The sequence below is a fragment of the Janthinobacterium sp. MP5059B genome (genome assembly GCF_001758645.1).
Lineage (GTDB): Bacteria > Pseudomonadota > Gammaproteobacteria > Burkholderiales > Burkholderiaceae_D > Janthinobacterium > Janthinobacterium lividum.
In genome coordinates this window covers 1-56184 of record NZ_LRHX01000004.1, presented here as the reverse complement: position 1 = coordinate 56184, position 56184 = coordinate 1, and the positions used below count along the sequence as shown (strand labels likewise).

The following is a 56184-nucleotide window of genomic DNA, read 5'->3' as shown; positions in this document are numbered from 1 at the left end:
GTGGTCGCCGTGATCATGGTGCTGCTGCGCCTGATCAGCGGACGCGGTTTATAGAGGCCAATTTACTGGCCAGACGGGGCGGCGCGCGTGCGAACGGGCGCCGCCCTTTTGCCTGTAGTGCGCACACACTGGCACGCCGCGCCATTTTGCAGTAACGTGTGCAGGTAATTCCTGGGTATGTCCCAATAACAAAACAAGGAGAAAATCCATGAAAGAAGCATTCAAAAAAGGCCCTGGCGCCAAATCCCTGATCGGCATGCTGGTGATCGCATTGGCCGCCAGTGGCTGCGCGGACATGTCCGCCACGCAACGTGGCACGGCCACGGGCGCCGGCGTAGGCGCGGGCCTGGGCGCCTTGATCGGCGGCACCACCGGTGGCGGCAGCAGCGGCCGCACGGCCGGCGGCGCCCTGATCGGCGCGGCGGCGGGCGCCGTGATCGGCAATATCTGGTCGAACCGCATGGAAAACCAGAAGCGCGCGATGGAACAAGCGACACAGGGTACTGGTGTGCAAGTGACGCAAACGGCCGATAACCGCCTGAAAATGGAAATCCCCAGCGATATTTCCTTCGACACCAACCGCGCCGACATCAAGGGCAATTTCCGCCCCATCCTCGACCGCTTTGCCGCCACCCTGAACGAAAACCCGAACACCACGGTCAGCATCATCGGCCATACGGACAGCACGGGCAGCGCTTCCATCAACGAGCCGCTGTCGGTGGAACGCGCGGCCCACACGCGCGACTACCTGTCCATGCGCGGCGTCTCGCCGACCCGCGTCGTCACGGAAGGCCGCGGCGCCCGCGAGCCGATCGCCTCGAATGCGGATGCATCGGGACGCGCACGCAACCGCCGCGTGGAAATCTACGTAGCAGAGCTCGCTCCCCGCTAAGGCCGGGAAATCGCCATAAAAAAAGCCCGCTGGCAAATAACTTGCCAGCGGGCTTCTTTATTTAAAACAGCTTACTTCGACGTCGTTGCCTTGGCGCCGCTTTCACCCTCTTTCGCCACCTTGGCAAAGTCGCCGGCCACCACCACCGAGACGGCCGATGGCTTCAGGTACTCGCGCAGGCCCTGGTTCACTTGCGCCAGGGTCAAGGCGGCCACTTTCGCTTCCAGGTCCTTGTCGTAAGCCATGGTACGCTCTTCGGCAAGGTAGCCGGCCAGTTCGCGCGCCAGGCCGCTGTCCTGCGTGCGGCCCACTTCCTGCGATTGCAGCCAGCCTTTCTTCGCTTCGGCCAATTCCTCTTGCGTGAAGCCGTCGGCCAGCGCCTTGGCGATTTCCTCGCGCAGGGCCGCTTCCACCTTGACCGTGTTTTGCGGCGCGCTGATGGCATACGCCATCCAGTAGCCGGCCGGTTCGCGCGACGGGATGCTCACTTGCGAACCGACGCCGTACGACAGGCCTTCCTTCTGGCGGATGCGGTCGGCCAGACGGCTGCGCAAGGCGCCGCCACCGAGCATGTGATTGGCGATCAGCAAGGCGGGATAGTTGGCGGCGTCATCCTTCAGGGGAATCGGCTGGATGGCGAACAGCACGCTGTTCGCCTTGTCCGGCGTTTCCAGGGTGACTTTTTCGCCGCTGACAGGCTTGACGGCATCAAGTATGCGCGCATACGGCTGCTGCGCCTTCCAGCTGCCGTACAGGCTGGCCACTTGCGCCTTCAGCACGGCCGGGTCGAAGTCGCCCACGGCAGCGAAAGTCGCGTTCGCCGCGCCATAATAGGCGCCATGGAAGGCTTTCACATCGGCCACCTTGATGGCTTTCCATTGCACCAGTTCGGCCGGCAAGGTGGCCACGTGGCGCACATGGCCTTCCGGCGTGGCGTCGAGCAGGCGGCGGAAGGCGTTCACGGCCAGCGGCTGCGGCTCAGGCAACTCCTGCTCCGCGCGGCCGACGCGCTCGCGCTGCAATTCCAGGAATTCCGTCTCGTTCAAGGCCGGCTTTTGCAGCACTTGCGCCAGCAGGTCCATGGCGGCCGGCAAGTTCTCGCGCTTGCCCGTCAGCATGGCGGTGACGCCCTCGGCGCCGCCCGTGATGGCGACCTGCATGCCCAGCTGGTCGAACTTGTCCTTCACTTCCTGGCGCGACAGTTTATCCGTGCCGCGCGACAGCAGATTGGCCGTGTAGACGCCCACTTGCGCCTTGCCGCGCAAGCTCTCTTCGCTGCCGATCTGCAATTTCAACACGACGCTGACCGTGCTGCCCTTGGTTTTCTTCGGCAGCAAGGCGCCCTTCAAGCCATTCGGCAAGGTGAAACGCTGGGTGCGCGCTTCGATATTGTCGGGGCTCGGATCGAACGCTTCGCCCTGCGCTACCACGGCCCGGCCCGTGTAGCCGGCCAGTTGCGGCGCCACGTCGGCATAGGCCGGCACGACGGTGCGGTCCGGCGCATCGGTAGGAATGAAGCGGCCCAGGGTGCGGTTCGAGCTCTTCAGGTATTTCTCGGCAGCCGCCTGCACCTGCGCCGTCGTCAGCTTGTCGAGCTGGTCGCGCTGCAGGAAGAACAGACGCCAGTCGCCGGCCGCCAGGGACTCCGTCAGGGCGATCGTCATGCGCGCCGTGTTTGAGGTGATCAGTTCCACCTGCTTGTTCAGCTGCTGTTTCACGCGCGCCACTTCCGCATCCGTGATGGGCTGCGATTTCAAGTCTTCCAGCACTTTCAGCATGGCCGTCTGCGCCGCATCGAGGTTGCCATCGAGCGGCACCAGCGCGCCGAACAGGTTGTAGCCCGGCTCCAGGTTGCTCACGGAGTTGTATTCGATCTTGCTGGCCAGCTTGGTCTCCACCAGCGCCTTGTGCAGGCGGCCGGCCGGCGCGTCCGTCAGCACGTGACCGAGCACCTCGATGGCGACGGCGTCCGGGTTGCCGGACGGCGCCACGTGGTAGCCGGCGCCGACGAACTGCGTGCCGCCGCTGCGGCGCACCGTCACGGCGCGCTCGCCATCCTGCACGGGCTCGGCCGTGTAGGTCGGTTCGATCACGCGCGTCGGTTTCGGGATCTTGCCGAACAGTTCATTGATCTGTTTCAAGACATTGGCTTCATCGAAGCGGCCCGCCACCATCAGCACGGCATTATCGGGCTGATAATATTTGTGGTAAAACGCACGCAGGCGGGGAATGTTCACCTGCTCGATGTCGGAGCGGGCGCCGATGGTCGACTTGCCATAGTTGTGCCAGTCGTAGGCGATGGCCTGGATGCGCTCGCTCGTCACACCGATCGGGTCGCTCTCGCCCATCTCGAACTCGTTGCGCACGACGGTCATTTCGCCCTTCTGCGTCTTCGGGTTCCACAGGTCATTCTGGTCGATGGCCGCGTTGACCATGCGGTCCGCTTCCATGGCCAGCATCTGGCGCAGGTTGTCGTCGTTGGCGGGGAAGGTGGCGTAGTAATTGGTGCGGTCGTACCACGTGGTACCGTTGAAATCAGCGCCCGTCGAGTTCAGTATCTCGACGGGGGTCTTGCTGCCCTTCTTGATGCCGAAGTTGGCGCTGGGCTTGAACAGCAAATGCTCGAGCAAGTGGGCCATGCCCGTTTCGCCATAGTTTTCATGGCGCGAACCGACCAGGTAGACGATGTTGGTGGTCAGGGTCGGCTTGCTGGCGTCCGGGAACAGCAGCACGCGCAAGCCATTGGCCAGGCGGTATTCGGTGATGCCTTCGACGGACGTGACTTTGACGGCGGCGGCACGGCTGGGCGCAGCCTTGCCGGCTTTCTGGGTCGGCGCCGCTTCCACGGGGGTGGCGGCAAGGATGAACGATGGCGAGAGGATGCCGGCGGCAAGCAGGAGGGCAGTAATGGGTTTCAAGGCAGAGTCCTGGTAACACTACGTTATAGACGTGCGCAAGCAAACGGCGCAGGCGCAATGTGATACGAACGCAAGAATAGTCACGGGGCCCGCGCTGCGTCTTCGCCGCCACGTGAAATTATTGCTATTTCATAATTTACGGCATACGTATCACTATTGCAAGCCTCTGTCATCAGGCTGCCATACAGGCGTGTTATACTCGACCGTTCCAGAACTATCTGCCTGTATATGAGACGAGCTCTCGTCCTGCTCTGCCTTTTTGTTTTCATCGCGTTACCCCAGGCGTTTGCCAGCATGGCTTACGCCAGCCCTTCCCCATTCCAGCATGCAATCGCGGCCGGCGCTAGCGCCACGCCCGCCTTCAGCATCGATTGTGCCGATGCCAGCCTCCATGCGGGCCTGCCTGGCGACAGCTGCGATAGCTGCAGTAGCGAAGAATGCGACAACGACCCCATCACGCTGTACCCGAGCTCGCGCCAGGCCGTGCCGTTTTACGCCATCATTTGGCAAGCGGGACCGGGCGCACTTGCCGAAGCGGACGTGCGGCTGGCCACCCGGCCGCCGCGCGTCCGCCCCTGAAGACATGCATGCAGCACCCACGCGCCCGGGGCATTAGCCGCCAGGCACGCTTTACACTGATCGACTTTACAAGGTTACACACATGGAATGGTTATTTGACCCGACAATCTGGGTCGGCCTGCTGACGCTGGTCGTACTGGAAATCGTACTGGGTATCGACAACCTGATTTTCATCGCCATCCTGGCCGAGAAACTGCCGCCGCACCAGCGCGACAAGGCTAGAGTGCTGGGCCTGACCCTGGCCCTCGTCATGCGCCTGGGCCTGCTTTCCCTGATTTCCTGGCTGGTCACCCTGACCACGCCATTGTTTTCCATATGGACATTCTCGTTTTCAGGGCGCGACCTGATCCTGCTCCTCGGCGGCCTGTTCCTGCTGTTCAAGGCAACCAGCGAGCTGCACGAGCGCCTCGAAGGCATCACGCACGCCCAGACGGGTCCGAAGGTCTATGCCGGCTTCGGCCTGGTGGTGGCGCAGATCGTCGTGCTCGACGCCGTCTTTTCGCTCGACGCCGTCATCACGGCCGTCGGCATGGTGGAAAACCTGTACGTGATGATGGCCGCCGTCGTCATTTCCATCGTCGTCATGATGCTCGCGTCGAAGGTGCTGACGCGCTTCGTCAACGCCCACCCCACCGTCGTCGTGCTGTGCCTGAGCTTCCTGCTGATGATCGGCCTCTCCTTGGTGGCCGAGGGCCTGGGCTTCCACATTCCGAAAGGATATCTGTACGCCGCTATCGGTTTCTCGATCGTCATCGAATTCTTCAATCAATTGGCGCGCCGCAACTTCCTCAAGCTGCAGTCGAACGCCCCCCTGCGCGACCGCACCGCGCAAGCCGTGCTGAGCCTGCTGGGCGGACGCAAGGGCCGCGAAGCCGTGGAAGAGCACGAAGTCAAGGAAATGCCCGATGTCTCCGCCTTCGGCGTGGAAGAGCGCAACATGGTCAGCGGCGTGCTGACCCTGGCCGAACGCTCGATCCGCTCCGTCATGACGCCGCGCGGCGACGTGTCGTGGGTCAACCTGAACGACAGCAGCGAGAAGATGCTGCAACTGCTGCGCGACACGCCGCACAGCATGATTCCTGTCTGCAATGATGACCTCGACAATGTGGTCGGCATCGCGCGCAGCAAGGACCTCATCGAGGATCTGGTCTCACGCGGCAAGATCGACCCGGACAGCATGCGCGAAGCCGTCGTCGTGCCGGAAGCGGCCGGCGTGCTGAAAGCCATGGAAACGTTAAAGCGCTCGCGCGGCCAGCTGGTGCTGGTGGTCGACGAGTTCGGCACCGTGCAGGGCGTGCTGACGCCGATCGACATCCTGGAAGCCATCGCCGGCGAATTCCCCGACGAGGACGAGCAGCCCGACGTGGAAGTGCTGGGCCCCGGCCACTGGCGCATCGACGGCGCGACAGACCTGCATTATCTGGAGCAAGTGTTCGAAACGGAAACCCTGGTCAGCGAAGACGGCGAATACAACTCGCTCGCCGGCTTCCTGCTGGCGCATTTCGAAAACATGCCGGCCGTGGGCGAAGTACTGGAGCTCGATGACTTGCGCTATGAAATCATCGAGGCCGACGAGCGCCGCATCGCCTGCGTGGACGTGCGCCGCATCGAGCCCGATCACAGTTTGTAACACAATGGCAAGCGTGCCCCGCTTGCCATGCCGTATGCTGGGGTCTGCCCATACCGGAGACCCCACGATGAAAAAATCCCTGCTACGCCTGACCCTGCTGGCTTGCGCCGCCTTCGGCGCCCACGCCAATGCCATGGCCGCCTCGCAGTCCGCCACCATCAAGCCGGGCCTGTGGCAAGTCGACAGCAAGATGGCGTCGCCGGACGCCGCCACCGACAACGCCATGTCCATGGTGCTGCAGCAACTGGGCAACCTTCCTCCCGATCAACGCAAGCAGCTGGAAAGCATGGCGGCCAGCCGCGGCATGGCCATGCCCACCGTGGGCGCCGATGGCGCCGTGCGCGTGACGGCATGCGTGACGCCGGACATGGCGGCGCGCAAGCAGATTCCCACGGGCCAGCCCGGTGACTGCAAATCGAAAAACACGGATATCGCGGGCGGCATGAATGTCTCGTTCACTTGTGCCAATCCGAAATCGAGCGGCGAAGGCAAGGTACTGTTTACGGGCGACCAGGCGTTCAGCATGCAACTGGCGGTAACCACCAGCGCGCGCGGCACGCCGGAACAGGTGAATGTGACGAGCAACGGCAAATGGCTGGGCGCAAGCTGCCCTGCCCCATCGGCGACCGCGGCTCAGAAACCGTGACGGAAGCCCAGGTTGAAGGCAGCATCGCCGCGACCGCTGTCGCTGGCATTGCCCACCGTGTAGCGGGCGCCGTTCTTGTTGTGGATCTTCGCGTAGGACGCATAGAAATCGCTGCGCTTTGACAGCGAGTACGTGAGGCCGACGGCCATCTGGCTGGCGTCGCGGTTGGCCAGGTCGCGGTCATCCTTGCGCACGTACGAGGCCAGCAGCTTGAAGCCGCCTGCGGGCACCGATACGCCCAGCAAGGTGTCGCGGCTGTCCGACGACGACATCGACAGGGCCAGCGCGCTGTAGGCATTGTTCGGGTCCCATGGCGAGCTGCCATAGCCCTTGTTGATGCCCACGGCGGCAAAGGCGGTGGCCACTTTCAGGTCGATATTCGCCGCGATCAGGGTGTTGCGGGCAGACATGTCGATGGCGGGCAAGGTGCCGGAAGCGAGGATGAGGTTATTCTTGCGCTGGTGCGACACGCTGACATTCACGGCGCCGGCCGAATAGCCGAGGGTGGCGCCATACGCGCGGTTGTTGGCGTTGCTGTACGGCGACTCGCCAAAGCTGTAGATGGCGCTGGCAGTCACGCCGCGCAAGGCGGGCGTCACGTATTTGACGGTATTGTCGTAGCGTTTCACGCTGTAGCCGGCCAGGTTGCTGGCGCTGCCGGCCATGCCGCCCTTGAACGGGTCGGCCACATCGGTCAGTGTCAGGTATTGCAGGTTGTACTGGCGCCCCAGGGTCAGCGCACCCAGACGGCTGTCGAGGCCCACGTAGGCCTGGCGGCCGAACAGGCGGCCCTCGTCCGATTGGCCCGTGTCGTTCTGGATGCCCGCTTCCAGGGTAAACACGGCCGTGACATCATTACCCAGCGCCTCGCGGCCCTGCACGCCCAGACGCGAACCGGACGCGACGCCGCCGGACACCTTGGCGCCGGCGCAATTGGCGGCACAGCCCCGCTCGGCCACGATGCCCGCGTCGAGCACGCCGTACACGGCAACGTTACTGGATGCGGCACTGCCTGCGCCATCGGCAGCCTGGGCCGTCGCGCCCAGCGCGAAAGGCCCCATCCCTATCACAGCAAGCGCAAAATACGAGGTCTTCATGATAAATATCTCGGTAACGTGAATTGAAACTTCCCGGTATTGATCAGGACATGCGCTGTGTGTCTGATCTCAGTGTTACCTTATCCCCGCTTTTTGTCCAGCGTCCGTGCGTTGTACAACAGAAACTTCAGCTTAGCCCAGGAAAAGAGTCGCACACTGACAACACGCAATATTGACCATGATTCAGCTAATTTGCGGCAAAATGGCGTTAAATGCAGGCCCTGCCGTAAAGCAATGTTCGGTGGCGAACGTTGCGCGATTTGACGCAGGCGGTACACTACTGGTTTTACCGACAGCGGCTCGCCCGTTTTTTCTGCATGCTAGCTATCCTCGAACGCATTGACCCCAACTCCAGCAATATCGACTTGCTGGTGGAATTATTCAACTCACTGCGTCCCAAGCGCTCCCACGACAGCGCTACCGCGATTGCCAACGTGCGCACCCTGCGCCAGCTTCTCAAAGGTAACCCCGCGCAAGCGCGCGCCCTGCACGAATACGTGCTGCGCGTGCTGGCCGCGCGCCGCCACGCCAGCCTGTACACCGACATCGGCGTGCTGTCGAACAGCGGTTTCTTCACGGAATTGAAACGCCGCATCGCCTACCGCATGCTGCCACCCGCCCTCGGCGACGAGTACCTGAACGACGCGCTCGACCAGGTGCTGTACCTGAAGACCGATTATTTGTGGATCAGCAATGTGCCCGCCACGGACTGGCTGGAACTGTTCGACGTACTGACCAGCGACGAGATCGAACTGGCCGTCGGCGATGGCAATATCATGCTGCCGGGCATGCTCGACGCCATCCGCACCCTGTCCTACCGCGTCTGCGCCATGGGCCTGGAGCCGGAACTGACGCGTTTCCACAACGAAATCGAAGTGTTCCAGTCGCCATTCATGGTGCAGAACACGGAAGTGAACGCCTACCTGGATGCCTACACGAATCTGCTGCACGGCGATCTCGAGCACATCGAAGACGCGCGCCATTTGCTGGTGATGCTGGACCAGTGCGACGCCGTCATCGCCAAGATCCGCAAGAAGGCGCTGTACCAGGGCACCAGCATTCCCCTCACGTATTTATTGGTGGCCTTGGCGCAAAGCATCGAGCGCCTGCGCAAGCTGCTGTTCCTCGTCGACACGAGCGGCGAGCTGCCTGCCTCCAACAACGTGGACATCGCCGCCATCACGGTCGACGCCACGCAAGACTTGCTGTACCCGCAGCCCGTCAGCCGCCGCCGCGCGGGCGCCGTCGGATTGGCGCTGGAACTGATACGCGCACATAACCACAAGTACAAGGTCAGCGACCTGTTTTCCGACAATATCAACTTGCTGGCGCGCAATGTGACAGAAAACGCCAGCCGTACGGGCGAGCACTACATCGCGGAAAACCGCCGCGAAATGGGCGCCATGTTCCTCTCGTCCGCGGGCGCGGGCGTGATCATCGGCTTCATGGCCCTGTTCAAGATATTGATGTCCTACCTGCGCTCGGCGCCGCTGGTCGAAGCGTTCATGTTCAGCATGAATTACTCGATCGGCTTCATGTTCATCCACTTGCTGCATTTCACGGTGGCCACCAAGCAGCCGGCCATGACGGCGTCGCGCATCGCCGCCGGCCTGCACAGCAAGGATGGCAGAAATATCGACCTCGACAGCATGGCGGAACTGATCAACAAGGTCTTCCGCACGCAAAACATGGCAGTGCTGGGCAACCTGGCGACCGCCATTCCCACGGCCTGGCTGATCGCGCTCGGCTACAAGGCGATTACGGGACACAACCTGGTGACGCCCGAGAAAGCCATGCATTTGCTGCACGATATCGACCCCATCGGCAGCCCCGCCATTTTCTACGCCATGATCGCCGGCGTATGCCTGTTCGTGGCGGGCCTGATTTCCGGCTACTATGACAACCAGGCCCTGTACACGCGCTGGGCGCAGCGCATCGCGCAATTGCGCGGCCTGGGCCGCGTGATCGGCCAGGAACGCTTGCAGCGGCTGGGCATGTACCTGGAAAACAACCTGGGCGGGCTGATGGGTAACTTCTATTTCGGTATCCTGCTGGGCTCCATCGGCACCCTGGGCTTTTTGATCGGCTTGCCCATCGATATCCGCCACATCACCTTCTCGGCCGCCAACTTCGCCACGGCCCTGGTGGGCCTGGACCACAACATGAGCTGGCAACTGGCCGTCAAGTCGCTGTCGGGCATCTTCGCCATCGGCACGGCCAACCTGCTGGTCAGCTTCGGCCTGGCCCTGTGGGTGGCTCTGCGTTCGCGCCAGGTGCGCTTCAAGCACGGCATGCAGTTGTTGAAGATTCTGGGCAAGCGCTTCCTCCGGTCGCCCATCGTCTTCTTCTTTGGTTCAAAAAACCCGCCGCCACTGGCACTGGCCGATGATTCGGCAAACCTGTCACCTACCACCAAGGCTCAAAAATGACCGCTCGGCGCATGCAACCCTGCCTCACCGCCCTACTGCTGTGCTGGACTCTGGCTGCATGCGCCTCGCTGCCCAATGTCAAGAAGCTCAACACCACCCTGGAGCCGGTGGCCAAGCCCAAGGTGATCACGGGCAAGGGTGCCGTGCTGAACGTCAACAGCCGCGCCGCCCTGCTCAACAAGCGCTGGGCCAAGTCCGGCATGGACTTGAAAACCCAGGCGGCGCTGGAAGAGGCGGCCACGGGCGTGCCTTTGATCAAGGGCAACAAGGTGACCCTGCTGTTTGACGGCCCGCAAACCATGGCCGCCATGTTCCAGGCCATCAGCGAAGCGAAGAACAGCATCAACCTGGAAACATATATCTTCGACCAGGATCCGCTGGGCCTCAAATTTGCCGACATGCTGATCGAAAAGCAGCAGTCGGGCGTGACGGTCAACGTCATCTACGACAGCGTGGGCACCCTCGGCGTGCCGCAGGCGTTCTTTGACCGCATGCGCGCGGCCGGCGTGCACCTGGTGGCCTTCAACCCCGTCAATCCCGCCAAGCTCAAGGGCGACGACTGGAAGATCAATAACCGCGACCACCGCAAGGTGCTGATCGTCGACGGCAAGATGGCATTTACGGGCGGCATCAATATCAGCGATACCTATGCAAAAAGCTCGCTGTTCCGCTCGAAATCGAAACCCACCGACAAGAAGGACGTGGGCTGGCGCGATACCCATGTGAAAGTGGAAGGCCCGGCCGTGGCCGCCTTCCAGTGGCTGTTCATCCGCACCTGGGCCCAGCAAGACCAGGCCGACTTGCCGGACGCCAATTATTTCCCGACCTTGTCGGAAGTGGGCGACAAGCTGGTGCGCGTGGTGGCCAGCGAGCCGGAGGGCGGTTTCGAGATCTACAAGGCGTATATCCTGGCCATACAGGAAGCCAAGAAATCCATCCACATCACGTCCGCCTATTTCGTGCCCGACCAGCAGACGGTCGACGCCCTGATCGCGGCCGCGAAACGGGGCGTGGACGTCACCGTCGTGCTACCGGGCGTGTCCGACAGCGGCCTCGTATTCCATGCGGGACACGCGCTGTACGACCAGCTGCTGGCCGGCGGCATCCGCATCTTCCACTTGAAACTGGCCGTGCTGCACGCCAAGACGGCCGTCATCGACGGCGCCTGGTCGACGGTAGGCTCGACCAACATCGACATGCGCAGCTTCCTGCATAACAGCGAACTGAACGTGATCGTGCTGGGCGACAGCTTCGGCAGGGAGATGGAAAATGCCTTCCAGGAAGACTTGCGCGACTCGGAAGAAATCACCAGGGCGAAATGGGAAACGCGGCCGATTGCCGACCGCATGAAGGAGTGGGCGGCGCGCTTCATGAACTACTGGCTCTAAGAGAGTCGCCGCCAAACAGGCGTAGGTCGGATTAGCGCAGCGTAATCCGACATCACCACAGCTATTACCAAAGCCAACAATAGCGTCCGATTACGCGGGGCCTTGCCCCGCTCACCGACCTACAGCGGCCGCAAGCTGGCCCACACCCCGCCCTGGCGCTCGAACGCTTCCGTGCTGACCTTTTCAAAGTCGGCGCTGTCCTCATTCCAGCTGTAGCGCTCGACGCGAATACAACTATTTTCCACGCGCAGCACGTTAAAGGAGTTCGACTCGCCCCGGCCCCGCGTGGACGTGGCCGTGCCCGCCTGCACCATCAGGGCAGCGTAGCCGGCGATCTTGTAGCGCTCGGCCGTGTTGCCCGCCACGCTGGCGTGCAAGTGCCCGGCCAGCAGCAAATCCACGCCGCATTCGGAAAACATTTGCAGCGCCTGCGGGGCGCGGTCCACCAGATCATCCTCGTCGAAGTGCTCGGGCAAGTCAAATGGATGGTGCGTGACGATGATGCGCGTCAAACCGGGCGGCAAACTGCCCAGGCGTTCACGCAGGAAATCGATCTGCTCGTGGCTGATGCGGCCATCCTTGAACGTCATGGAGCGGGCCGTATTGATGCCCAGCACGGCGATTTCCTCATCCACATATTCGGGCGACAAGTCGTCCGTCACATGGCGCCGGTACTTCACCAGCGGCGTCAGGAAGCGGGAAACGACGTTGTAGAGTGGCACGTCATGGTTGCCCGGCACCACGATCTGCGGCCCCGGCAAGCTGTCGAGAAAGTGCCGCGCTTCCTGGAACTGGGCGCTGCGGGCGCGCTGCGTGAGGTCGCCCGAGACCACCACCACGTCAGGTTCCAGGCGCTCGACCAGCGCGCGCAGGGGCGCCAGCAGGTCAGCATCGACCCTGCCAAAATGCAAGTCGGACAAATGCACGATGGTACGCATGGCGTTCTCCTAGCTGGCTGCGGGTACGGGCGCCGGCACGATCACATCGAGCGCGGCCGTGCGGATGCGGTAATGCAGCGGCGTATTCATGACGGTCACTTCGCCATCGGTGGCCACGCGCAAACGGCGGTGTTGCGTGGCAATCTCCAGGTCGGTGGCCGTCAACACGTCAAAATCCTTGGCCTGCGATAACTTGCCAAACAGCGCGTGCAAGGCCAGCTTCAGCAAGCCCAGGCGGCCCGGACGCTGCGCCACGTACAAGCTCAGCTGGCCGCCATCGAGCCGTTCGCGCTCGCCGATATTCAAGCCTTCCATCAGGTATTCATTATTGCCGATGAAGACGAAAGGCGTGCGCCGCGCATGCACGGCGTCGTTGAGTTTCAATTGCACGCTGAGGAATGGGTAGCGGCGCAGCGCGGCCACCAGCGCCCAGCTGAAGGCCAGCCACTTGCCCCGTCCCAGCCGGCGCTGCTGCTTTTCGCGGTCGCGCACGATATCGGGATACAGGCCCAGGCTGGAATTGTTCAGGAAGATGCGGCCATTGACTTCGCCCACGTCGACCTGGTGCCGCACGCCCTGCGCTACATTGGCAATGGCCGCATCGAGGTCGAGCGGGATATTCAAATCCTTGGCGAAATGGTTCAGCGTGCCCAGCGGCAAGACACCAAACGGCGTGCCGCTGCCGACAACGACGGATGCGACGGCATTGATGGTACCGTCGCCGCCACCGGCCACGACGATGGGCGCGCCATCGCGCAGGGCTTGCTCGGCCGTGGCGATCATGTCGGCGCCGCTTTGCGCCAGGGTGATGGCGGCGTCGAGTCCCACGGCGGCAAAAGCCGCTTCGAGCTGCTGCGCCCAGTCGGGCGCATAGCCGCAACCGGCGCCCGCATTGATGATGACTGCAATCTTGCTCAGGATCGTACCCCTTATTTGGTTTGCCGGATATGCCGGCGGCGGCGCAGGGTCGACACGCCGGCGATGCAGATGGCCAGCCAGCCATAGCTTTCCGCCATGGCCGCCAGCACATCGCTCAGGTAATGCGCGCCCAGGTAAATGCGGCTGAAGCCCACGAGTGACGCCATCAGGAAAGCGCCCAGCGCGATGGCGATGCGCTTGCCCCACGCGCCCGGCGCCGTCTGGCAAATCAGGTAGGCGGCCAGCAAGCCGTACAGGGCTGTCGAGGTGGCCGTATGGCCACTGGGAAAGCTGTACGTGCTCAGGGCCGTCTGCAAGATGGGCTCGTCAAAGCTGGGCCGCGCGCGCACAAAAATGTACTTTAGCAGCAGGTTCAAAAACATGACGCCCGGCATGGTGATGACCAGGGTAAACAGCCAGTAATCGGCGCCCTTGCGATGCAGATACCAGCCCAGCAAGACGGCCAGGGTGATGGCGCCGATCACGCCATGCATGTGCGTGACGACCAGCAGGCAGCTGGTGATCCACGGCACGGCATGCTGGTTGAACCAGTGCGCCACCTGCAAGTCGATCACCGTGATCCGGGCCATGCCCATGACGGCTTCGGCGATTTCGTGAAACACCACGATGGCCACCAGCATCAGCGCCACGCCCACCGTCATATGCAGGCCCAGCTCGCCTTCCGGCGACAGGCGCGCCTCGACGAAGCGGCGCAGTTTCGTGGTCCAGCCCGTGGTCATGCCCATGTCATTTTTCTCTTGCAAACTCATCTCTCTTTCATGTTCCTGATACTGATCAAAAAAACCACACCAGCAAAAAAATACTGTTTATTCATACAGTAGCTGTGTATTCATACAGTACTTATGCTATTCTGATGACTCGTTCAACACATCTCCCTCAAAGGAATTGTCATGGCAACATTGAATAGCGGTTTTGGCTCACGGTTCGGCCTGGAATACGCCCCAAGCTCTTTCCTCGTCCGCATGGGCAAGCGCGAAATCCTCGTCTGCCGCGACTTCCGCAAGCGCTACTACACCGTCAATCCCTTGATCGAGTGCGGTACGGGCATCGAGCCGGGTTATGTTGAAGTGCTGCTGATGCGCCGTTGGCTCCTCATTTTATCCAAGGCGCATTAAGAATGACTTTAAAACAAGGTGTTCGCACCCTGTTATCAAGTCAGCTCCGTCCGGCCACGCCGGGAACGCCCCGGTATCGGCCAGCAACATGCTGGCCGCCCCCTCACTACTGTGTGCGTTCCGGCGCGGCCGGGCTGGCAGGTGTTTCGGCAACCGTACCGGCAAGTGCGTCGGTACCTGCATCGGCAGCTGTGCTGGAAGGCATGGTGGCCGGCGGTACGCGGTCAGTCGTATTCGCTTCGTACCACAAGGTAACAAACAGCACCATCACGACAGGGCCGATGAACAGGCCCACGAGACCCAGGGTTTCCACGCCGCCCAGAATGCCGAACAGCACGGCAAGAAAAGGCAAGCGGGTGGCGTTGCCGATCATGCCGGGGCGCACGAAGTGGTCGGCAACAAACAGCACCACGGTGCCCCACGCGGCCACGCCGATGGCCGCGCCCACATTGCCCTGGAAGACCAGCAAGGCGGCCGCGCACAGGTAAGCGAGCGGCGCGCCGAACGGGATGATGGCCAGGATGCCCGTGGCAAAGGCCCACAGGGCAGGCGACGGCAAGCCGGCAATCGCATAGGCGATGCCGATCAGCACGCCTTCGGCCAGGCCCACCAGTACCAGGCCGTTGACAGTGGCGCGGATGGCCGTGGGGATCTTTTGCGCATAGCGGCCCCACCGTTCTGGGCGCAGGAAATGGCTGCCGACAGCCGTGATCTGGCGCGTCAGCGCCTCCCCATCCTTGTAAAAGAAAAACAGGCATAAAAACGCCAGACCGAAGTCGACCAGGCGATGGAACACGTCCGCCCCCAGCACCTTGAGCATGTCGCGCGCGGAATGAAAGCCGCCCACGGCGCTGCCCGCAAAGAAGTGGCCCAGGCCGTGCGGCTGGCTCAGGGTGGCCAGCCACCAGTCGCCGATGGCGCTGCCGGCCAGCGGAATATGCGCCACCCAGTGCGGCACGGGCAAGCCATCGGCATTCGCATGCACGATGAAATTGGCCAGCACGGGTACTTCGCGCGCCGCCTGCGCCACGCCGAACAGCACGGGAATGATGAAGATGCAGGCGAACGCCAGGGTCAGCGCGGCCGCCGCAATGATGGGGCGCTGCCCCAGCGCCGCGCGCACGCGCAGGTACAAGGGCCAGGTAGCCACGCACAGGATGCCGGCCCACACGAGCGGTAAAAAGAAACGCTGCATGACGAAGGCCGTCACGGCGATCAAGGCCAGGGAAAAGGCTGCGCTGACAATATCGCGCTGGGTATCGTTCATGCCACTCCATTCGTGCCCGGCGCCACAAGCCGCCGGTTTTCGCTACGCGCCAGTTGCGCAGGCGTAGCGTAACACGGTGGCATTCCGATTTACACGAGCCCCAGCTCCGCCGGTTTCACGCCGGCAAATACGTGATCGAGCTGCGCCGAGGTCAAGCCGAACGTGCGGCGCAGCAAGCCGCCCAGCACGGCCCGGTATTCATTCAGCACGGGCATGTCGCGGTTCTGAAACAACGTCCCCTGCGCAATCGCCACTTGCTCGCCCGCCACCTGCTTGCCTTTGATGCCGCCGCCCAGCACCCAGAACACGCTGCCGTGGCCATGGTCCGTGCCGCGGTTGCCGTTTTCGCGGAAGGTGCGGCCAAATTCGCTGACCACCACCACGACGGTATGGCGCCAGGCGCTGCCCATTTCCTGCGAAAACGCTGACAACCCCCGTCCCAGCTCATCGAAGCGCCCCGCCAGGTAGCCGCTGGCGCCGCCCTGCCCCACGTGCGTATCCCAGCCGCCCACATCGACGAAGCCGAGGTTGTATTTATCCTTCATCAAACGGGCGATGCGCTGCGCTTCCAGTTCAAAGCCCTTGGTACTGATGGCGTTGCGGTTGGCCGCCTGCATCTCTCCCGTCAACTCCTTCGTCACGTCGTCGCGCACGACAAAGCCCGCGCTGACGGGTTGCTGCAGGGGCGTGCCCCGGTACATGGCGGCGATGATCTGGCTTTGACGCGCATCAATGCCGGACTTGCCCACGGAACGCAGCGCCATGTTCGGCACTTGCACGCCGCCCTGGAAGATCAGCGGCAGCTGGTCCGTGAAGGCGATGGCGGGATAGACCGGATTGGCCTTGCTGCCATTCAAGGTCTGTACCAGGCGGTTCAGGAAACCGGAACGGAAGTCGCGGCGCGTGTTGATCTCTTGCCCCAGCTCGATCGTATCCTGCGTTTCAAAATGGCTGCGCGTCAAATCCGTCGTGCCCGCAAACGGGATGAAGGCCGCCTCGCCGCCCGTGAACATGGGATAGATGGTCTCGCGCAAGGCTGGATGCAAGGCCCAGTCAGCGTTCAAGGCCAGCGCGCCGTTTTCCTCGCCCGGTTTCGCAATGGCGATATTCGGCCGCGCCGCATAGTAAAAATCGCTGCCGACCGGCACCAGCAAGTTGTTCGCATCATAGCCGCCGCGCAAAAAGACGAACAGCAGCTTCGCATCCGTGGCGGGCGCCGCCAGCAGACTGCCCGCATGGGTCAGCAAGGGCGCGGCGGCCAGGGCTTTTAACAAGTCACGACGATTCATGGCAATCCTCCGGTTTCAACTTAGCGGTGCATCATTTCGGGTGACGAGAGCAGGAAGGTATTCCACTCCTGCGGCGAGGCGGCCTGTTCCAGGGCCAGGCGCGTGGCCGGACTCAAGGCTGGCTGCAGCGACTGGTAATACAGGGCGCTGGCCAGTTGCGGGAAGGCCACTTTTTCCTGCGGCTGCGGACCATCCGTCTTGAACAGGCCGGCGCTGCCCGAGCCGATGGTGCGGGCGATATCGAAACGCGTCGTCATCTGGCCGGGACTGGCCCAGGAGGCGTCCGTCAGCGGATAGCCGTCCGGCGTCTGGCGTCCGTACAGGGGCTGGCCCATGCGCGAGAGCCAGCTCAGCATGGGGCCCGCGTTCAGGATGGGCTTGTCGTCATAGCTGAGGCGCACGGCCGACACCACATAATGCATGGGGTCCTTGAATTTCTTGCCCAGCGACTGCTTGAACTCCGGACTGCTGAACATGGTTTGCAACACGTCGGCGATCATGCCATCGCTCTGCTGGAAGGTAGCGGCCATGCGCGCCACCAGCGGCGCGGGCGGATTATCGCCAACGAAATACTGGGCCAGCTTGCCGCTGATGAAATGCGCGGTGGCCGGACTGCGGCTGAGGCGGTCCAGCGCTTCATCGAGCTCGGCCAATCCCCTGCCCTTCACCGTCTGTCCGAGGAATTGCTTATCGCCGTAATCGTGGCGATTCGGATTGAATTCAAACAAGCCCCGGCGCACGTATTGCGATTGCAGCACCGGTTTCACCTTCGGCGTGTCCGCGCCCAAATTCACGCCCACGCCCGTCAGAATGCGCGCCAGTTCCTGCACATCCGCCTGGCTGTAGCCGCCGTTGACGCCCAGGGTGTGCAGCTCCATCAGCTCGCGCGCATAGTTTTCATTGATGCGCTTGGCGGCGTTGGCTTCATTGTCCAGGTAGCGCAGCATGGCCGGATGGTGGACGGTCGCGCCCAGCAAGTCGCGAAATTTCCCCAGCGCGTGCGGCGCGATGGCGTTCGCCTCGTAATCGCCCACCATGGCGCGCAAGTTGTGCTTGCCCTGGTGCACGCTGAAATGGTTGAGCCAAAACCAGCTCAGTTGCTGCTGCAACTGGTTCGGCGAATACACATCGAGCAACAGCGAACGCGTGGCCGCTTCGCGCGCCAGGCGGTTCAGTTCCTGCTGGTACTCCTTTTGCGCCTGCTGCTTCGCCATGTCATCCATGACGCCGGCCGACTCCTTGCGCTTTTGCTCGATAGAAAACACCAACTGATCGAGCGGCACCTGGCTGATGGTCATGGCGTCGATTTGCGCGGCGATGGCCGGCGGCAAGGCCGCTTTTCCTGGATGCAACTGCGCCTGCAAGTAGGCATTCCAGCCTTGCACCTGCACCTGGCGCACGCTGCCCCCGCTCACGCCCCAGCTGACCCGTTCCAGCATGGCGATGTCCTGCGCGGAACTGGTTTGCGCGCGATGACCGGCCTGGACGGCAGGTTCGGTTGCGGCGCAGCCGGCCAGCAACAGCAGGGAAATCAAGGTCGTCGGCAACAGTCGGTTCGGAGTCATGGCAGTCCTTCAAGCGGTTTCATGCAGAATGCCTGAGGGTACGCCCAGGTTGACCTGCGCATGATTGCCATTTGCAACGAGTTGTAATCCAGCGGGATAGTTTTCCGGCCAACCTTTCGCCGGCAAGAGTGCCGCGAGTACCATTACGAATGAATAATCTCGGATAAAATATTATCGGGAGAATGGCGTATTGCAATGGCAGCTGCGTATTTTCTCTCGAACCAGGCATTATCCATACAAAAGTCATATTGGAAATAGATGAAAATATTGTTTATCGCTGCATTCGGAATGTTATCGCTGATTCAAACACCATCCTCCTTCGCGGAAAATCTCAACGGGAAAACGCTGTATGTACAGAGATGCGCCGTGTGCCATGGGGCAGAGATCAAGGGAACCGGGCCATTGGCGAATAAAAGCAATCCTCCCACGCCGGACCTGACCACCGCCGCTTTCAAAAAACGCCTGAAGGATTATCCGGGCGTGATTGTATCGTCGGTCATCCTCCGTCCGAATGGCGATTTGATTCCAAAGACCTTGAAAGAGAATGGCGTCAAGATCGCGCCATATGCCTGGCGGGTGAAGGATTTTCGCGATTTGAATCAATACATGAGTGACGTGATTTTAAAAAATCGATGAAATCAGGTTGAGCGGCGGGAACATCGCAAATGAGCAATCCACCGTCAATCATGCTGTTTCAATAGCTCCGCACATTGGTCGCGCAGGAAATCGCGCAGCTGCAGCACCAGCGGCGTCACCTGCGCCCGGTGCGTGCAGACCAGGTGCAAGGGCGTGGCTTCGCCCGCCACGCCGGGCAACAGCGCTTGCAGGCGGCCGGCGGCCACGTCTCCCGCCACGTCGAGCCGCGATTTGTAGGCGATGCCCAGCCCCGCCACGGCCCAGCGCCGCACCAGGTCGGCGTCGTCGGCGCTGCGGTTGCCGCTCACGGACACCGTCACTTGCTCGCGCTGGGGCAGGCGGTAAAAGGTCCAGCGGTCGTGCAAGCCGTCTTCCAGCGCAAAGCGCAGGCAATTACGCTGCGACAAATCTTCCAGCGCCAGCAGGGGGCCATATTCGCGCAGGTAGGCGGGCGACGCCACCAGCACCCGGTCGTTGGCGGGCGCGATCGGCATGGCGACCATGCTCGAATCGTCTTGCTGGCCATAGCGGATGGCCACGTCGACTTGCTGGCGCACCATGTCGGCCACCCGGTCGCTGACGCTGAGCTGATAGTGCAGTTTCGGATGGCGCGACTGGAATTCGTCCAGCCAGCCCAGCATCAGGTTGCGGCCCAGGTCGGAGGGCATGGCAATTTTCAAGGTTCCGCCGAAACTGTCCTTGCCGGCCAGCAGCGCATCGTGGCCTGCGCGCAGCAGGCGCAAGGCTTCGCGCGCGTGTTCCAGGTATTGCGTGCCTTCCGCCGTCAGGCTCAGCGAACGCGTCGTGCGGGCCAGCAAACGCAAGCCCAGCTCCCCTTCCAGGCGCTTGACGGCGGCGCTGGCCAGCGCGGGCGAAATGCCGAGCTCGCGCGCGGCCGCCGACAAACTGCCCCGGTCGGCCGTGCGCACAAATACCTGCAAGTCATCGAGTCGCAGCAATTTTCAGCATTCCTTTGAAAGTGTTTCGGTACGTACCCCCTGTTTCCAGGAAGGCATTGCCGCCATCATACGGTATCCACCCAACGAGGAAGCACATGAAAGCCATCGCCTACCACCACAGCCTGCCCATCACGGATGCCGACGCCCTGCTCGACATCGAGCTGCCCGAGCCCGTCGCCACGGGGCGCGACCTGCTAGTCGCCGTGCACGCCATTTCCGTCAATCCCGTCGACACCAAGGTGCGCAAGAACCGCGCCCCGAAAGAGGGCCAGCCGGAAGTGCTGGGCTGGGATGCGGCCGGCGTCGTCACCGCCGTCGGCCCCGACACCACCCTGTTCCAGGTGGGAGATAAAGTCTGGTACGCGGGCGCCATCAACCGCCCCGGCAGCAACAGCGAATTCCAGCTGGTCGACGAGCGCATCGTCGGCCACATGCCCGCCAGCCTGGACTTTGCCCCGGCCGCCGCCCTGCCCTTGACGGCCATTACAGCCTGGGAACTGCTGTTCGACCGCCTGCAGCTCAGCCGCGACAAGAATCTGACAGGCAAGTCGCTGCTGGTAATCGGCGCGGCCGGCGGCGTCGGTTCCGTGCTGGTGCAGCTGGCGCGGCAATTGACAGGCGTCACCATCATCGGCACGGCCTCGCGCGCGGAAACGGCCGCCTGGGTCAAGGAATTGGGCGCCCACCACGTGATCGACCACAGCCTGCCGCTGGCGGGAGAAATCAAGCGCCTGGGCTTGCCGCCCGTCGATTATGTGATCAGCCTGAACCAGACCGACAAGCACTTCGAGCAGATCGTGGAACTGATCGCGCCGCAGGGCAAGTTCGCCCTGATCGACGACCCCGAGCACATCGACGTGCGCAAGTTCAAGGGCAAGAGCGTGTCCCTGCACTGGGAACTGATGTTTACCCGTTCGCTGTTCCAGACGGCCGACATGGTCAAACAGCATGATCTACTGGAAGAGCTGGCGCAGCTGGTGGATGCGGGCACCATCAAGACGACCCTGGCCGAACGCTTCGGCACGATCAATGCGGCGAATTTGAAGCGCGCACATGCCCTGCTGGAAAGCAATACGGCAAAAGGGAAGATTGTGCTGGAAGGTTTCCAGTAATCAGGTAATCAGGATGGCCCGGAAATCATTGACGTTCGTCAATGTCGGGCCCGTGACCACACTGTCTCCCAGCGCCTGGAAAAAGCCGTGGCCATCGTTGTCGTCCAGGCTATCGCGCGGTTTGATACCCTGGATCCAGGCCCGTTGCAGGGTGTCGGGCGCCAGAACAGCGCCGGCGATGTCTTCCTGGCCGTCGACGCCATCCGTGTCGCCGGCCAGCGCGTGGATACGCTCGTGCCCATCGAGCGCGATGCCCAGCGCCAGCAGGAATTCCACGTTGCGCCCGCCACGGCCGTTGCCGCGCACGGTGACGGTCGTTTCGCCGCCCGACAGCAGCACGCACGGGGCGGGAAACGGCTGGCCCCGCACGGCAGTTTGCAGCGCGATGCCGGCCATCACCTTGCCCACGTCGCGCGCCTCGCCTTCCAGGCTGTCGCCCAATATATACGGCGTGACGCCGGCCGCGCGCGCCACGGCGGCGGCCGCTTCGAGCGCCATCTGCGGCGTGGCGACCAGGGTGGTGTGCGTGCGCGCCAGGCGTGGATCGTCGGGTTTCACGGATTCGCCGCGCCCGCTTTCCAGCACTTTGCGTATGCTTTCCGGCAAGTCCATGCCATAGCGGCGCACGATGGCCAGCGCGTCCTCGCACGTGGTGGCGTCGCCCACCGTGGGGCCGGACGCGATATCGCCCAGCTTGTCGCCGGGCACGTCGGAAATGGCCAAAGTGATGACTTGCGCCGGATGGCAGGCGGCCGCCAGGCGCCCGCCCTTGATGGCGGACAAATGCCGGCGCACGCAATTCATTTCGCCGATGGTGGCGCCCGACGCCAGCAGCGCGCGGTTCAGCGCCTGCTTGTCTTCCAGGCTGATGCCCTCCAGCGGCAAGGCCAGCAGGGACGAGCCGCCGCCCGAAATCAGGCACAGCACCGTGTCGTCGGCCTGCAAGTTGGCAACCAGGCCGAGCATGCGCCGGGCCGCCTCCATGCCGGCCGCATCCGGCACGGGATGCGACGCTTCGACGATCTCGATGCGCTCACAAGGCACGGCATAGCCATAGCGCGTGACGACCAGCCCGGACAGCGGCCCCGGCCAGTGCCGTTCCACGGCTTGCGCCATGGCGGCCGACGCCTTGCCGGCGCCAATGACGATCAAACGCCCCTTGGGCGCGGGCGGCAGATGGGGCGGTATGCAGTGCGATGGCTGGGCCGCTTCGATGGCGGCCTGGAACATGGCTTGCAGCAAGGCGCGTGGCGCTGGGGTGGTCGTCATTTTGTTTCCTCCGGGATCCGATCCCGATCATAGCAGGGCCGGCAGCCTTGCAGCTACAATGGCTGCTTGACGGTAAAAACAGGAATGCAATGAACGAGGCAATTGAATGGACTGGACTGGCCCGCACCTTCGGGCTGTTTACCGTCACGGCCGTGGCCGAACTGCTGGGCTGCTACCTGCCCATGCTATGGCTGAGCAACAAGGGCAGCGCCTGGCTGCTGTTGCCGGCCGCCATCAGCCTCTTGATCTTCGTCTGGCTGCTGACCTTGCACCCGGCCGCCAGCGGCAGGGTGTACGCCACGTATGGCGCCATCTATATCGCCACGGCCCTGGGATGGCTGTGGCTGGTGGACGGCGTCACGCCGGCCTGGACGGACATCGCCGGCGTGGGCCTGGCCCTGGCCGGCGCCGCCGTCATTGCGATGGGACACAAGACGGCTTGATGTGCATCAGGCGGCATGCGCGCGGAAGTTCGTTTCCGCCGACCATGCCGCGCTGGCGCGGGCCAGCAAGACGGCTTCGCCATCGGCCAGCCAGTCGTCCGCATCGGCGATCTTCCACATGGCTTGCAACAGCTTGCGGCGCAAGTCCGGGTCATCGATTTCATCGAGCAAGCTGTCGATCACGCCATTGGCCAGCTGCACGGCGCCATGCACGGTCGACGTCAGCATGTCGTCGCACAAGTCTTGCAGCAGTTGCTGGAAGGCGGCCGGCGCCAGGTCGATATGCTCGAGGATCTTGCTGCGGTGCATGGCTTGCAGCTCGGCGCTGGCCAGGTTACCGTCGACCACCATCATCAGGGCCAGGATACGTCCCGCTGCCTGGGGACTGTTTACTTCATACGTACGCATAATCTCTTTTCCATTGTGAGTTTAAAAAGCGCGCCACCGCCACGCGGGGCGCGCCGTACTGCTGTTTTACTGTTTGTCGCTGCGGGTGATGAACACGCTGGCCACGCAGCTCGACACGATCAGGACTGCCACCACCAGCAACGATGCTTCCACCGGCACGTGGTACCACGGCATGATCAGCATCTTTGCGCCGATGAACACCAGCACCATCGCCAGGCCATACTTGAGCATGTGGAAGCGGTCAGCCACGTCCACCAGCAGGAAGTACAGGGCCCGCAATCCCATGATGGCGAACAGGTTCGACGTGAAGACGATGAACGGGTCCGTCGTGATGGCGAAAATCGCCGGGATCGAGTCGACCGCGAATACCAGGTCTGTCACCTCGATCAGGATCAGCACCAGGAACAGCGGCGTGACATAACGCAAGCCACCCTTTGCCACGAAGAAACGCTCGCCATGGTCGCCATCGGCCACCCGCAAGTGGCGGCGGGCAAAGCGCAGCACCGGGTTGTTCGCCACGTCCGGTTCCGCATCGGCCGCCACCAGCATGCGCATGCCTGTAATCAACAGGAAGGCGCCGAACAGGTACAGCACCCAGCTGAACTCGCTCACCACCCATGCACCGGCCATGATCATCACGGCGCGCATGACGATCGCGCCCAGCACGCCATAGATCAGCACGCGGCGCTGGTACTGGATCGGCACCTGGAAGGCGCTGAAGATCAACAGGAAGACGAACACGTTATCGACCGACAGCGCTTTCTCGATCAGGTAGCCGGAGAAAAATTCCAGCGCCTTCTGGTTGGCGATCTCGGGACCGGCCGTGCCGTTCAGATACCACCACAGTCCGCCGTTGAACAGCAGGGCCAGGCTGACCCACACGAGCGACCATGTCGCCGCTTCCTTGACACTGACCTTGTGCGCCTTGTTGCCGCCAAAGACGAACAAGTCCAGCGCCAGCATCACCAGGACAAAGGCGATGAAACCGGCCCACATGGGGGCCGTTGCAATACTTTCCAGGCCGTTCATCGGCGGCCTCCGCAATGCTCTGTTTGTATCCTGAAGTCCATGGCACTCTCCTTGCATGAATTGAGCAGCCATCATAGTCCGAATATAAACATCGAACAAATCGAATATAATTTAAGAATACATCGAAAAACTCGATGCATTAATCTACCGGAAAATACCATGTCGACACTCAACTTCAAGCACTTGCGCTATTTCTGGATGGTGGCCAAGACGGGCAGCATCGCCCGCGCGGCCGAGCAGCTGCACCTGACGCCGCAATCGATTTCCGGCCAGCTCAGCGAATTTGCCGACACCCTGGGCGTGGAACTGTTCCGCCGCAGCGGGCGCCAGCTGGAATTGACGGACACGGGCCGGCGCATCCTCAGCCATGCCGAAAGCATCTTCAGCACGGGCGATGAATTGCTGGAAATCGTGCGCGACCAATCGCGCACCACGACGACGACCTTCCGCGTCGGTTGCGCCGATTCCGTCTCAAAACTGATCGCCTGCCGCCTCGTCGCGCCGGCACTGGGACTGGCTGAACCGCTGCGCATCATTTGCCGCGAAGGCCGGCTGGCCAGCCTGCTGGCGGACCTGGCCGTGCACCGGCTCGACCTGATCATGGCGGACCGTCCCATGCCGGCCCACTTGAGCGTGCGCGGCTTTAACCATTTGCTGGGCGAAAGCGGCATGACCCTGTTCGGCACGCCAGCGCTGGCCGCCACCCTGACGGGGAGCTTCCCGCAATGCCTCGATGGCGCGCCGCTGCTGCTGCCAGGCGAAGACTTCGCCATTTACGGACGCTTGCTGCAATGGCTGGGCGACAATAACCTGCACCCGCGCATCGTCGGCGAGTTCGACGACAGCGCCATGATGAAAGCCTTCGGCCAGTCCGGCGCCGGCCTGTTCTTTGCGCCCACCGTCATCGCGCCCCAGGTCTGCGAACAGTACGCCGTGGTGGCGCTGGGCCGGGTCGACAGCCTCGTCGAGCAAGTCTACGCAATCACCACGGAACGGCGCCTGAGCCACCCGGCCACCATCGCCATCAGCCAGAGCGCGCGACACGAGCTGTTCGTGTAAGCCAGATTCAATCGCAGACGACGATCTTGCCCGGCTGCCCGCCCCGCTCCAGCAGCGCATGCGCGCGCCGTAAAGTGGCGGCATCCATCGGCGACAGGCGCTGCCGCAGCGTATGGCGCAGCACGCCCTCGTCCAGCAACCGCGCCACCCGCTGCAAAATCCGGTGTTGCTCGATCATGTCTTCGGTAGCGAACAAAGGCCGCGTAAACACCATTTCCCAATGCAGCGAGACGCTCTTGCCCTTCAGCGGCGCCGCATCAAAAGCATCGTGGTCGTCGATGACGGCCAGCTTGCCGTGCGGGGCGATGAGCTCCACCAATTCCATGACATGCTGCGCCGTGTGCGACAGGGCGGCGATGTGGCGTACCGGCGCTACGTGCAACGCCGCCACCTGCGCCGGCAACGGCAGCGTGTGGTCGATCACGTGATGGGCACCCATGGCGCGGCACCAGTCCGCACTGTCGCCGTGCGAGGCCGTGGCGATCACTGTCAAGCCCGTCAACTGGCGCGCCAGCTGAATCAGCAGCGAACCGACGCCGCCCGCGCCGCCCAGCACCAGCAGGCTGCCCCGCGGCTGCCGGTCGCCAGGCGTGATGGCAAAACGCTCGAACAGCAGCTGCCACGCCGTCAGCGCCGCCAGCGGCACGCTGGCCGCCTGGGCAAAATCCAGGGTCGCCGGCATGCGCCCCGCGATGCGCTCATCGACCAGGTGATATGCGGCATTGGCGCCCGCGCGGTCGAACGAGCCCGCGTAGTACACGGCCTGCCCCGGCGCGAACAGGGTCACATCGCTGCCCACCGCATGCACGATGCCAGCCGCATCCCATCCCAAGGTCACGACACGCTCCGGCACGTCTACCCGCCCGGCGCGCACCTTGGCGTCGAGCGGGTTGATGCCCACGGCGCGCACCTGCACCAGCACGTCGCGCGGACCGGGCACGGGCATCGCCCCTTCCATATCGAACAGGCTGGTTTGCTCGTCCACGCCGCGGCCCTTGTTGAAACCGATCATCTTCATTGCCTACCCCTGCAGATAAAAGCCCATGGTAAGCAGCCACGCGACAAAGAAAAATATGCTTCAATGCATTTCAATACTGACCAAACTGTCATGAATCATGCAAAACCAAGACATCGATAATCTCTCCGGCGTGGCCCTGTTCGTGCAACTGGCGCAGGCGGGCAGTTTTGTCGCCGCCGCGCGCCAGGCCGGCATTTCGCCGTCAGCAGTCAGCAAGAGCCTGGCCCGGCTGGAGCAGCGGCTGGGCGCGCGCCTGTTCCAGCGCAGCACGCGCCAGTTGAGCCTGACGGCCGAGGGCAAGCTCTTTCTCGCGCGCAGCGAGCGCATCCTGGCGGAAATGCAGGCGGCGCAGGAGGAACTGGCAGGCAATCTGGCGCCGCGCGGCCGTCTGCGCCTGGGCTTGCCGGAACTGGGCGGCCTGTTCCTGCCCGCGCTGGCCAAATTTTCCCAACGGCACCCTGCCATCGCCCTCGAGCTGGACTTTTCCGATGCGCTGGCCGATGTCGTCGGCGATGGCTTCGACGCCGTCATCCGCATCGGCGCACCGCGCGATTCGCGCCTGGCCGCGCGCAAGCTGGGCCAGTTCCGCTCCTGCCTCGTGGCCTCGCCCGCCTACCTGGCCCGCCACGGCACGCCCAGCCGTCCTCTTGATCTGCAACACCATACTTGCCTGCACTACCGCTTCCGCCACAGCGGCAAGGTGGAGCAGTGGCGCTTGCGCCAGGACGATGGCGAGGCTGCGCCGGACTTGCCTTTGTCGATGGTGTGCAACAACGTGGAAGCACGCCTGCACTTCGCCCGGCAAGGCCTGGGCATCGCCTGGCTGCCCGACTTTCATGTGCGCAGCGCGCTCGCCGACGGCAGCCTGGTCGAGGTGCTGAGGGACTACGCGATCGCCGGCCATCCAGCCCACAGTTGCTGGCTGCTGTGGCCGTCCGGACCACACCTGGCGCCGAAAGTACGGGCCCTCGTCGATTTCCTGGCCGAGGCGAAGCTGTTGTCGCCTCTTGCCCACAAATAAGGCACAGGAAATACATTTGAACAAATACATCTATATAATGGCAAGTCTCCCCGACGCCCTGCGCGCCCCTTCCTGGACTTGCCGCAATGAAGCACTTGCACGATATTCCCTCTGCCTTCAAGCATGAATTTGCCAACCCGCGCCTGTGGTGGTCGCGCGCCGTCGTCGTCGGCATGGCCGCCATCGCGGGCCTCGTCGTCGTGGGCTTTACGTGGCTGGCGGAAGAAGCGCTGGACCTGTTTCTCTTTTTTAACGGCAAGGCCTGGTGGTTCGCCCTGCTGTGGACGCCGGCCTGCGCCGCCGTGCTGGTCTGGCTGACGCGCCGCTACGCGATGGGCGCGGCCGGTTCCGGCATCCCGCAAGTGATGGCCACCCTGGACCCTGCCGTGGCACCGGAACAGCGCTCCTTGTTTGTCTCGTTGAAACTCAGTGCCGCGAAAATCTGCCTGACGGCCGGCGGCTTGCTGGGGGGATTGTCCCTGGGGCGCGAAGGGCCGTCCGTGCAGATCGCGGCCGGCGTGATGCTGGCCGCACGCCGCTGGCTGCCCCGTCACTCGCAGGTGAGCGCCCATTCCCTGCTGGTGGCCGGTGGCGCGGCCGGCATCGCGGCCGCCTTCAACACGCCGCTGGCGGGCGTCATGTTTGCCATCGAGGAACTGTCACGCTCGCCGGAACAGCGCAACAGCGGCCTCATCGTCGCCGGCATCGTGCTGGCCGGCATGATGGCCGTGTCGATCCACGGCAACGCCACCCATTTCGGCATCATCCACCCCGGCCCCATCGGCCTGGCGCTGGCCTTGCCGGGCTTGCTCGTGACCCTGGTCGCAGGCGTGGCGGGCGGCCTGTTCGCCCGGCTGCTGCTGGCCTCCGCCCGGGGCAATCCGCTGGGAAAATTGTCTGCCTGGAGAAAGGGCCGACCCGTGCTGTTCGCCGCCGTGTGCGGCGTGCTGGTGGCGGCCATCGGCATCGCCAGCCACGGCGCCACGTTCGGCAGCGGCACCGTGGCCACGCGCGCCATGCTGGAAGGCGCCAGTGACGCCTCCCCCGCCTTTGTCGCCTTCAAGTATGTGGCGACGTGGCTGACCGTCTGGTCGGGCGTGCCTGCCGGCATCTTCGCGCCATCCCTGGCCATCGGCGCCGGCATTGGCCACGATATCGCCGTGCTGCTGCACTACCCGCACGCGCCGGCCCTGATCGCGCTGGGCATGGTGGGCTTCCTGGCCGCCGCCACGCAGGCGCCGCTGACAGCCTTCATCATTGTCATGGAAATGGTCGACGGCCACGGCATGGTGCTGAGCCTGATGGCCTGCGCCGTCGTCGCCAGCACGGTCTCGCGCGTACTCAGCGAACCGCTGTACGGGGCGCTGGCACAGCTGCAATTGCAACGTTTGCCAGCGGCAGCAAGCTAGAAATTGCGGCAGGCACGCAGCAAGCGGCCATCCTGCCACTCGCAGATGGTGCGCGTGCCGTCGCCGGCCCAGGCCCGTTCCAGGCCCTGCTTGCGCCCGTGCACGTAATCCACGGCATGGCGGGGCGAGCCGTCCGCATGCCACTCCCGCCACGCGCCATGCGGCACGTCATCATGGTAGGCAACGAGCCGGGCAAGCTTGCCGTTCGCATGCCATTGCCTGTCCTCGCCCTGCGCGCGGCCCTGCTCATCCTGCTGGCGCTGGCGCAGCGGCGTGCCATCGTCGCGCCAGCTTTGCGTGCTCAGCATGACGCCATCCTCGAACAGGTTTTTCTGGTCCAGCTGGCCATTCGCAAAATACAGCAGCGACCAGCCCTGCGGCTTGCCATGCAGGAAATTGAGGCGCGACATTTCACGGCCGTCCGGCCACCAGGCCTGGTGCAGGCCGTTGCGCTGGCCGTCTAGATACGGTCCCCGCTCGGCCAGCCGGCCATTCGGATGGAACGCCGTCACTTCACCGGTCAGCACGCCATCGACGAAATGCGCGCGGTTGCTGACCTGGCCATGCTCGTCAAAGCTCAGGAATTCGCCATCGGCGGGCTGGCCCGCGTGATACAGCAATGCATGCCTCAGCTGGCCATTCGCATGGTAGTGGCTATGCAAGCCTTCGTACTCGCCTGCGCGGTAAGCCTTGCGGCTTTTCACCGTGCCGTCCGCATAGTATTCCACGTTCACGCCATCGAAGTCTCCTTCCCCATTGCGCTCTTCCAGCAAGCCCAGCTGGCCATCGGCGAAATACACGCTGCGCTGGTAGACGTAACCGGGCGACGCCAGGTCCGTGCTGCGCAGCCAGGCATCCATGTGCAGCTTGCCTGGCGGCTGCGCGAAATGCAGCTGCCAATGCCAGGCCTGGCGGGCCGCATCGTGGTGCAACGGTGCGCGCTGCTCGTACATGGCCGCAGCGGGCGCAGCGGGCTGGTAATCCGCGTCGAAATAGAAGGAGGCCGGCGATTGCCCGGAAGGCAAGGCCGGGATGGCCAACTCATTGGCCATGCAAATGGTGGAAGAACCGGCCAGGACGGTGGCCAGCAAAACGGAAGTGAATATCTTCAATGCGTGCTTTCATCAACGGTGCGACAGCGCCGATGATAATGGCAAGCGCGGCGGTCCAGCCGCACGCTTGCCAGTGATTACATGGTGAACGGAAATGGTTGCATGCCCGCCTGCCTGTCATCGGGAGCGACGACGGCCAGCAAGGCGCTCAAGCCCTGGTTCAGGTGCGCCAGGCTGTCGGCATCGAGCTGGCTCAGCGCGCTGGGCAGCAAGCCGCGCGCCGGCTGCGGCGCGCCGGCGATCACGGTCTGCCCTTCCGCCGTCAGGGTCAGGGTCACCACGCGCTGGTCGGGCTGGTCGCGCGCCTTGCGCACATAGGCTTTTTTGACCAGCGCCTCAATCAGGTTGCTGGCCGTCGTCTGGTGGATCGACATCTTGCTGGCCAGCTCGCCCATGCGCAGGCCCGGCCGCTCCAGCAATTCCTGCATCACCCACAATTGCGCGCCCGATACGCCGCATTGCTTCTCGATCTGCGCCGAGTGGCGCTGCGCCGCGCGCATCACGACGCGCATGTTTTGCAAGGCCATGCCTTGCGCCCTGGCCATCGCCGATACTTCCGCTTCCACCACCATTGCCTCCAGTTATCCCGCCGGCTTCACGCCTGCTGGCGGGCCGGAATCCCTGCATGATACCTGCAAAGGCGGACGACTCCTAGCGCATGGAAACTGGTTCTCCGGCTTGCCACGCCTGTTCCAGCACCAGCTTGCCGGCCTTGTCCCACTGGCGCTCGATGCCGTGCTTCTTGCCGTGTTCGTACGGCACGATCTGCCGCAGGCTGCCATCGTCGTACCAGGTCTGCAGCAAGCCGTGGCGCTGGCCTTCGACAAACGGGGTCACGCTGGCGCGCGCGCCGTTGGCATGCCAATCCGTCGTGTCGCCGTGGTCGCGCCCCTGCGCGTCTTTTTGCCAGGCAAACACGGGCCGGCCACTCGGGGCCCACGTTTGCAAGCTGAGCACGGCACCCTTCTGGTACAGCGTCTTGTTCGACACGACGCCATTGCCATGGCTTTCAAACGACCAGCCGTCGGGTTGGCCGTGCACCCAGACGGTCCGGGCCAGCACCTTGCCATCCTGCGCGTACATGACGAACTCGCCCTCGCGCTGGCCATCGACGTACCGCCCCTTCCGGAACAGCTTGCCATCGGCATAAAACGATTCCTCCACACCATCCATCTGGCCATGGCGTCGATACGAGCGGTTGCTGACGGCCCCGTTCGCGCCATACGACACTTGCTCGCCATCGGCCATCTCGTCGCCGTGATACAGCGTGCGGCTCATCAGCTGGCCATTCTGGTGATACCTTTCCGATATGCTGTCGCGCCCGTTCGGCAAGGCGGTCACCCGCTGCTGGACCTGGCCATTCTCGAAGTACACACTGCCGCCGAGCAGCTCCTCGCCCTGGGCATTGAAATAGGTTTCGCGCAGCAGCTGGCCATTCTCGTGGTAGTACTTGCGAAACTTCACGAACTTGACCTGGCTCAGGTCCAGGTCCGTGGCATAGGTTTCAAAGGCCAGCACGCCCGGCGTGTCGGGAAATTCGAGCCGTACATGCCAGGCGCCCAGCGCCTCGTCGCGCACGGGCGGCGTGCGCAGCGCATACACGGCGCGACGCTCGTTGCTGGGCATGAAATTTTCATCCAGATACATGGTCCTGTCCTCTTCTTGCGCGTGATGGGAAGCCGTTGCCGGCGACGGCGTATCTTCCTGTGCCGCCAGCGGCAAGGCCGTACTCATACCCAGCGCGGCGGCCAGCAGCCAGCGCATTGTCTGTTGATTCTTCATGTTGCTCCATTGTTCATGTTGCTTTGCGGCTGCCATCATAAAGGCAAGCGCCGGTCGCCACAGGCACGATTGCCGCCCCATGAAAAAAGGCCGGGACGGACCTGCTGGTCCGGCTCCGGCCTGGCGCATGGGCAGGATGGGCCAGGCGTCAGCCCAGGGCATCCTTGACGGGAGATAGCTGGCTCGCATGCAGGCGCGCATACGCGCCGCCCTGCTGCAGCAAGTCCGCATGGCTGCCCGATTCCACCAGGCGCCCGCCCTGCATGACGACGATGCGGTCGGCGCTTTCGATGGTCGACAGCCTGTGGGCGATGACGATGGTGGTGCGGTTGCGCATCAGCACTTCCAGCGCGGCCTGCACGGAGCGCTCCGACTCCGTGTCCAGCGCGCTGGTGGCTTCGTCGAGCAGCAAAATCGGCGCATCCTTGTACAGGGCGCGGGCGATGGCCAGGCGCTGGCGTTGTCCGCCCGACAGGCGCGAACCATTCTGCCCCGCCTGGGTGTCGTAGCCTTGCGGCAACTGCATGATGAAGTCGTGGGCGTAGGCGGCGCGCGCCGATGCTTCGATGCGGTCCTGGTCCGGGGCCGGGTCGCCGTAGGCGATATTCGCCGCCATCGTATCGTTGAACAGGATCACATCCTGGCTGACGAGGGCGAACTGGCGCCGCAGGGCCAGCAAGGCGTAGTCGCGCACGTCGACGCCGTCGAGCAGAATCTGGCCGCCGCTGACGTCATAGAAGCGCGGCAGCAAGCCCAGCAAGGTTGTCTTGCCGCCGCCGGAACCGCCCACCAGGGCCACCGTTTCGCCGGCGCGGATGTCGAGCGTGATATTGCTCAAGGCCGTGGGCGTATCGGGATCGTCGCTGTTGTAGCGGAAATGGACGTTCTGCAAGGACAAATTGCCCTGCACCGCGGCCGGGGCCACTGTGCCCGGGTCCGGCTCCAGCGGCGTGTCGATCAAACCAAAAACGGACTCGGCCGCAGCCAGGCCCCGCTGCAGCGGCTCATTGATCTTCGTCAAATTCTTGATCGGCGACTGCATGGCCATCAGCGCGCCCATGAACGCGACGAAAGCGCCCGGCGTGATGGCACCGCTTTGCGCGCGCAGCATGGCAAAGTAAATCACGGACGACAGGGTAATGCCGACGAGCATCATGATGAAGCCGGAATTCATGGCCGAGGTAGCCGCGTGCTTGACGGCCAGCTGGCGGTTGCGCTTGACCACGTCGACGAAGCGCGCCTGTTCATAATCCTGGCCGCCAAAGATTTTCACGACGCGCTGGCCGGCTATGCTTTCGTCCAGCACGGACGTCAGTTCGCCCACGGCTTGCTGCGAACTCTTGCTCAGGTGACGCATGCGGCGTCCCGCCAGGGTCACGACGATGGCGACGATGGGCATCGAGGCCATGCAGAACAGGGCCAGTTTCACGTCGATGCTGAATAGCAGAATCAGGTAGCCGACGGTGGCGACGGAGTCGCGCACCATCACGTTGAGCACGTTCAAGCCCGCCTGCGACACCTGGCTGGCGTCGAACGCCACGCGCGACTGCGTCAGGCTGGTGGTGGTGGTATCGAAAAAGCGGCTGGGCAGGCGCATGATGGTGGCGAACATCTTTTCGCGCAGGTCGGCCTGTACCCGGCTCGATAGCCAGACGGAACCATAATCGCCGGCAAAGCTCGACACCATGCGCAGCACGGCCAGGCCCAGGATAGTGGCGGGAATCACCCACAGGTCCACCTGCCCCGCCTGTGCCGGCAAGAAACGGTCGACCCAGCCCTGCAGCATGCCCATCACGCCGGACACGGGCGCGACCTGCGTGCTGGCCGTCGCGCGCATGGCGTCGACGACGTTTTGCAACTGGCGGATTAACAACACATCGGTGGCGGACGCCACGCCCACGGCCAGCAAGGTGGCGGCAACGATGGCGCCATAGCGGCGAAACTGGCCGGCCAGGCGGAAAAACAGGAGGCGACTTTGCTGCATGCAGGTGAGAAAAGTGAGGGTAAAGCGTGATTCTAACCGCTGCAACACTTACTTATGAGAAAGTCGCACCTTGCCGGTGCAGAACCGGCAAGGGAAATGCACGGACAATCAGCTCTTCGCCACTTTCCACGCGGCCGTGCCGGCCTTGCAGACCTTCAGCTTGAGGGTCTGTTCCTGGCCCTTGGCGTTCAAGGCAACCTGCACCTTGCGGCATGTTTGCGCATCCGTCTTTTCCGTGTCGCTGGCCGTGATCTCGGCCGCGATGCGCACGGAATTGCGCAAGCCTTCATTGCTCCATTGCACGGTTTCGCCATCCTTCTTGTCATTGAGCACGTCGGTGACGGCCTTCACGAAGACGGGCTTGTCGTTCTTGTTCAGGTAAGCCATGGGCGTATCGGCCAGGAAACCCAGGCCGACGGCGGAAGCGGAAGCGCTGAAGACGACGCTGCCGAAGATCAGGGCGGACAGCAATGTGGCGGGACGAATACGCATGGAAAACTCCTTTAAAGTAAAAATAGGGACCGCCGGGACGGCCCTCAGCCGGGATCCGCCGGCGAAATACCCACGGCCAGCAAGGCATCGATGCTGGGCACAAAATAGATCGCCGACGACAGCGCCGTGGAAAAATCCAGCAGCCGGTCCGTCTTGGTGACGCCATCATAGCCTACGCCGTACATTTGCCGCAGCATGCCCATGGTCACCGTGATGTCCTTGCAGAAACCGACAAACATGACGCCCGCCTCGCTGGCATTGGCGTAATTGGCATTGCGGCGCACGATATCGACTTCCTCGCCATCGCGGATGAACTGGTTACGGCCCACATGGGAATCGACGGGCAGCGGCGACAATTCATGGCTGCCGGCCTTGGTGCGGCCCCACACCTGCTCCGCCGCGTGCACAGGCAAGGCACGCAGGCGCTCCACATCCATGCGCCATTTTTGCAGCAGCACGGTGGAGCCGCCCGCGCCCGCTTCACCGTCCGGAATGATGACCACGCCGTTGGCGCGAAACGGATTCGGGTTGGCGACGCCGTCGGCAAAGCCGTCAAACGTCACATTATTGTGATACGGAAAACACACCTGCTCGCTGGCCAGCTCGGCGAAAGGACTCAGCAAAGTGAGCGTCGTGCGCATGCTGTCGTACAGGGTGGCCGCGTTCGACTGCGTGATCCAGACCCAGAAATCGTGCTGGGTGGCCGGCGCCGTCTTGCCGTTGGCACCCACCAGGTCTTGCCCGAACGACACCATATTGTCCGGCACGCAACCCGGGCAAGCGGCGCGCCACAGCTCGGGCTTGAATCCCAGTACCACGTTGGCCGTGCCGCCCGTCAACTGATGGTGGCGGTTCAGGGTGGGGTCCAGGATACCCGTGACCTCGGACTCCCACAGCTTGCCCAGCACCTTGAACAGCTGCTCCGGTTCAACGCCGGCCTTCACATTGAACTGCAAATGCACTTCGTCGCGCGCGACGACAGACAGCATGCTTTGTGGAATTGCCATGACCAATATTCCTTTTTTCGTTTTCTATGTGGATGGTAAACCAGAAGTACGGGATGACAGTTTCATTTCGACAACATGCGATAACTGTAACTATAGGTAGTCATGAATTGGACGATAATGCAATGACGTAGAGCAAGAATCAAAGAATGGATACCATTGCATGAAATTGTATGAAAAGCTCGTCAGCGACATCGAGCAACTGGTGGCCAAGGGCGTGCTCTTGCCCGGCGAACGCATTCCCTCCGTGCGCCAGACCAGCCAGCAGCACAAGCTGAGCATCACCACGGTGCTGCGCGCCTACGTCAAGCTGGAAAGCATGGGCGTGATAGAAAGCCGGCCCCAGTCCGGCTACTTCGTGCGCCCGCGCGCCAGCGACACGGCCGCGCCCGCCATGTGCATGCAAGCGTCGCATCCCAGCCCCGTGCCGGCGGAAGTGCACGTCAGCCGCCTGGTGCTGTCGACCCTGCGCTCGATCGGCTTGCACGACGCCATCCCGCTGGGCTCGCCCTACCCCGACCCTTCGCTGTTTCCCTGGGAGCGCATCAACCAGTATGCGGGCGCCGTGGCGCGCCGCAACCGCGCGTGGAACGTGACGGACGACCTGCCGCCGGGTAACCCACAGCTGATCCGCGAAATCGCCCGCCGCTACATGGAGAACGGCCTGGCCGTCGATCCCGACGAAATCATCGTCACCGTGGGCGCCACGGAAGCCATCAACCTGTGCCTGCAAGCCGTGGCCAAGCCGGGCGACACCATCGCCGTCGAGTCGCCCACCTTCTATGCCATGCTGATGGCCGTCGAACGGCTGGGCATGAAGGTGGTGGAAGTATCCACCGATCCGTACGACGGCATCAGCATCGAGGCGCTGGCCGACATCATGGCCCGCCAGCCCATCGCCGCCGTCATGGTGATGCCGAACTTCCAGAATCCGCTGGGCTTCCAGATGTCCGACCAGCGCAAGCGGGCCCTGTACCAGCTGCTGGAGCAGCACGACGTGCCCGCCATCGAAAACGGCGTCTACAACGAACTGTATTACGGCGATGCCCATCCGTCCTCGCTCAAATCGTACGACCGCAAGGGCCTGGTGCTGCACTGCTCCTCGTTTTCCAAGAGCCTCAGTTCGGCGCAGCGCGTGGGCTGGGCCCTGGCCGGACGCTACCGGGGCAAGGTGGAAGAGCTCAAATTCCTCAATACCCTGGCCACGTCCTCGTTTCCGCAGCTGGCCATCGCCGAATACCTGCAAAACGACGGCTACGAACAGCATCTGCGCCGCACCCGCAAGGCGTATGCCCAGCAAGCGCGCATCATGGCGGCCGCCGTACTGCGCTTCTTTCCTGCCGGCACGAAAATCTCGCACCCGCAGGGCGGCTACGTGCTGTGGGTGGAGCTGCCCGGCAATATAGATTCCATGCAGTTGTACCGGCGCGCGCTGGAATGCAAGATCACGGTGGGTCCGGGCCGCATGTTTTCCGTCAGCCAGGCCTACAAGCATTGCATCCGCCTCAACTACAGTTATCCGTGGAGCGTGGGCGTCGAGCAAGCCATTATTCTGCTCGGTAAGCTCATCACCGAATTCCTGTAGGCATTTCACGCAGTCCCGTCACCCTCCCACCAGCGACATGCGCACGGTGGGATACTGCTTGCGCCCGCCAACCTGGGCCAGCGCGCCGCGCACTTCCGAGTAGCGGTCGCCACGGCGCTGCCAGTGCTGGCGCAGCAGGGTTTCCAGGCCTTGCTCGGAGTCAAGCCGGGACCGCAGGTCGAGGCCGTCCTGGGCAAACAGGCAGGTAAACAACTTGCCGTCCGACGACACGCGCACGCGGCTGCAGTCGCCGCAGAACGGCTGCGACACGCTGGAAATGAAACCCACTTCGCCGCCGCCATCCAGATAACGGTAGCGGCTGGCCGTTTCGTGCGAGACAGGCTTGCCTTCGCCCAGCGGCACGAGGGGGAATGCTGCGGCGATCAGCGCGCGCGCCGCCTCGGACGTGACGACATGCGTGCGCGACCAGGCGCCGATGCCGCCCACGTCCATGAATTCGATCAGGCGCAGCACCACCCCCGTGTGGCGGAAATGGCGCGCCAGCGGCACGATCTGGCTGTCGTTGACGCCTTTCTGCACGACCATGTTGACCTTCACGGGAGTCAAGCCCACGGCTTGCGCTACCTCGATACCGTGCAGCACTTTCTCGACAGGAAAATCGACGCCATTCATGCGCTGGAAAATGCCATTATCAAGACTGTCGAGGCTGACGGTGACCCGCTCCAGGCCCGCGTCCTTCAGCGAACGCGCCTTGGCCGCCAGCAAGCTGCCATTCGTCGTCAGCGCGATGCTCACGGCGCGCCCGTCCGGCGTGGTGAGGCGCGCCAGCATTTCGATCAGCCGTTCGAGGTTCTTGCGCAGCAGCGGCTCGCCGCCAGTGATGCGGATTTTATCGACGCCGAGGCGCACGAAGGCGCGCGCCATGATTTCGATCTGCGCGAAGGACATGCGCTCGCTGGAGGGAAGAAACGGGTAATCGCTGGGGTACAATTCGGCCGGCATGCAATAGGTGCAGCGGAAATTGCACTGGTCGATGACGGAAATGCGCAAGTCCGTCAGGGGGCGGCCCAGCATATCCACGCATGGCTCACTATAGTCTGGCTGCCAGAGCGCTGGCTGCGGATACATGATGGTGTTCATTGTGCTTCCCCCTTGATGTGCATTCGTCTGTGTCCAGCATAGGACGAATGGGAGCAGGCAAAGAGGTACAGTCCGGCGCCAGCCGATAGAGTACAGACGCGATCTATTCCGCTGGCGGTGCAGTAAAGACGCTGGCGCACAGTTCCGCGCCCGCCGCGCTGAGTAGCGCGCTGCCGCCGCCGTTCTCCGCCGTGGCGACCACCACCAGTCCCGCGCTGGACAGCGCATTGAGCTGGCGCAGCAAAGTGCTCATCTGTACTCCTGCCCGCTTGGCCAGCTTGGCCAGCGACCATGGTCTCACCGGCGCCTCCTGGCGCGCTTCCCACAGCAGCGCCAGCAGCGCGATCAGGGCCGCGTCGATTCCTTCTTCCTTTTGCATGTTTTTTCTCCTTGTCCACATCATAGATCACGGCCGGCGCCGGCGCGACCGGCATCGTCGTCTTGCCATCTGTACTCTGTTTTTTTACCCGGAACTGTGCGCCTACGGGGTGGTCCGCCGCCCCTACCATGTGATTGTCCCATCGCACATCACCAGGAGAGTCATCATGAGCAAGCCAAAGTCCGACGCGCGCATCGCGCCCTACACCCATGCCGCGGCCGGTTGGGGTGCCCTCAAGTATGTGGCCATCAATCTGTTCAAGGAAAAAGTCAGCGCAGGCAATTACCGCTCCCTGTTCGAGCAAAACCAGCCCGACGGTTTCGACTGTCCCGGCTGCGCCTGGCCCGACCGCGAACACGCGTCGACGTTTGAATTCTGCGAAAACGGCGTCAAGGCCGTGGCCGCGGAATCGACGAGCAAGCGCGTGCGCCCCGAGTTTTTCCAGGAACACACTGTCACCGAACTGATGGAGCAGTCGGACTATGATCTGGAGCAACATGGCCGCCTGACGGACCCCATGGTGTACGACGCGGCCAGCGATAAATACCAGGCCATTTCCTGGGACGACGCCTTCGCCCTCGTGGCGCACCACCTGCACGCGCTGGACGACCCGGACCAGGCCGCCTTCTATACGTCGGGCCGCGCCAGCAACGAAGCGGCCTTCCTGTATCAACTGTTCGTGCGCGCCTACGGCACAAATAACTTCCCCGACTGTTCCAACCTGTGCCATGAGGCGACGAGCCGCGGCTTGCCGGAAACGGTGGGCATCGGCAAGGGCACGGTGCTGCTGGACGACTTCGAGCATGCGGACACACTGCTGCTGTTCGGCCAGAACCCGGCCACCAACCACCCGCGCATGCTGGGCGAATTGCGCGAAGCGTCGCGCCGCGGCGCCACCATCGTTTCCATCAACCCATTGCACGAACGGGGCCTGGAGCGCTTCACCAGCCCGCAGCATCCACTGGAAATGCTGACGGGCGGCAGCACGAACATTTGCTCGCTGTTCATCTGCCCGACATTGGGCGGCGACTTCGCGCTGATCAAGGCCATGGCCAAGCGCGTCGTCGAACTCGATGACGAGGCCATCGCCCACGGCCAGGAGCGCGTGCTCGACTGCGATTTCATCGCCGAACACACGACGGGCTTTGACGCCTTCGCGGCCGACCTGCGCGCGGAAAGCTGGGACTTGCTGCTGGCCGAATCGGGCGTGGCGCGCGACAAGATCGAAGAGCTCACGCAAATCTATGTGAAGGGCAAGGCCGTCATCGCTACCTGGGGCATGGGCGTGACGCAGCACAAGAATTCGCTGGCCACCGTGCAAATCCTGTCGAACTTGATGATGATGCGAGGCAATATCGGCAAGCGCGGCGCGGGCCTGTGCCCCGTGCGCGGCCACTCGAACGTGCAGGGCGACCGCACCATGGGCATCGAGGAGCAGCCGACCAAGGAATTCCTCGACCGCCTGGGCCTGGTCTTCAACTTCGAGCCGCCGCGCCACCACGGCTACGACGCCGTCGGCACCATCGCAGCGATGCTGGAGAAGAAGGTGAAAGTGTTTGTCGCGCTCGGCGGCAATTTCTCGATGGCCACGCCGGACACGCCGCGCACCTGGGACGCGCTGCGCTCGTGCGACCTGACCGTGCACATCGCCACCAAGCTCAACCGCAGCCATCTGGTGCACGGCAAGGATGCGCTGATCCTGCCCACCCTGGGCCGCACGGAGATCGACGTGCAGGCGGGCGTGGCGCAAGGCGTGACGGTGGAGGATTCCATGAGCATGGTGCATATCTCGTTCGGCATGAACCAGCCCGCTTCGCCCAATTTACGCTCGGAAATCGCCATCGTGGCCGGCATGGCGCAAGCGACCCTCGGCAGCGAAAAGATCGACTGGCTGCGCTATGCCGGCAACTATGCGCTGCTGCGCGATTCCATCGAGCAAGTGTTCGACGACTTTTTCGACTACAACTTGCGCGTGGCCAAGCCGGGCGGCTTCCACCTGGAAATTGCCTCGCGCGAACGCGTGTGGAAGACGCAAAGCGGCAAGGCGCAATTCCTCGTCAACGCCATCGAACTCGATACGCCGATCCACCGTGCGCGCCAGCAATATGGCGAGCGCCTGATGGTACTGATGACCACGCGTTCGCACGACCAGTACAACACGACGATCTACGCCATGGACGACCGCTACCGTGGCGTGTTCGGCCAGCGCCGGGTCGTCTTCATCAACAAGGACGACCTGGCCATGCTGGGCTTTGCGGCCGGCGACTGGGTCGACCTGATCGGCGTGTGGGATGACGGCATAGCCCGCCGCGCCGACCGCTTCCTGCTGGTCGAGTACGACATCCCGCGCGGCTGCATCGGCGCCTACTACCCGGAAACCAACCCGCTGGTGCCGCTCGACAGCGTCGGATACGGCTCGCGCACACCGACCTTCAAATCCATTCCCGTGCTGCTGTCGCCTTCGGCCGCAGTCAGCTGAACAGGAGAACGCCATGTTCGGTTTCGATACCCTGGACCTGTCGCGCGCGCAATTTGCGATGACGGCCATCTTCCACATCCTGTGGCCCATATTGACGATCAGCCTGTCGCTGTTCCTGTTTGTTGTCGAGGCGCTGTGGCTGCGCACCAGCGACCCCGTCTACTACCGCCACGCGCGCTTCTGGAGCAAACTGCTGGTACTGAACTTTGCCGTCGGCGTCGTCAGCGGGATTCCCCTGGAATTCCAGTTCGGCACCAACTGGGCGCCGTTTTCGCACCATTCCGGCCAGTTCATCGGCAACATCCTCGGCTTCGAGGGCGCCATGGCCTTCATGCTGGAAGCGGGCTTCATCGGCATCATGATGTTCGGCTGGGGCCGCGTACCGAAGGGCGTGCACCTGTTTGCCACCGGCATGGTGGCGCTCGGGTCCAGCATCTCCTCGTTCTGGATCATGGTCGCCAATTCCTGGATGCAGACGCCGGCCGGCGTGCGCGTGGCGGACGGCAAGATCATCGTCACCGATTACGTGGCTGCCATCTTCAATCCCGACATGGCCTGGGCCGTGGGCCACATGTGGGTGGCGGCCGTGGAAACGGGCTTGTTCGTCATCGCCGGCATTTCCGCCTGGTATATGTTCAAGCGCCGCGAACCGGCCTTCTTCGCCCGCTCGTTCAAGCTGGCGCTGATGTTGCTGCTGGTCATCGCACCCTTGCAGGTCTGGCTCGGCGATTCGAGCGGCGTCGACGTCTTCAAGACCCAGCCAGCCAAGGGCGCGGCCATCGAAGGCCACTGGCACACGAACCGCGATGGCGAAGGGGCGGCCTGGTCCCTGCTGGCCTGGCCCAACCAGGCGGAGCAAAAGAATGACTGGTCCATCGAAGTGCCCGGCATGCTCAGCGTGATTGCCACGCATAGCGCCACGGGAAAGATCACGGGCTTGGCCGACATCGCCCGCGAAGACCAGCCGCCCATGCTGCCGTTGCTGTACTACGCCTTCCGCGCCATGGCCGGCATCGGCATGTGGTTCGTGCTGCTGTCGTTCTGGACCTTCGTTGCCTGGCGCAAGGTGGGCGGTCGCGTGGAAGAGTTCGTGCGCAAGCGCACACTGCTGCTGGCCTGGGTGCTGACAATACCGCTGCCGTATATCGCCGTCGAGTGCGGCTGGATCGTGCGCGAAGTGGGACGCCAGCCGTGGGTCGTGTATGGCTTGCTGCGTACGCGCGACGCCGTCTCCGACGTGGCAGCCCACGCCGTGGCCGGCAGCATGCTGATGTTCTTCGTGTTTTACATCGTGCTGTTCGTCACCTTCTTTGTGTTTGCAAAAAAATGGCTGCAACAAGGCCCGGACGTGGCGCTGCCGCTGCCGGACGCCGCCCATGCCGCGGGGTATTGAAATGCGCCGCTATCTGACGAGGAGTGTGTAATGGATATGAATTCGCATGCCATGCTGGGCAATGCCTGGTTCGGCCTGATCGGCCTGATGCTGATCTTTTACGTGGTCACGGACGGCTTCGACCTGGGCGTGGGTATCCTCAGCCTGTTCACCCGCCGCGAGCAGGAACGCAACCTGATCTTTCAATCGATCGCCCATGTGTGGGACGCCAACGAAACCTGGCTGGTGGTGGTGGGCGGTGCCCTGTTCGGCGCCTTTCCCAGCGCCTATGCCACCTTGCTGGAACAGCTGTACATTCCCATCATGCTGCTGATCGCCAGCCTGATCATGCGCGGCGCCTCGATCGAGTTCCGCCATGCGGCCGGCAACAAGCGCCTGTGGGATGTGATCTTCGGCGTGGGCAGCCTGCTGGCCGCCGTGGCGCAAGGCGTGGTGCTGGGCGAGGTCATCACGGGCTTGCAGCCGGGCTGGCTGAGCGGTATTTTCACGGCCTGCACGGCGCTGGGCGTGGTGGCCGGTTATTGCCTCCTGGGCAGCACTTACCTGATCAAGAAGACGGGCGGCCAGCTGGAAGCGGCGGCGCGCCGCTATGCCACGGCCAGCGTGCTGGCGACGGTCGCGGCCGCCATCGTGCTGTCGGCCGGCACCATGGTCTTCAGCGCCATCGGCCACGACCGCTGGGCGCAGCCGGGCGTGTTCGGCGTGCTGCTGGCCCTGGCCGCCATCGCCGCCAGCGCCTTCATTTACATCCTGTGGGCCGTGCATGTGAACGGCGTGCGCGGACCGTTCCGCGGCGCCATCGTGCTGTTCCTGGCCTCGTTCGCGGGCCTGGCCATCAGCTTTTTCCCCGACCTCGTGCCGGGCAAGCTGAGCATCGCGGCGGCCGCATCCGATGAGCCGACCTTGATCTTCATGCTGATCGGCATGGGTTCCATGCTGCCGATCATGATCGGCTACAACTTGTTCCAATACTACGTCTTCGAGGGCAAAGTCGTGCCCCGGAAACATTAACCGGCATCACGGCATGCGCATTCCATCATGATTATCCGCCCCACCACCAACTGGTTTCGCATGCTGTTCGTCTGGGATGGCTCGGTGCTGCAAGCCATCATCCCGCAATTGCTGCTGATGCTGGTCGTCAGTTCGCTGGCCCTGCTGACGGATGGCCGTATCTTCGGCGTCAAGATTCCGCTCGATACGGCGCCATTTCCCATGGTCGGCATCAGTCTGGCGATCTTTCTCGGCTTTCGCAACAACGCCAGCTATGCGCGCTTCGTCGAGGCGCGGCATATCTGGGGGCAATTGCTGATCGCCGCGCGGGCCCTGGCTTCGCAAGCGATCACGTATCTGCCACGGGAGACTAGCGGGCTCGACCATGAGTTGCTGATGAACCGGCTGATCGCCTTCGTCTACGCGCTCAAGCACCAGCTGCGCCAGACGGACCCGCAGGAAGACCTGGCGCGCTACCTGCCGGCCGAGGAAGTGCAGCGCTTGCAGGGCATCGCCTTCAAGCCCGTCGCCGTGCTGCACACGGTGCGCGCCATGCTGCATGACGCCGTGCAGCGCCAGCCGGGCCAGGCGCAGTTGCTGTGGATGCTAGACACCCAGCTCAACGACCTGGCCGCCACCGTGGCCGGTTGCGAGCGCATCAAGAACACGCCGATTCCATATCCATACGGCGTGCTGGTGCACCGCACCGTCTACATGTATTGTTTTTTACTGCCGCTGGGTCTGGTGGACGCCATCGGCGTGGCCACGCCCCTCATTTCCGTCTTTGTCGCCTACACCCTGTTTGCGCTGGAAGCCATCGCGCAGCAGATCGCCGAACCGTTCGGCCTGGCGCCCAACTGCCTGGCCCTGAACGCCATGACGCGGGAAACGGAACGCTCGCTGCTGGAATTGCATGGCGACCCGCTGCCACCGTCGATACGGCCCTGCCCGCGCTATCAGATCAATTAACCGGAGGAAAAAATCATGGAATGCGATATCGGCATCAGCACCATCGAACGCGACGGTTACCTGGACGTCCCCATGGTGCGCCACCAGGGGGGCGTGGCCACGGCGGGCCGCGACATGGTGGCCGAGGAGTATCCGGTAGCCCTCGTCTACAACGGCATCGCCCACGCGGTAATGATGGCCACGCCGCGCGACCTGGAGGAATTCGCCGTCGGCTTCACCTTGACCGAAGGCATCGTCGGCAGCGTGCGCGACATCTACGACCTCGATGTGTGTTGCGGCGAGGATAGCGCGGAAGTGCGGCTGACCATCGCGCAGCCGGATTTGATCAAGCTCAAGGCCCGCCGCCGCGCGCTGACCGGGCGCACCGGTTGCGGCGTGTGCGGCATCGAAAGCCTGGCCCTGCTGGACCTGGTGCCGGAAAAGATCACGCGGCCCCTGCCGCCGCTGGTCGCCAGCAGCGCCATCCTCGGCCGCGCCGCGCGCGAACTGCTGCCGTACCAGGAATTGATGCACAAGACGGGCGGCGTGCACGCGGCCGCCTGGTGCACGGCCGAAGGCGCCATCGTGAAAGTGTTCGAGGATGTGGGCCGGCATAACGGCCTGGACAAGCTGATCGGCTACCTGGCCCTGCACCGCATCGCCATGCACGACGGCTTCGTCTTCCTCTCCAGCCGCGCCAGCTATGAACTGGTGCGCAAGTCGGCGCGCATGCATATCGGGCTCGTCGCCACCATCTCGGCGCCCACCTCGCTGGCCATCCGCATCGCGCGCCAGGCCGGCATGCAGCTGGCCAGCTTTTGCCGCCGCGACGGCTTTGTCGACTACACGGCCGGCGACGGGGAAGATGGCGGCCAGCATGCACCTTAGCATGTACCTTTAACGGCAGATGCTGCATTCTTTGCTGTAAAGCAAGTGCACGCTTGACTTGCCGACGCTGCGGGCTTTCAATGGGAATAGTTTCCTATTATTAACTTTGCCTGCGGCCACTCTCCTGGCGCGGCAACGATGAAAGGATGGCGTCGATGGCCCAGGCACAAGAGCAGCATCTGATGGATACATGGCAAACGGGCGGCTTGAAGCCGCGCGCCTGCGACTGCGGCGGCACCGTCTTCACCATCCTGCACCAGCGGGTGATGGCCGACATGCGGCGCCGGCAATTTCTCGGCGGCGCGGCCGCCATGCTGGCACCCTTCGTCGGCCTCGGCCTGTCCACCGGCAACGCCATCGCCCAGCAGCCGCAAACGCCCCAGCGCCCCCTGCTGCTGACCAATCTGCGCCTGTTCGACGGCACGGGCAAGGCGCCCCGCTCCGGCATCCACGTGCTGGTGACGGGCCCGACCATTACCGCCCTGCTGCCGGCCGGCGAGAAGGTGGACGGCGCGCAAGTGATCGATTGCCAGAGCAAGCTGGTGATGCCGGGCCTGATCGACGCCCACTGGCACACCATGCTCGCCGCCATCAACCAGGTGACGGCCATGACGTCCGACGTCGGCTATCTGTACCTGGTGGCGGCGCAGGAAGCGCAGCGCACCCTGCTGCGGGGCTTTACATCCGTGCGCGATCCTGGCGGCCCCGCCTTTGCATTGAAACGCGCCATCGATGAAGGCATCGTCGACGGTCCGCGCATCTTTCCATCGGGTGCCATGATTTCGCAAACCTCGGGCCATGGCGACTTCCGTTTGCGCTCGGACATCCCGCGCGCTGCCAATGCGCCGCTGGGCATGGCGGAAACGGCGGGCATGGCCATGATCGCCGATGGCGAGGCGGAAGTGCTGCGCCGCGTGCGCGAACAATTGATGCTGGGCGCGACGCAAATCAAGATGATGGCTGGCGGCGGCGTCGCTTCGATGTACGACCCGCTCGACAGCACGCAGTATTCGGAACGCGAACTGCGCGCCGGCGTGGAAGCGGCCGCCGACTGGGGCACGTATGTGATGACCCACGTCTACACGCCGAAAGGCATACAGCGGGCCATCCGCGCAGGCGTGCGCAGCATCGAGCATGGCCAGCTGGCGGACGACGAATCCGTGCGCATGATGCGCGATACGGGCACGTGGTGGAGCCTGCAGCCTTTCCTGCAAGACGCGGATGCGAATGTGTATCCCGATGCGGCGCGCAAGGCCAGCCAGGCCATTGTCTCGGAAGGCACGGTGAAGGCGTATGCGCTGGCGCAAAAATACGGCATCAGGACGGGCTGGGGCACGGACATCCTGTTCAACGCGAAAAACACGCCCACGCAAGGCCGCCAGCTGGCCAAGCTCACGCGCTTTTACGATCCCCTGACCTTGCTGGCGCAGGCGACGGGGCAAAATGGCGAACTGCTGGCCCTGTCCGGCCAGCGCTCGCCCTACCCGGGCACTTTGGGCCGCCTGGCCGCGGGCGCGCTGGCCGACTTGCTGGTGGCCGATGGCGACCCTGCGAAAAACCTCGATTTCCTCGCCCGGCCGGAAGAAAACCTGCTGCTGATCATGAAGAACGGGCGCATCTACAAGGACAAATTGCGCGCGCCATTGGCAGGCTGAAGGCGGGCGCGTTGGCAACGGCGGTGGCTTGCCGCATAATGCGCCCATGTTCAAACTGACTTTTCTCGGCACGTCTTCCGGCGTGCCCACGCGCCACCGCAACGTCACGTCGCTGGCCCTGCAAACCACGCACAACCGCGACTGGTGGATGATCGATTGCGGCGAAGCCACGCAGCACCGGCTGCAGCGCCTGCCCCTGTCCGTGCACGACCTGGTGGGCATTTGCATCACCCACGTACATGGCGACCACAGCTACGGGCTGCCGGGCTTGCTGGCCAGCGCCTCGATGACGGGGCGCAAGAAGCCCCTGCTGCTGATCGCCCCGGCCGCCATCAAGGCCTGGATCGACGCGACACTGCTGCACACGGAACTGTTCCTGACATATCCGCTGATCCACATCGACGTGGACAGCGCGCCAGTGGTGTACGAGGAAGCGGGCTTGACCGTCTCGCGCCATGCGCTGTCGCACCGCGCACCGAGCGTCGGTTATCGTTTCGCGCTGGAAACGAGCAGGTGGAAGCTGGACAAGGCGGCCCTGCAGGCAGCGGGCGTGCCGCCCGGCCCCGCCTGGGGACTCTTGCAAGCTGGCCAGGATGCGCTGCTCGACGATGGCACGGTCTTGAACGCCGCCGCTTTCCGCCAGGTGGAAACGCAGCGCGCCACGGTGGTGATCGGCGGAGACAACGACACGCCGGCCTTGCTGGCGGAGGCTTGCGCGGATGCGCAATTGCTCGTGCATGAAGCCACCTACACGGAAGCGATGTTGCAGAAAGTGGGGCCCGGCCCCACGCACAGTTCCGTGCAGCGCGTGGCGCAGTTCGCCGAAGCGGTGCGCCTGCCGAACCTGATCCTCACCCACTTCAGCGCCCGCTATCACAATGCGGACGGCATGGCCGAACTGGAAGCGGAAGCCCGGCTGCATTATTCGGGCGAACTGTTCCTGGCGCGCGATTTCGACAGCTATGAACTCGACGCGGCCGGCGTGCTGAGCAAACTACCTGGGAAATCCCAATAACAACGCCTAACAAAACCGTAGCGAGCGGAAGTAAGTTGTGGTTGAGAAGCGCAACTGTACGAAGGTACAGTGAGCATCGCAGACCGCAAATTACGACGCGCAGTAGGTTTTGTTAGGTGTTACTTTAGTGGGGATTGACGCCATACTGCGCCGCATACTCGGCGGCCAGCGCGCGCGCCGCCTGCTGCTGTGACGGCGTGAGGATTTCCAGCAACTGGTCGCGGTTCTTGATCGATTGCACGCTGCCTGCCTCGGCCGGCATGGCGATCCACGCATACGCCTGCACGTAGTCGAGCTCCACGCCCTGCCCTTGCGCGTACAGCAAGCCATATTCGTTCTGCGCCGACAGGGAACCGGCTTCGGCCGCCTGCTTGTACCAGAACGCCGCTTCGGCAAAGTCTTGCGGTACGCCATCGCCCTTGCGGTAAGCCTGCGCCAGGTTGAATTGCGACTGGCCATCGCCCGCCTCGGCCGCCTGGCGGCCGTACGCGAGCGATTGCGCCATGTCTTGCGCGACGCCATCGCCGCCCGCATACATCAGGGCCAGGTTGGCCAGCGACGGCGGGAAACCCGCCTGCGCGGCCGCCGTGAACAATTCCACCGCTTTTGGCAAATCCTGCGTCACGCCATGGCCCTGGTAATACAGGCTGGCCAATAAATGCTGGCCGGCCGGATCGCCGGTGCGCGCCGCCGCATCGAATTGCTTGAAGGCCTCGGCATAATGACCGTCGTTATAAGCGAGGATGCCCGCTTCATTCAAAGATTCAGGAGAGGAGCTCATAAAGATTCCTTGTTCGGGGATTTTTGGGCATTGTACACAGCACCGTTCCGCGCAGAATGCACGATAGGGAATGGTGTGGCGCACTGCCCAAATCCTGCAGTATGATCACTCTCCGCCTGATGCAATCGGGGCATTTTCCCCAACGCCCGTCCACGAATATCGCCATGAAACTGATTGCTCTGCTTTTATCCCTGATTTCCACCTCGGTTTATGCTGGCACCTTGCATCTGGATAAAGCAGTGACAGGCAAAGTGTGGCAAGCGGCCGATATCCGTTATGCGAATCACGATGAAAAACAGACGTATCAGCTGAAAATCGGGAAGCAGTGGCTCAATGGCCGTTGCAGCAGCAGCGGCACGGGCAATTTGCACGCGCTGCTGCTGGACATGAATTTCGACGGCCTTGCCGACCTGTGGGTCACCGGTTATACGGATAGCCAGGGGCGCATCCGCTGTTCCGATGTATGGCTATGGGATGCGCCGGCGAAGCAATACAGTTTCAACAAGCCATTATCAGCCATTCCAAATCTGGATATCGGCATGAACGATCAAAGAATCGAAGGCGGCATCGCCAATTGCGGCTGCGCGGCGCAATGCTTTTATGAAGACAGCTATGCGTGGCGGGCTGACACATTAATCGCCACCGCGCGGCGCGAACAGGATTGCGAGCGCTATCGGGAATATCGCTTGAATGACAAAAACCACTTGATCATCGTCAAGGATGAAATCATCGATAGCAGCAACCCGGGCCAGCAGGCCATCGAGAATACAAAAGTAGTTGACTGGCAGCGTCACGCGAAAATCATGCGCAAACCCTGGGAATGATATTTATCCTGCCCTGCCCTGCCCGCCATTCATCCCACACCATCGAGCAAATACATGACGACACACCCAGCATCGATTACGTTCCACCCCGCCAAGGCGGAAGACACCCCCGCCTTCATCGACTTGCGCGGCAAGACGCGGCAAAATGCCATTCCCGCGGAACGCCTGGCGGAAGTGGGCATCACGGCCGACTCCTGGGCCGAGATGATGCGCTCGGGCAGCCTGCCTGGCCAGGTCTGCCATCACGACGGCCAGCTGGTCGGCTACTGCTTTGGCGAGCGCGACACAGGCGAAATCATCGTCCTGGCCCTGCTGCCGGAATTCGAAGGCTTAGGTATCGGCAAGACCTTGCTGGAATTGGTGATGACGGAACTGCGCGCGCAAGGCCACCAACGGCTGTTCCTCGGCTGCTCCGACGACCCCGCCTCGCGCTCCTACGGTTTTTACCGCTACCTGGGCTGGACCGCGACGGGCGAGACGGACAAGTATGGCGACGATGTGCTGGAGTTCCGCTTTACGGCCTAGGCTGCCAAGCGGTTGGCATCCCACACGCGCATGATTTGCGTGATAGCGGAGTCAAACACGGCGTAGCCTACGCCATCGCGGGCTTGGATAGCCACGCCCGACAGAAAGCTGTCGAAGACGGACGCCAGCGCCACGGCATCCATATCACCAGACAAGTCGCCGCTGGCCATGCCCCGCTCGACGCAACGCACGAAGCCGGCACGCGTGCGGGCGCGCGATTGCGTGAGGGGCGCGGCCACGGCCGCGTGTTCGGCCGTCGGCGCGCTCATGCAGCCGAGCGCCACCATGCAACCGGGCGGATGTCCCGGCTCGGACTGCATGCTGGCCGACTGGCGCAAGGCCAACTCGATGGCCGCGCGCGGCGCCAGGCTATCATCCCACAGGCACTCCGTCACGCGGGCAAACGTGTCCAGATAGCATTGTGCCGCTTCGCGGAACAGCGCTTCCTTCGAACCGAACGCCGCATAAAAACTGGGCGCGGAAATGCCGCCGCCCAGGCTCGCCTTGAGCTGGCTCAAGGACGTCGATTCATACCCCTGCTGCCAGAATAAAAACATGGCCTGCTCGACCGCTGCCTGCCGGTCGAACGTGCGCGGCCGTCCCATTTGCGCCATCCTTCGCTCCTCCTCATTTACTTACATACTACTCGATACAGAAGTCATTGACAACGCGGCACATCATCACCTATATTTATACCGATCGATACATATGTACCGCAACGATGGTCAGGGGCGCTCCTGCGCCTGATCTCTTTACAAGGATGTTTGCCGTGAATCTCGCCACTATCACCACCGGAGCCAGCCCCGCGCTGGCCGACCGCCTCCCCGTCGCCGGCCTGCTGGCCCTGGCCATGACGGGTTTTATCTGCATCGTCACGGAAACCTTGCCCGCTGGCTTGCTGCCGCAGATCAGCTCTGGACTCGGCATCAGCGCCGCGCTGGCCGGGCAAATGGTTACGGCCTATGCCCTCGGCTCCCTGCTGGCAGCCATTCCGCTCACCATCGCCACGCGCGGCTGGCGCCGCCGCAACGTGCTGTTGCTGACCATCATCGGCTTTCTCGTGTTCAATACCGTCACGGCCTTGTCGTCGCACTACTGGCTGACCCTGGCGGCCCGCTTCTTTGCCGGCATGGCGGCCGGACTGGCGTGGAGCTTGCTGGCAGGCTATGCGCGGCGCATGGTGGCGCCACACCAGCAAGGCCGCGCCCTGGCGCTGGCCATGGTGGGCGCACCGGTCGCCCTGTCCCTGGGCGTGCCGCTGGGCACCTTGCTCGGTTCGCTCGTCGGCTGGCGCGCCGCGTTCTGGATCATTTCCGCACTGACATTGATCCTCATCGCCTGGGTGCTGGCCAAGGTGCCGGACTACCCGGGCCAATCCGTCCATGAGCGCCTGCCCTTGCGCCGCGTCTTCACGACGCCGGGCGTGCGCCCCGTGCTGGCCGTCGTCATCGCCTGGATGTTGGCACACAATATTCTCTACACCTACATCGCCCCATTCGTGGCGCCGGCCGGATTGACGGAGCGAGTCGACCTGGTGCTGCTCGTCTTCGGCGCCGCCGCCATGGCTGGCATCTGGATCACGGGCAAGCTGGTCGAGCGCCACTTGCGCGCCACCGTGCTGGCCAGCCTGGCCGTGTTCGCCGCGACGGCCCTCGTGCTGGGCGTCGCATCGCACATTCCCGCTGTCATCTACCTGGGCATGGCTGTCTGGGGCTTGTCATTTGGCGGCGCGGCAACGCTGTTGCAGACGGCGCTGGCCGACACGGCAGGCAGCGGCGCCGACGTGGCCTTGTCGATGAACGTCGTGGCGTGGAATGGCGCGATTGCGGCCGCGGGCGTGGTGGGCGGCGCCCTGCTGGAAACGTGGGGCGCGGACGCCTTCCCGTGGGCAATGGTCAGCTTGCTGGTGCTGGCGCTCCTCGTCGGCTGGTCGGCCCGCGCGCACGGCTTCCGGCCGGGACGGCGCAGCGGCGGCGCGTCCGTGGCCGGGCATTGAGAAGACACCATGAATGAGCCGCCGGCACCGTCAGGATGCAAGGCACATCTTGCATGGTGACTCCTCAGCTCGGACGCGATGAGGAGATTGTCGCGGCGCGCCGCGTGCTGCGCTGGCCGTCAAGGCGTGTTCTCGCCCTCTTCCTTATCGGCCGCCGCCAGCCCCCAGTCATTCCAGCCTTCGCCAAACAGCTCGATCGGATGCTGCGTGCGCTCGGAACCATTGCCGCAGCGCATGGCGTCCGGCGGACAATACTTGTCGCAGCCCCAGCAGATGCGTTCGGGATTCTTGGGGTTCAAGGGAAAAGGCTTGGCCATGGTGTGGGCGCCGGGGTCGGTTGGGTCTTGTTGATGACTCTAGACCTGGCGCGGTGGGCGGTCAAACCAATTTCAGCTAAAAACTTGTCCAATATCAAGCTTATGCAGATAGTGGAGCATCGGCATGGCGCGGTCCCCTACTCTTTATCTTTTATGACGGAGATGGCCACTTCCAGCACGATACGCGCCACATTGACACCACCGTCGGCGCCTGGCTGTGCCTTGAGCTCATCGAGCACGTAGACCATCGTCAGCATGGCGCCAGGCACGAACAGCTTGATGTCCTGTTTGTCGTTCATGTAGATGCTCTCGTCCACTGCCGAGCCATCCGCCAGGCGCAAGGTGAAGCTGTTGACTTGATCGCCACGGCGGCTGTCCTGGCCCGCGAAATAGGTGCGTTCGATGCTGCCCGTCAAGGTTTGCGTCGGGAGGCGCTTGGCCTCGATGCTTTTCCACCATGCTGCGGAAGCGAACAGGCCGTGGCTGCCTTTCAGGCCCATGTGGGGCCTGGCACTGTCGAGGGTGAGGGCCTGGATTTTGGCGACGCGGCTGGGGTCTTTTGCCAGGGCTTCAGCAAGGGTATACACGCATTTCATTGAGCTGTATTTTTCCGAGGACGAGAATTGGCGTAGCTTATGGAAGGTTGAAAATATCGGCTGCATGAATGGCGCTCCGGGTATGCCAGCACTTTATAATATTGCCAAGTATAACAAGCACCCATATCGACCAACTCCCTTCACTGATCAAATAACCATGTCTTCAAAAATATTGGCTGGCCTGCTCTTACGTTCGAAAACCTTTCGCGCACTGGCACTGCTTTCCTTCACCCTCGCCTGCGCCGCAGTATCGGCGGAAGGCTTTCAAAACATCACCGCCGGACAGACCCTGGGCAGTATCAAGGCACAATTTCCTGCTGCAACCATTGAATCCGTGGAAGCTGCATGGGTAACGGAGTCAGATGGTTTCTATCGGCTTTCAGGTCCGGGGTTTCCAGGCAAGCTATATCTGGTATTTTCCGACATGCGCCCTTTTCAACGAAAAATGCTTGAGAAGATAAGTGAGAAAATCGAAGCTTCCCCCGAAGGTACGATCACGAGAAAGGATGTATTCACTTTCGAGTACTGGACAAAACTGGCCAATGAAACCACCGATAACAGTTTAAAAATAAGCAACATGCGCTGGGTACCGGACGCATCCATCCCGCTGCAGCGCTATATTGCCAAGTATGGCAAATCCGACGCATCGGGTTTCAGCGACGCTGACATGAAGCCCTATGCCGAGTGGAAAAAACGCGGCATTTATCTCAATTTATCGGATGATCAAAAACAGGTTCAATCCGTTGAATTTTCTTTCACAAAAGAAGAAGAACGCGTCGAGTGCCGCAAGAAGTATCAAAAAGCCGATTGGGCCAAGGAGTGCGCTTAAGACAGCACGCGCGCGCCGGATGAAGCTAGTATACGCCTGTATGGAGCGTCGTTCGCCGTGAAAGCTGGCTCATCATAAGCAAGCGGCGAGATTCAAGTCCCGTGGCGCAGCCATCGCATGGAAGCTTGCGTCTTAATGCTTGCGCCGGATGACGTAGGCATTGCCGGCATGCTCAAAACCGAGCGTCGGATAGTAGGACATGGCGTCCGGGGCGGAGAGCAGTATCAAGGACGCGTCGTCGCCGATGATGGCCCGGGTCCGCTTGACAAGTTCCTTGCCGATTCCCAAGCCCTGGTAATGCTTGTTGACGGCCAGATCCGACAGATAGCAGCAATACGCATAGTCGGTCAACGACCGGGCCAATCCTACCAGCTCCCCATCCACCCACGCCGACAGCAAGAGGCAAGGCGCGGCGAACATGCGCGCGATTCTCGGGAGATTGTCGGTGGGGCGCTTGATTCCGGACTGATCGAAAACCCGGACGACATCGACCGGATCAAGGGGGAAATTGTGACGATATTCTACGGTGATGTTTTTCATGTTTTCAAAGGTGGAGGTAAGCGCGCTTGGGCGTGCTGTACCCATGATATGGCAGCAGCCTGTTTCGACAAGTATCGCTCATGTCGGCGTATTCATAGTATGGCAGTTGCGGGAAATGAGGGCTGTTCCCGTCCCCGCCACGCACCTGTATTTCAGTCAATTGCCCGGAACTTTAAAAAACATTGGCCCTCATACTCCACTTCACAATCCAATGCGAAGCCGATTCTTGCAAGCCCCTTGACGCGAGTGCGGCTGGGCGGCAGCAGTAGAGTGACCGGGCCAATACCCAGTTCCAGCCGGAGGTGCATGATCCGGCGAACCAGTGCAGGACCATGTCCCCAGAACGCGGGGAGCAATACCAGTGCCAGGTCAGCTTCGCGCCCTTCCTTCTGAAAACCACCCCAGCCGGCAAACGCGCCATCACTCCGGATAGCCCACGGCCCATAGCCATTTGCTTGCCACTGCGCGTCCTTGCCTTTCGCCCATTCCATCACAGCGTGCTCATCCCAGCTTTCGGTGGCGAGCGGCATGTGGCGGATGACGTCCGGGTGATTCAACAGAACGAGCCATTCTTCATTGGCAATATCGGAGAGCGGGTGAAAAGTAAAAGCCATGTGCGTCTTGTCAGTTTAATGAGAACCCGATGAACTTCTCATCGTGCCACGAAAACTACGCACTCACCAGTGGAGAACAAAAACGCTGGAGCCGGGATTGTTGACTGTAGACGGGGCAGTTCCATCCTTCCTGCATTCGCAAGACTGTGAAGGCAGAGTCAACATGCGTAAGGCAATCCTGCCAGCAAACGAGCAAGCTGTCGGCAGCTTGTGTGACAATGCACACACTGGAAATATGGAAGCTTTCATATCTCTATCTGATATCGAACAGACTTGGCAAGGATTGTAAATATGTTGGCACCATTACGTTTGAATAGACGCATGTACGCTTCCTTTGTCGCCGCCGTTTTTCTTGTTGCTGGCGTCTCATCGGCGCGCGCGACCACGCTTGACGAGGACAGGACACGCGGTGACATACATGGCTTGTTTGAGATCAGGGATGCTGCAGTAAAGTTCATGGCAGCAGAGAATTCCAAAAACGGTACACGGTGGCGGGTCTTGGAGCCGAACCGGAAGATTCTGGTGACGAAATGCGCAGTATCTTTGCGTGTGGAATGGGTTCCGAAGAGCCGTGGCCTGTCTGGATCAAATGTTGCGGTGAGCTGCGCCAAGACTGTAAAGCCCACGATACAACATAAATGGGAAGTGTTTGTGCCAATCGTCAAGGGTCCACAACGCGTCACAGTTATTCCAGAAAACTCCTGAGTGACACGGCTTATTTTGAACTGCGGACGAAACTGCCACACAAATATTTCAATTTGGCAATGTCGATTCGCATTTTCTGAAAAATCATACATCTATCACGACTACGTTCCACACCACAACATTGAACGCATCAATTACAAATATTTCACATTCCATTGAAAAATTCAGCTCTTTCAACGTTTTTCGCCTATGCGCATGCGGCAGCTGTATACTCCATGTCATACGCATCCTATTCCGATGCCAGTTATAGCGAGCAGGTGGTCGAAGACAATTCAATTCATTGCGCAGCCAAAAAACTTCATCTGCTTAATTCAGTGCCCAATATTTGAACAGCAGCATTGTATAAATCAGTTATCGGTTTTTGCCACGCATGAGGAATTGATGGAACTGGGTTTCGAGGGACTTGACGACAGGGTTGCGACATTCGCGAGGGTATGGCGGGAGGGTCCATCCTGACAAAAAAGGAATATCGAAATTGCTTGAAATCTCAAGATTGCAATAAAAAAGCCAGTCAAATGACTGGCTTTTTTATTATGCAGGACTTTCCTGAAACTGTTTTGCATTATCACAAATTTCATACCATGCGGGCTTGGAG

Annotated in this window: 54 protein-coding genes (1 of these 54 only partly in view); 27 read left to right on the top strand and 27 right to left on the bottom strand. The window is 62.5% G+C overall.

Going from position 1 to position 56184, the window contains the following annotated elements; translation table 11 throughout:
* Together JAB1_RS29365 and JAB1_RS02580 are read left to right on the top strand one after the other, a co-directional pair.
* Nucleotides 1–54 carry the final stretch of a lmo0937 family membrane protein gene (locus tag JAB1_RS29365; protein WP_010396376.1) on the top strand. 93 nt of this gene lie to the left of the window's left edge, so the window shows 54 of its 147 coding nt (coding positions 94–147); its start codon lies off the left edge, out of view; the stop codon is at nucleotides 52–54.
* Nucleotides 55–256: 202 nt separating this feature from the next.
* Nucleotides 257–892, top strand: a complete 636-nt coding sequence (locus JAB1_RS02580; protein ID WP_034786394.1) for an OmpA family protein — start codon at nucleotides 257–259, stop codon at nucleotides 890–892.
* 71 nt (nucleotides 893–963) lie between these two features.
* Here the strand turns inward: JAB1_RS02580 and JAB1_RS02575 are convergent, their stop codons facing one another.
* Nucleotides 964–3810 (bottom strand): pitrilysin family protein, encoded by a 2847-nt coding sequence (locus tag JAB1_RS02575; protein ID WP_070278577.1) that lies wholly within the window; start codon nucleotides 3808–3810, stop codon nucleotides 964–966.
* 294 nt (nucleotides 3811–4104) lie between these two features.
* On the opposite strand from JAB1_RS02575, the gene JAB1_RS02570 reads away from it, so the two are divergent.
* The 3 genes from JAB1_RS02570 to JAB1_RS02560 all read left to right on the top strand — a co-directional run bounded on the left by JAB1_RS02570 (nucleotide 4105) and on the right by JAB1_RS02560 (nucleotide 6665).
* Nucleotides 4105–4389 carry a hypothetical protein gene (locus JAB1_RS02570; protein ID WP_070278575.1) on the top strand — a complete coding sequence of 95 codons (285 nt, stop codon included), beginning with the start codon at nucleotides 4105–4107 and terminating at the stop codon, nucleotides 4387–4389.
* Between the two features lie 82 nt (nucleotides 4390–4471).
* Nucleotides 4472–6019: a TerC family protein gene (locus tag JAB1_RS02565; protein ID WP_034786355.1), complete on the top strand. Its 1548-nt coding sequence runs from the start codon at nucleotides 4472–4474 to the stop codon at nucleotides 6017–6019.
* 67 nt (nucleotides 6020–6086) lie between these two features.
* Nucleotides 6087–6665, top strand: a complete 579-nt coding sequence (locus tag JAB1_RS02560; protein ID WP_070278573.1) for a DUF3617 domain-containing protein — start codon at nucleotides 6087–6089, stop codon at nucleotides 6663–6665.
* On the opposite strand, the gene JAB1_RS02555 is transcribed toward JAB1_RS02560, so the two are convergent.
* Nucleotides 6653–7726, bottom strand: coding sequence for a porin (locus JAB1_RS02555; protein ID WP_254671943.1), 1074 nt, complete (start codon nucleotides 7724–7726; stop codon nucleotides 6653–6655). The two genes, JAB1_RS02560 and JAB1_RS02555, sit on opposite strands and share 13 nt — an antisense overlap.
* 353 nt (nucleotides 7727–8079) lie before the next feature.
* Here JAB1_RS02555 and JAB1_RS02550 point away from each other — a divergent pair, with 353 nt between their 5' ends.
* Nucleotides 8080–10191: a site-specific recombinase gene (locus JAB1_RS02550; protein WP_070278835.1), complete on the top strand. Its 2112-nt coding sequence runs from the start codon at nucleotides 8080–8082 to the stop codon at nucleotides 10189–10191.
* The gene (gene cls / locus JAB1_RS02545; protein WP_070278569.1) at nucleotides 10188–11579 is read left to right on the top strand and encodes a cardiolipin synthase; all 1392 of its coding nucleotides are present in this window, start codon (nucleotides 10188–10190) and stop codon (nucleotides 11577–11579) included. The genes JAB1_RS02550 and cls overlap by 4 nt, the downstream gene beginning before the upstream one ends.
* 119 nt (nucleotides 11580–11698) lie before the next feature.
* Here the strand turns inward: cls and JAB1_RS02540 are convergent, their stop codons facing one another.
* Genes JAB1_RS02540 through JAB1_RS02530 form a run of 3 tightly spaced genes read right to left on the bottom strand, consistent with a single transcriptional unit; the run spans nucleotide 11699 to nucleotide 14205 of the window.
* Entirely contained in the window at nucleotides 11699–12517 is an 819-nt protein-coding gene (locus tag JAB1_RS02540; protein ID WP_034786361.1) for a metallophosphoesterase, read from the bottom strand.
* A 9-nt stretch (nucleotides 12518–12526) separates the two neighbouring features.
* Nucleotides 12527–13435, bottom strand: a complete 909-nt coding sequence (locus JAB1_RS02535; protein ID WP_092612656.1) for a diacylglycerol kinase family protein — start codon at nucleotides 13433–13435, stop codon at nucleotides 12527–12529.
* 11 nt (nucleotides 13436–13446) lie between these two features.
* Nucleotides 13447–14205, bottom strand: a complete 759-nt coding sequence (locus tag JAB1_RS02530; protein ID WP_230522637.1) for a phosphatase PAP2 family protein — start codon at nucleotides 14203–14205, stop codon at nucleotides 13447–13449.
* A gap of 141 nt (nucleotides 14206–14346) precedes the next feature.
* Between JAB1_RS02530 and JAB1_RS02525 the strand changes: the two genes are divergently transcribed.
* Nucleotides 14347–14571, top strand: a complete 225-nt coding sequence (locus tag JAB1_RS02525) for a hypothetical protein (protein WP_010396348.1) — start codon at nucleotides 14347–14349, stop codon at nucleotides 14569–14571.
* Nucleotides 14572–14677: 106 nt separating this feature from the next.
* On the opposite strand, the gene JAB1_RS02520 is transcribed toward JAB1_RS02525, so the two are convergent.
* The 3 genes from JAB1_RS02520 to JAB1_RS02510 form a co-directional block, all read right to left on the bottom strand.
* A complete protein-coding gene (locus tag JAB1_RS02520) occupies nucleotides 14678–15838 on the bottom strand; it encodes an AI-2E family transporter (protein ID WP_083299529.1) in 1161 nt (386 codons plus the stop codon).
* 89 nt (nucleotides 15839–15927) lie between these two features.
* Nucleotides 15928–17127 carry a DUF1501 domain-containing protein gene (locus tag JAB1_RS02515; RefSeq protein ID WP_070278567.1) on the bottom strand — a complete coding sequence of 400 codons (1200 nt, stop codon included), beginning with the start codon at nucleotides 17125–17127 and terminating at the stop codon, nucleotides 15928–15930.
* 20 nt (nucleotides 17128–17147) lie between these two features.
* A complete protein-coding gene (locus JAB1_RS02510; RefSeq protein ID WP_070278565.1) occupies nucleotides 17148–18692 on the bottom strand; it encodes a DUF1800 domain-containing protein in 1545 nt (514 codons plus the stop codon).
* 258 nt (nucleotides 18693–18950) lie between these two features.
* On the opposite strand from JAB1_RS02510, the gene JAB1_RS02505 reads away from it, so the two are divergent.
* Complete coding sequence (locus tag JAB1_RS02505) at nucleotides 18951–19328, top strand: cytochrome c (RefSeq protein ID WP_070255140.1); 378 nt, start codon at nucleotides 18951–18953, stop codon at nucleotides 19326–19328.
* Nucleotides 19329–19372: 44 nt separating this feature from the next.
* Here the strand turns inward: JAB1_RS02505 and JAB1_RS02500 are convergent, their stop codons facing one another.
* On the bottom strand, nucleotides 19373–20287 hold the full coding sequence (locus tag JAB1_RS02500) for a LysR family transcriptional regulator (RefSeq protein WP_070278563.1): 915 nt from the start codon (nucleotides 20285–20287) through the stop codon (nucleotides 19373–19375).
* A gap of 95 nt (nucleotides 20288–20382) precedes the next feature.
* Between JAB1_RS02500 and JAB1_RS02495 the strand changes: the two genes are divergently transcribed.
* Nucleotides 20383–21399, top strand: coding sequence for a zinc-binding alcohol dehydrogenase family protein (locus JAB1_RS02495; protein WP_070278562.1), 1017 nt, complete (start codon nucleotides 20383–20385; stop codon nucleotides 21397–21399).
* On the opposite strand, the gene JAB1_RS02490 is transcribed toward JAB1_RS02495, so the two are convergent.
* The gene (locus JAB1_RS02490) at nucleotides 21400–22668 is read right to left on the bottom strand and encodes a glycerate kinase (RefSeq protein WP_070278560.1); all 1269 of its coding nucleotides are present in this window, start codon (nucleotides 22666–22668) and stop codon (nucleotides 21400–21402) included. It abuts the gene before it with no gap.
* A gap of 89 nt (nucleotides 22669–22757) precedes the next feature.
* On the opposite strand from JAB1_RS02490, the gene JAB1_RS02485 reads away from it, so the two are divergent.
* Nucleotides 22758–23111 carry a YnfA family protein gene (locus JAB1_RS02485; protein WP_070278558.1) on the top strand — a complete coding sequence of 118 codons (354 nt, stop codon included), beginning with the start codon at nucleotides 22758–22760 and terminating at the stop codon, nucleotides 23109–23111.
* A gap of 6 nt (nucleotides 23112–23117) precedes the next feature.
* On the opposite strand, the gene JAB1_RS02480 is transcribed toward JAB1_RS02485, so the two are convergent.
* Entirely contained in the window at nucleotides 23118–23519 is a 402-nt protein-coding gene (locus tag JAB1_RS02480; protein WP_034786369.1) for a TerB family tellurite resistance protein, read from the bottom strand.
* A 66-nt stretch (nucleotides 23520–23585) separates the two neighbouring features.
* Nucleotides 23586–24548 (bottom strand): TerC family protein, encoded by a 963-nt coding sequence (locus tag JAB1_RS02475; RefSeq protein WP_034786370.1) that lies wholly within the window; start codon nucleotides 24546–24548, stop codon nucleotides 23586–23588.
* A 159-nt stretch (nucleotides 24549–24707) separates the two neighbouring features.
* On the opposite strand from JAB1_RS02475, the gene nhaR reads away from it, so the two are divergent.
* The gene (nhaR, locus tag JAB1_RS02470; protein ID WP_034786371.1) at nucleotides 24708–25607 is read left to right on the top strand and encodes a transcriptional activator NhaR; all 900 of its coding nucleotides are present in this window, start codon (nucleotides 24708–24710) and stop codon (nucleotides 25605–25607) included.
* A 7-nt stretch (nucleotides 25608–25614) separates the two neighbouring features.
* Here the strand turns inward: nhaR and JAB1_RS02465 are convergent, their stop codons facing one another.
* Nucleotides 25615–26625, bottom strand: coding sequence for a zinc-binding alcohol dehydrogenase family protein (locus tag JAB1_RS02465; RefSeq protein ID WP_070278556.1), 1011 nt, complete (start codon nucleotides 26623–26625; stop codon nucleotides 25615–25617).
* 97 nt (nucleotides 26626–26722) lie between these two features.
* Between JAB1_RS02465 and JAB1_RS02460 the strand changes: the two genes are divergently transcribed.
* Both JAB1_RS02460 and JAB1_RS02455 read left to right on the top strand, forming a co-directional pair.
* Nucleotides 26723–27646 carry a LysR family transcriptional regulator gene (locus JAB1_RS02460; RefSeq protein ID WP_343215973.1) on the top strand — a complete coding sequence of 308 codons (924 nt, stop codon included), beginning with the start codon at nucleotides 26723–26725 and terminating at the stop codon, nucleotides 27644–27646.
* An 86-nt stretch (nucleotides 27647–27732) separates the two neighbouring features.
* Nucleotides 27733–29055: a chloride channel protein gene (locus tag JAB1_RS02455; protein ID WP_070278553.1), complete on the top strand. Its 1323-nt coding sequence runs from the start codon at nucleotides 27733–27735 to the stop codon at nucleotides 29053–29055.
* Here the strand turns inward: JAB1_RS02455 and JAB1_RS02450 are convergent.
* The 6 genes from JAB1_RS02450 to JAB1_RS02425 form a co-directional block, all read right to left on the bottom strand.
* A complete protein-coding gene (locus JAB1_RS02450) occupies nucleotides 29052–30167 on the bottom strand; it encodes a toxin-antitoxin system YwqK family antitoxin (protein ID WP_139144419.1) in 1116 nt (371 codons plus the stop codon). The two genes, JAB1_RS02455 and JAB1_RS02450, sit on opposite strands and share 4 nt — an antisense overlap.
* A 77-nt stretch (nucleotides 30168–30244) precedes the next feature.
* The gene (locus tag JAB1_RS02445) at nucleotides 30245–30739 is read right to left on the bottom strand and encodes a MarR family winged helix-turn-helix transcriptional regulator (protein ID WP_070278548.1); all 495 of its coding nucleotides are present in this window, start codon (nucleotides 30737–30739) and stop codon (nucleotides 30245–30247) included.
* A 79-nt stretch (nucleotides 30740–30818) separates the two neighbouring features.
* Entirely contained in the window at nucleotides 30819–31949 is a 1131-nt protein-coding gene (locus tag JAB1_RS02440; RefSeq protein ID WP_175445008.1) for a toxin-antitoxin system YwqK family antitoxin, read from the bottom strand.
* 148 nt (nucleotides 31950–32097) lie between these two features.
* Nucleotides 32098–33933: a lipid A export permease/ATP-binding protein MsbA gene (gene msbA, locus JAB1_RS02435; RefSeq protein ID WP_070278544.1), complete on the bottom strand. Its 1836-nt coding sequence runs from the start codon at nucleotides 33931–33933 to the stop codon at nucleotides 32098–32100.
* A gap of 108 nt (nucleotides 33934–34041) precedes the next feature.
* Nucleotides 34042–34425, bottom strand: coding sequence for a hypothetical protein (locus JAB1_RS02430; protein WP_070255181.1), 384 nt, complete (start codon nucleotides 34423–34425; stop codon nucleotides 34042–34044).
* Between the two features lie 44 nt (nucleotides 34426–34469).
* Nucleotides 34470–35432, bottom strand: coding sequence for a Dyp-type peroxidase (locus JAB1_RS02425; protein WP_083299528.1), 963 nt, complete (start codon nucleotides 35430–35432; stop codon nucleotides 34470–34472).
* A gap of 160 nt (nucleotides 35433–35592) precedes the next feature.
* On the opposite strand from JAB1_RS02425, the gene JAB1_RS02420 reads away from it, so the two are divergent.
* Complete coding sequence (locus JAB1_RS02420) at nucleotides 35593–37014, top strand: PLP-dependent aminotransferase family protein (protein WP_070278540.1); 1422 nt, start codon at nucleotides 35593–35595, stop codon at nucleotides 37012–37014.
* Between the two features lie 18 nt (nucleotides 37015–37032).
* Here JAB1_RS02420 and moaA read toward each other — a convergent pair whose 3' ends face one another.
* A complete protein-coding gene (moaA, locus tag JAB1_RS02415) occupies nucleotides 37033–38103 on the bottom strand; it encodes a GTP 3',8-cyclase MoaA (protein WP_070278833.1) in 1071 nt (356 codons plus the stop codon).
* 115 nt (nucleotides 38104–38218) lie between these two features.
* A complete protein-coding gene (locus JAB1_RS02410; protein ID WP_083299526.1) occupies nucleotides 38219–38494 on the bottom strand; it encodes an Rrf2 family transcriptional regulator in 276 nt (91 codons plus the stop codon).
* Between the two features lie 166 nt (nucleotides 38495–38660).
* Between JAB1_RS02410 and JAB1_RS02405 the strand changes: the two genes are divergently transcribed.
* From JAB1_RS02405 to JAB1_RS02375, 7 genes are all read left to right on the top strand, one after another.
* Nucleotides 38661–40973, top strand: coding sequence for an FdhF/YdeP family oxidoreductase (locus JAB1_RS02405; protein ID WP_070278538.1), 2313 nt, complete (start codon nucleotides 38661–38663; stop codon nucleotides 40971–40973).
* A gap of 13 nt (nucleotides 40974–40986) precedes the next feature.
* Nucleotides 40987–42366, top strand: a complete 1380-nt coding sequence (locus JAB1_RS02400) for a cytochrome ubiquinol oxidase subunit I (protein WP_070278535.1) — start codon at nucleotides 40987–40989, stop codon at nucleotides 42364–42366.
* Between the two features lie 30 nt (nucleotides 42367–42396).
* The gene (locus JAB1_RS02395; RefSeq protein WP_034786652.1) at nucleotides 42397–43377 is read left to right on the top strand and encodes a cytochrome d ubiquinol oxidase subunit II; all 981 of its coding nucleotides are present in this window, start codon (nucleotides 42397–42399) and stop codon (nucleotides 43375–43377) included.
* Between the two features lie 27 nt (nucleotides 43378–43404).
* The gene (locus tag JAB1_RS02390) at nucleotides 43405–44325 is read left to right on the top strand and encodes a bestrophin family ion channel (RefSeq protein ID WP_070278533.1); all 921 of its coding nucleotides are present in this window, start codon (nucleotides 43405–43407) and stop codon (nucleotides 44323–44325) included.
* Nucleotides 44326–44397: 72 nt separating this feature from the next.
* Nucleotides 44398–45192: a formate dehydrogenase accessory sulfurtransferase FdhD gene (gene fdhD / locus JAB1_RS02385; protein ID WP_254671960.1), complete on the top strand. Its 795-nt coding sequence runs from the start codon at nucleotides 44398–44400 to the stop codon at nucleotides 45190–45192.
* A 182-nt stretch (nucleotides 45193–45374) separates the two neighbouring features.
* On the top strand, nucleotides 45375–46847 hold the full coding sequence (locus JAB1_RS02380) for an amidohydrolase family protein (protein ID WP_217494259.1): 1473 nt from the start codon (nucleotides 45375–45377) through the stop codon (nucleotides 46845–46847).
* Nucleotides 46848–46893: 46 nt separating this feature from the next.
* Complete coding sequence (locus JAB1_RS02375) at nucleotides 46894–47862, top strand: ribonuclease Z (protein WP_070278527.1); 969 nt, start codon at nucleotides 46894–46896, stop codon at nucleotides 47860–47862.
* Between the two features lie 124 nt (nucleotides 47863–47986).
* Here JAB1_RS02375 and JAB1_RS02370 read toward each other — a convergent pair whose 3' ends face one another.
* Nucleotides 47987–48643, bottom strand: a complete 657-nt coding sequence (locus JAB1_RS02370; protein ID WP_070278525.1) for a tetratricopeptide repeat protein — start codon at nucleotides 48641–48643, stop codon at nucleotides 47987–47989.
* A gap of 56 nt (nucleotides 48644–48699) precedes the next feature.
* On the opposite strand from JAB1_RS02370, the gene JAB1_RS02365 reads away from it, so the two are divergent.
* Nucleotides 48700–49467, top strand: a complete 768-nt coding sequence (locus JAB1_RS02365; RefSeq protein WP_139144417.1) for a hypothetical protein — start codon at nucleotides 48700–48702, stop codon at nucleotides 49465–49467.
* A 54-nt stretch (nucleotides 49468–49521) separates the two neighbouring features.
* Nucleotides 49522–49992: a GNAT family N-acetyltransferase gene (locus JAB1_RS02360; RefSeq protein WP_070278521.1), complete on the top strand. Its 471-nt coding sequence runs from the start codon at nucleotides 49522–49524 to the stop codon at nucleotides 49990–49992.
* Here JAB1_RS02360 and JAB1_RS02355 read toward each other — a convergent pair.
* Nucleotides 49989–50606 carry a TetR/AcrR family transcriptional regulator gene (locus JAB1_RS02355; RefSeq protein ID WP_070278519.1) on the bottom strand — a complete coding sequence of 206 codons (618 nt, stop codon included), beginning with the start codon at nucleotides 50604–50606 and terminating at the stop codon, nucleotides 49989–49991. The genes JAB1_RS02360 and JAB1_RS02355 overlap by 4 nt on opposite strands.
* 236 nt (nucleotides 50607–50842) lie before the next feature.
* On the opposite strand from JAB1_RS02355, the gene JAB1_RS02350 reads away from it, so the two are divergent.
* Nucleotides 50843–51988 carry an MFS transporter gene (locus tag JAB1_RS02350; protein WP_217494260.1) on the top strand — a complete coding sequence of 382 codons (1146 nt, stop codon included), beginning with the start codon at nucleotides 50843–50845 and terminating at the stop codon, nucleotides 51986–51988.
* A 119-nt stretch (nucleotides 51989–52107) separates the two neighbouring features.
* Here JAB1_RS02350 and JAB1_RS02345 read toward each other — a convergent pair whose 3' ends face one another.
* On the bottom strand, nucleotides 52108–52305 hold the full coding sequence (locus JAB1_RS02345; RefSeq protein WP_070278515.1) for a DUF3079 domain-containing protein: 198 nt from the start codon (nucleotides 52303–52305) through the stop codon (nucleotides 52108–52110).
* A gap of 137 nt (nucleotides 52306–52442) precedes the next feature.
* Nucleotides 52443–52892: a hypothetical protein gene (locus tag JAB1_RS02340; protein WP_217494258.1), complete on the bottom strand. Its 450-nt coding sequence runs from the start codon at nucleotides 52890–52892 to the stop codon at nucleotides 52443–52445.
* 73 nt (nucleotides 52893–52965) lie between these two features.
* On the opposite strand from JAB1_RS02340, the gene JAB1_RS29360 reads away from it, so the two are divergent.
* Entirely contained in the window at nucleotides 52966–53730 is a 765-nt protein-coding gene (locus tag JAB1_RS29360) for a hypothetical protein (RefSeq protein ID WP_139144415.1), read from the top strand.
* Nucleotides 53731–53862: 132 nt separating this feature from the next.
* On the opposite strand, the gene JAB1_RS02330 is transcribed toward JAB1_RS29360, so the two are convergent.
* Both JAB1_RS02330 and JAB1_RS02325 read right to left on the bottom strand, forming a co-directional pair.
* Entirely contained in the window at nucleotides 53863–54270 is a 408-nt protein-coding gene (locus JAB1_RS02330) for a GNAT family N-acetyltransferase (protein WP_070278509.1), read from the bottom strand.
* Between the two features lie 152 nt (nucleotides 54271–54422).
* Nucleotides 54423–54884: a GNAT family N-acetyltransferase gene (locus JAB1_RS02325; RefSeq protein ID WP_070278507.1), complete on the bottom strand. Its 462-nt coding sequence runs from the start codon at nucleotides 54882–54884 to the stop codon at nucleotides 54423–54425.
* Nucleotides 54885–55175: 291 nt separating this feature from the next.
* Between JAB1_RS02325 and JAB1_RS29355 the strand changes: the two genes are divergently transcribed.
* The gene (locus JAB1_RS29355; RefSeq protein WP_139144414.1) at nucleotides 55176–55589 is read left to right on the top strand and encodes a hypothetical protein; all 414 of its coding nucleotides are present in this window, start codon (nucleotides 55176–55178) and stop codon (nucleotides 55587–55589) included.
* Nucleotides 55590–56184 lie beyond the last annotated feature (595 nt).

Excerpts from the sequence above, each read along its gene's own strand:
- JAB1_RS02345 (WP_070278515.1), bottom strand. The coding sequence starts at position 52,305 with ATGGCCAAGCCTTTTCCCTTGAACCCCAAGAATCCCGAACGCATCTGC.
- JAB1_RS02395 (WP_034786652.1), top strand. The coding sequence starts at position 42,397 with ATGGATATGAATTCGCATGCCATGCTGGGCAATGCCTGGTTCGGCCTG.
- JAB1_RS02540 (WP_034786361.1), bottom strand. The coding sequence starts at position 12,517 with ATGCGTACCATCGTGCATTTGTCCGACTTGCATTTTGGCAGGGTCGAT.
- JAB1_RS02570 (WP_070278575.1), top strand. The coding sequence starts at position 4,105 with ATGGCTTACGCCAGCCCTTCCCCATTCCAGCATGCAATCGCGGCCGGC.
- JAB1_RS02360 (WP_070278521.1), top strand. The coding sequence starts at position 49,522 with ATGACGACACACCCAGCATCGATTACGTTCCACCCCGCCAAGGCGGAA.
- fdhD (WP_254671960.1), top strand. The coding sequence starts at position 44,398 with ATGGTGCGCCACCAGGGGGGCGTGGCCACGGCGGGCCGCGACATGGTG.
- JAB1_RS02405 (WP_070278538.1), top strand. The coding sequence starts at position 38,661 with ATGAGCAAGCCAAAGTCCGACGCGCGCATCGCGCCCTACACCCATGCC.
- JAB1_RS29355 (WP_139144414.1), top strand. The coding sequence starts at position 55,176 with ATGTTGGCACCATTACGTTTGAATAGACGCATGTACGCTTCCTTTGTC.
- JAB1_RS02410 (WP_083299526.1), bottom strand. The coding sequence starts at position 38,494 with ATGCAAAAGGAAGAAGGAATCGACGCGGCCCTGATCGCGCTGCTGGCG.
- JAB1_RS29360 (WP_139144415.1), top strand. The coding sequence starts at position 52,966 with ATGAATGGCGCTCCGGGTATGCCAGCACTTTATAATATTGCCAAGTAT.
- moaA (WP_070278833.1), bottom strand. The coding sequence starts at position 38,103 with ATGTATCCGCAGCCAGCGCTCTGGCAGCCAGACTATAGTGAGCCATGC.
- JAB1_RS02495 (WP_070278562.1), top strand. The coding sequence starts at position 20,383 with ATGAAAGCCATCGCCTACCACCACAGCCTGCCCATCACGGATGCCGAC.
- JAB1_RS02480 (WP_034786369.1), bottom strand. The coding sequence starts at position 23,519 with ATGCGTACGTATGAAGTAAACAGTCCCCAGGCAGCGGGACGTATCCTG.
- JAB1_RS02485 (WP_070278558.1), top strand. The coding sequence starts at position 22,758 with ATGAACGAGGCAATTGAATGGACTGGACTGGCCCGCACCTTCGGGCTG.
- JAB1_RS02505 (WP_070255140.1), top strand. The coding sequence starts at position 18,951 with ATGAAAATATTGTTTATCGCTGCATTCGGAATGTTATCGCTGATTCAA.
- JAB1_RS02525 (WP_010396348.1), top strand. The coding sequence starts at position 14,347 with ATGGCAACATTGAATAGCGGTTTTGGCTCACGGTTCGGCCTGGAATAC.
- JAB1_RS02350 (WP_217494260.1), top strand. The coding sequence starts at position 50,843 with ATGACGGGTTTTATCTGCATCGTCACGGAAACCTTGCCCGCTGGCTTG.
- JAB1_RS02550 (WP_070278835.1), top strand. The coding sequence starts at position 8,080 with ATGCTAGCTATCCTCGAACGCATTGACCCCAACTCCAGCAATATCGAC.
- nhaR (WP_034786371.1), top strand. The coding sequence starts at position 24,708 with ATGTCGACACTCAACTTCAAGCACTTGCGCTATTTCTGGATGGTGGCC.
- JAB1_RS02520 (WP_083299529.1), bottom strand. The coding sequence starts at position 15,838 with ATGAACGATACCCAGCGCGATATTGTCAGCGCAGCCTTTTCCCTGGCC.
- JAB1_RS02580 (WP_034786394.1), top strand. The coding sequence starts at position 257 with ATGCTGGTGATCGCATTGGCCGCCAGTGGCTGCGCGGACATGTCCGCC.
- JAB1_RS02565 (WP_034786355.1), top strand. The coding sequence starts at position 4,472 with ATGGAATGGTTATTTGACCCGACAATCTGGGTCGGCCTGCTGACGCTG.
- JAB1_RS02365 (WP_139144417.1), top strand. The coding sequence starts at position 48,700 with ATGCACGATAGGGAATGGTGTGGCGCACTGCCCAAATCCTGCAGTATG.
- JAB1_RS02375 (WP_070278527.1), top strand. The coding sequence starts at position 46,894 with ATGTTCAAACTGACTTTTCTCGGCACGTCTTCCGGCGTGCCCACGCGC.
- JAB1_RS02465 (WP_070278556.1), bottom strand. The coding sequence starts at position 26,625 with ATGAAGATGATCGGTTTCAACAAGGGCCGCGGCGTGGACGAGCAAACC.
- JAB1_RS02445 (WP_070278548.1), bottom strand. The coding sequence starts at position 30,739 with ATGGTGGTGGAAGCGGAAGTATCGGCGATGGCCAGGGCGCAAGGCATG.
- JAB1_RS02330 (WP_070278509.1), bottom strand. The coding sequence starts at position 54,270 with ATGAAAAACATCACCGTAGAATATCGTCACAATTTCCCCCTTGATCCG.
- JAB1_RS02370 (WP_070278525.1), bottom strand. The coding sequence starts at position 48,643 with ATGAGCTCCTCTCCTGAATCTTTGAATGAAGCGGGCATCCTCGCTTAT.
- JAB1_RS02460 (WP_343215973.1), top strand. The coding sequence starts at position 26,723 with ATGCAAAACCAAGACATCGATAATCTCTCCGGCGTGGCCCTGTTCGTG.
- JAB1_RS02400 (WP_070278535.1), top strand. The coding sequence starts at position 40,987 with ATGTTCGGTTTCGATACCCTGGACCTGTCGCGCGCGCAATTTGCGATG.
- JAB1_RS02530 (WP_230522637.1), bottom strand. The coding sequence starts at position 14,205 with ATGAGTTTGCAAGAGAAAAATGACATGGGCATGACCACGGGCTGGACC.
- cls (WP_070278569.1), top strand. The coding sequence starts at position 10,188 with ATGACCGCTCGGCGCATGCAACCCTGCCTCACCGCCCTACTGCTGTGC.
- msbA (WP_070278544.1), bottom strand. The coding sequence starts at position 33,933 with ATGCAGCAAAGTCGCCTCCTGTTTTTCCGCCTGGCCGGCCAGTTTCGC.
- JAB1_RS02490 (WP_070278560.1), bottom strand. The coding sequence starts at position 22,668 with ATGACGACCACCCCAGCGCCACGCGCCTTGCTGCAAGCCATGTTCCAG.
- JAB1_RS02390 (WP_070278533.1), top strand. The coding sequence starts at position 43,405 with ATGATTATCCGCCCCACCACCAACTGGTTTCGCATGCTGTTCGTCTGG.
- JAB1_RS02560 (WP_070278573.1), top strand. The coding sequence starts at position 6,087 with ATGAAAAAATCCCTGCTACGCCTGACCCTGCTGGCTTGCGCCGCCTTC.
- JAB1_RS02455 (WP_070278553.1), top strand. The coding sequence starts at position 27,733 with ATGAAGCACTTGCACGATATTCCCTCTGCCTTCAAGCATGAATTTGCC.
- JAB1_RS02510 (WP_070278565.1), bottom strand. The coding sequence starts at position 18,692 with ATGACTCCGAACCGACTGTTGCCGACGACCTTGATTTCCCTGCTGTTG.
- JAB1_RS02380 (WP_217494259.1), top strand. The coding sequence starts at position 45,375 with ATGGATACATGGCAAACGGGCGGCTTGAAGCCGCGCGCCTGCGACTGC.
- JAB1_RS02420 (WP_070278540.1), top strand. The coding sequence starts at position 35,593 with ATGAAATTGTATGAAAAGCTCGTCAGCGACATCGAGCAACTGGTGGCC.
- JAB1_RS02440 (WP_175445008.1), bottom strand. The coding sequence starts at position 31,949 with ATGAAGAATCAACAGACAATGCGCTGGCTGCTGGCCGCCGCGCTGGGT.
- JAB1_RS02430 (WP_070255181.1), bottom strand. The coding sequence starts at position 34,425 with ATGCGTATTCGTCCCGCCACATTGCTGTCCGCCCTGATCTTCGGCAGC.
- JAB1_RS02355 (WP_070278519.1), bottom strand. The coding sequence starts at position 50,606 with ATGGCGCAAATGGGACGGCCGCGCACGTTCGACCGGCAGGCAGCGGTC.
- JAB1_RS02425 (WP_083299528.1), bottom strand. The coding sequence starts at position 35,432 with ATGGCAATTCCACAAAGCATGCTGTCTGTCGTCGCGCGCGACGAAGTG.
- JAB1_RS02325 (WP_070278507.1), bottom strand. The coding sequence starts at position 54,884 with ATGGCTTTTACTTTTCACCCGCTCTCCGATATTGCCAATGAAGAATGG.
- JAB1_RS02515 (WP_070278567.1), bottom strand. The coding sequence starts at position 17,127 with ATGAATCGTCGTGACTTGTTAAAAGCCCTGGCCGCCGCGCCCTTGCTG.
- JAB1_RS02475 (WP_034786370.1), bottom strand. The coding sequence starts at position 24,548 with ATGAACGGCCTGGAAAGTATTGCAACGGCCCCCATGTGGGCCGGTTTC.
- JAB1_RS02555 (WP_254671943.1), bottom strand. The coding sequence starts at position 7,726 with ATGGGGCCTTTCGCGCTGGGCGCGACGGCCCAGGCTGCCGATGGCGCA.